Annotated in this window: 52 protein-coding genes (2 of these 52 cut by a window edge); 39 read left to right on the forward strand and 13 right to left on the reverse strand. The window is 44.7% G+C overall.

All coding sequences use genetic code 11. The features are described from left to right. From RQP52_RS05725 to RQP52_RS05760, 8 genes are all read left to right on the forward strand, one after another. Positions 1-999 carry the 3' portion of a multicopper oxidase domain-containing protein gene (locus RQP52_RS05725; protein WP_315949997.1) on the forward strand. The gene continues 45 nt to the left of window position 1, outside the view, so the window shows 999 of its 1,044 coding nt (coding positions 46-1,044); its start codon lies off the left edge, out of view; the stop codon is at positions 997-999. A 19-nt stretch (positions 1,000-1,018) separates the two neighbouring features. Then, the gene (locus tag RQP52_RS05730) at positions 1,019-2,227 is read left to right on the forward strand and encodes a ZIP family metal transporter (protein WP_315949998.1); all 1,209 of its coding nucleotides are present in this window, start codon (positions 1,019-1,021) and stop codon (positions 2,225-2,227) included. 29 nt (positions 2,228-2,256) lie between these two features. After that, positions 2,257-2,436: a twin-arginine translocase TatA/TatE family subunit gene (locus tag RQP52_RS05735; RefSeq protein ID WP_315949999.1), complete on the forward strand. Its 180-nt coding sequence runs from the start codon at positions 2,257-2,259 to the stop codon at positions 2,434-2,436. A 98-nt stretch (positions 2,437-2,534) separates the two neighbouring features. After that, positions 2,535-3,188 (forward strand): M48 family metallopeptidase, encoded by a 654-nt coding sequence (locus tag RQP52_RS05740; protein WP_315950401.1) that lies wholly within the window; start codon positions 2,535-2,537, stop codon positions 3,186-3,188. 309 nt (positions 3,189-3,497) lie between these two features. Further along, entirely contained in the window at positions 3,498-6,539 is a 3,042-nt protein-coding gene (locus tag RQP52_RS05745) for a family 43 glycosylhydrolase (RefSeq protein WP_315950000.1), read from the forward strand. 124 nt (positions 6,540-6,663) lie between these two features. Continuing rightward, positions 6,664-7,479, forward strand: a complete 816-nt coding sequence (locus RQP52_RS05750; RefSeq protein ID WP_315950001.1) for a phosphotransferase family protein — start codon at positions 6,664-6,666, stop codon at positions 7,477-7,479. A gap of 48 nt (positions 7,480-7,527) precedes the next feature. Then, the gene (locus tag RQP52_RS05755) at positions 7,528-8,541 is read left to right on the forward strand and encodes an alpha/beta hydrolase family protein (protein WP_315950003.1); all 1,014 of its coding nucleotides are present in this window, start codon (positions 7,528-7,530) and stop codon (positions 8,539-8,541) included. 125 nt (positions 8,542-8,666) lie between these two features. Next, positions 8,667-9,440 (forward strand): sugar phosphate isomerase/epimerase family protein, encoded by a 774-nt coding sequence (locus RQP52_RS05760; RefSeq protein WP_315950005.1) that lies wholly within the window; start codon positions 8,667-8,669, stop codon positions 9,438-9,440. Positions 9,441-9,476: 36 nt separating this feature from the next. Here the strand turns inward: RQP52_RS05760 and RQP52_RS05765 are convergent, their stop codons facing one another. Continuing rightward, complete coding sequence (locus RQP52_RS05765) at positions 9,477-10,103, reverse strand: hypothetical protein (RefSeq protein WP_315950007.1); 627 nt, start codon at positions 10,101-10,103, stop codon at positions 9,477-9,479. A gap of 58 nt (positions 10,104-10,161) precedes the next feature. Here RQP52_RS05765 and RQP52_RS05770 point away from each other — a divergent pair, with 58 nt between their 5' ends. Then, positions 10,162-10,659, forward strand: a complete 498-nt coding sequence (locus RQP52_RS05770; RefSeq protein ID WP_315950008.1) for a hypothetical protein — start codon at positions 10,162-10,164, stop codon at positions 10,657-10,659. On the opposite strand, the gene RQP52_RS05775 is transcribed toward RQP52_RS05770, so the two are convergent. From RQP52_RS05775 to RQP52_RS05790, 4 genes are all read right to left on the reverse strand, one after another. After that, on the reverse strand, positions 10,656-11,126 hold the full coding sequence (locus RQP52_RS05775; RefSeq protein ID WP_315950009.1) for a hypothetical protein: 471 nt from the start codon (positions 11,124-11,126) through the stop codon (positions 10,656-10,658). The genes RQP52_RS05770 and RQP52_RS05775 overlap by 4 nt on opposite strands. Positions 11,127-11,192: 66 nt before the next feature. Continuing rightward, entirely contained in the window at positions 11,193-13,076 is a 1,884-nt protein-coding gene (gene shc / locus RQP52_RS05780) for a squalene--hopene cyclase (RefSeq protein ID WP_315950010.1), read from the reverse strand. 174 nt (positions 13,077-13,250) lie between these two features. Then, positions 13,251-13,472 (reverse strand): PspC domain-containing protein, encoded by a 222-nt coding sequence (locus RQP52_RS05785; protein WP_315950011.1) that lies wholly within the window; start codon positions 13,470-13,472, stop codon positions 13,251-13,253. Positions 13,473-13,686: 214 nt separating this feature from the next. Beyond that, positions 13,687-14,571, reverse strand: a complete 885-nt coding sequence (locus tag RQP52_RS05790) for a TetR/AcrR family transcriptional regulator (RefSeq protein WP_315950012.1) — start codon at positions 14,569-14,571, stop codon at positions 13,687-13,689. A 171-nt stretch (positions 14,572-14,742) separates the two neighbouring features. On the opposite strand from RQP52_RS05790, the gene RQP52_RS05795 reads away from it, so the two are divergent. From RQP52_RS05795 to RQP52_RS05810, 4 genes are all read left to right on the forward strand, one after another. Next, positions 14,743-15,471: an MBL fold metallo-hydrolase gene (locus tag RQP52_RS05795; RefSeq protein WP_315950013.1), complete on the forward strand. Its 729-nt coding sequence runs from the start codon at positions 14,743-14,745 to the stop codon at positions 15,469-15,471. Next, positions 15,468-16,556 (forward strand): AbrB family transcriptional regulator, encoded by a 1,089-nt coding sequence (locus RQP52_RS05800; RefSeq protein WP_315950015.1) that lies wholly within the window; start codon positions 15,468-15,470, stop codon positions 16,554-16,556. Before RQP52_RS05795 ends, RQP52_RS05800 begins: the two co-directional genes overlap by 4 nt. A 92-nt stretch (positions 16,557-16,648) precedes the next feature. Continuing rightward, the gene (locus RQP52_RS05805) at positions 16,649-17,491 is read left to right on the forward strand and encodes an RMD1 family protein (protein WP_315950017.1); all 843 of its coding nucleotides are present in this window, start codon (positions 16,649-16,651) and stop codon (positions 17,489-17,491) included. Positions 17,492-17,705: 214 nt separating this feature from the next. After that, entirely contained in the window at positions 17,706-18,677 is a 972-nt protein-coding gene (locus tag RQP52_RS05810; RefSeq protein ID WP_315950018.1) for an NAD(P)-dependent alcohol dehydrogenase, read from the forward strand. Here the strand turns inward: RQP52_RS05810 and RQP52_RS05815 are convergent. After that, positions 18,674-19,930 carry a glycosyl hydrolase family 18 protein gene (locus RQP52_RS05815; protein WP_315950019.1) on the reverse strand — a complete coding sequence of 419 codons (1,257 nt, stop codon included), beginning with the start codon at positions 19,928-19,930 and terminating at the stop codon, positions 18,674-18,676. The two genes, RQP52_RS05810 and RQP52_RS05815, sit on opposite strands and share 4 nt — an antisense overlap. Before the next feature lie 163 nt (positions 19,931-20,093). Here RQP52_RS05815 and cdaS point away from each other — a divergent pair, with 163 nt between their 5' ends. The 8 genes from cdaS to RQP52_RS05855 all read left to right on the forward strand — a co-directional run bounded on the left by cdaS (position 20,094) and on the right by RQP52_RS05855 (position 28,919). Then, positions 20,094-20,717 carry a sporulation-specific diadenylate cyclase CdaS gene (cdaS, locus tag RQP52_RS05820; protein ID WP_315950021.1) on the forward strand — a complete coding sequence of 208 codons (624 nt, stop codon included), beginning with the start codon at positions 20,094-20,096 and terminating at the stop codon, positions 20,715-20,717. Positions 20,718-21,059: 342 nt separating this feature from the next. Further along, the gene (locus RQP52_RS05825; RefSeq protein ID WP_315950022.1) at positions 21,060-22,802 is read left to right on the forward strand and encodes a methyl-accepting chemotaxis protein; all 1,743 of its coding nucleotides are present in this window, start codon (positions 21,060-21,062) and stop codon (positions 22,800-22,802) included. A gap of 203 nt (positions 22,803-23,005) precedes the next feature. Continuing rightward, complete coding sequence (locus tag RQP52_RS05830) at positions 23,006-24,115, forward strand: DNA alkylation repair protein (protein ID WP_315950024.1); 1,110 nt, start codon at positions 23,006-23,008, stop codon at positions 24,113-24,115. A gap of 12 nt (positions 24,116-24,127) precedes the next feature. Then, the gene (locus RQP52_RS05835) at positions 24,128-24,592 is read left to right on the forward strand and encodes a GNAT family N-acetyltransferase (protein ID WP_315950026.1); all 465 of its coding nucleotides are present in this window, start codon (positions 24,128-24,130) and stop codon (positions 24,590-24,592) included. An 18-nt stretch (positions 24,593-24,610) separates the two neighbouring features. Next, positions 24,611-25,837 carry an MFS transporter gene (locus RQP52_RS05840; protein WP_315950028.1) on the forward strand — a complete coding sequence of 409 codons (1,227 nt, stop codon included), beginning with the start codon at positions 24,611-24,613 and terminating at the stop codon, positions 25,835-25,837. A gap of 114 nt (positions 25,838-25,951) precedes the next feature. Beyond that, positions 25,952-27,232, forward strand: coding sequence for an L-cysteine desulfidase family protein (locus RQP52_RS05845; protein WP_315950029.1), 1,281 nt, complete (start codon positions 25,952-25,954; stop codon positions 27,230-27,232). A gap of 245 nt (positions 27,233-27,477) precedes the next feature. Next, positions 27,478-28,116, forward strand: a complete 639-nt coding sequence (locus tag RQP52_RS05850) for a cell wall hydrolase (protein WP_315950030.1) — start codon at positions 27,478-27,480, stop codon at positions 28,114-28,116. 167 nt (positions 28,117-28,283) lie between these two features. Further along, entirely contained in the window at positions 28,284-28,919 is a 636-nt protein-coding gene (locus tag RQP52_RS05855; RefSeq protein ID WP_315950031.1) for an FMN-dependent NADH-azoreductase, read from the forward strand. A gap of 77 nt (positions 28,920-28,996) precedes the next feature. Here RQP52_RS05855 and hflX read toward each other — a convergent pair whose 3' ends face one another. Beyond that, positions 28,997-30,271, reverse strand: coding sequence for a GTPase HflX (hflX, locus tag RQP52_RS05860; protein ID WP_315950032.1), 1,275 nt, complete (start codon positions 30,269-30,271; stop codon positions 28,997-28,999). A gap of 482 nt (positions 30,272-30,753) precedes the next feature. Between hflX and RQP52_RS05865 the strand changes: the two genes are divergently transcribed. The 10 genes from RQP52_RS05865 (at position 30,754) to RQP52_RS05910 (ending at position 41,389) form a co-directional block, all read left to right on the forward strand. Then, positions 30,754-31,173, forward strand: coding sequence for a DUF1801 domain-containing protein (locus RQP52_RS05865; protein WP_315950033.1), 420 nt, complete (start codon positions 30,754-30,756; stop codon positions 31,171-31,173). A 198-nt stretch (positions 31,174-31,371) separates the two neighbouring features. After that, complete coding sequence (locus RQP52_RS05870; RefSeq protein ID WP_315950034.1) at positions 31,372-32,322, forward strand: ABC transporter permease; 951 nt, start codon at positions 31,372-31,374, stop codon at positions 32,320-32,322. 19 nt (positions 32,323-32,341) lie between these two features. After that, positions 32,342-33,217, forward strand: a complete 876-nt coding sequence (locus tag RQP52_RS05875) for a carbohydrate ABC transporter permease (protein ID WP_315950035.1) — start codon at positions 32,342-32,344, stop codon at positions 33,215-33,217. A 39-nt stretch (positions 33,218-33,256) separates the two neighbouring features. Continuing rightward, positions 33,257-33,736, forward strand: a complete 480-nt coding sequence (locus RQP52_RS05880; RefSeq protein ID WP_315950036.1) for an extracellular solute-binding protein — start codon at positions 33,257-33,259, stop codon at positions 33,734-33,736. 80 nt (positions 33,737-33,816) lie between these two features. Beyond that, a complete protein-coding gene (locus RQP52_RS05885) occupies positions 33,817-34,890 on the forward strand; it encodes a type 2 periplasmic-binding domain-containing protein (RefSeq protein WP_379172069.1) in 1,074 nt (357 codons plus the stop codon). Positions 34,891-35,037: 147 nt separating this feature from the next. Next, positions 35,038-36,897 carry a sensor histidine kinase gene (locus RQP52_RS05890; protein ID WP_315950037.1) on the forward strand — a complete coding sequence of 620 codons (1,860 nt, stop codon included), beginning with the start codon at positions 35,038-35,040 and terminating at the stop codon, positions 36,895-36,897. After that, entirely contained in the window at positions 36,890-37,696 is an 807-nt protein-coding gene (locus tag RQP52_RS05895; RefSeq protein ID WP_315950038.1) for a response regulator transcription factor, read from the forward strand. The genes RQP52_RS05890 and RQP52_RS05895 overlap by 8 nt, the downstream gene beginning before the upstream one ends. Before the next feature lie 245 nt (positions 37,697-37,941). Further along, positions 37,942-38,712, forward strand: a complete 771-nt coding sequence (locus RQP52_RS05900; RefSeq protein ID WP_315950039.1) for an SDR family NAD(P)-dependent oxidoreductase — start codon at positions 37,942-37,944, stop codon at positions 38,710-38,712. A 276-nt stretch (positions 38,713-38,988) separates the two neighbouring features. Beyond that, a complete protein-coding gene (locus RQP52_RS05905; RefSeq protein ID WP_315950041.1) occupies positions 38,989-40,467 on the forward strand; it encodes an Lsa family ABC-F type ribosomal protection protein in 1,479 nt (492 codons plus the stop codon). 154 nt (positions 40,468-40,621) lie between these two features. Then, positions 40,622-41,389 (forward strand): sugar phosphate isomerase/epimerase family protein, encoded by a 768-nt coding sequence (locus RQP52_RS05910; protein ID WP_315950043.1) that lies wholly within the window; start codon positions 40,622-40,624, stop codon positions 41,387-41,389. A 65-nt stretch (positions 41,390-41,454) separates the two neighbouring features. Here RQP52_RS05910 and RQP52_RS05915 read toward each other — a convergent pair whose 3' ends face one another. The 6 genes from RQP52_RS05915 to RQP52_RS05940 form a co-directional block, all read right to left on the reverse strand. Beyond that, a complete protein-coding gene (locus tag RQP52_RS05915) occupies positions 41,455-41,868 on the reverse strand; it encodes a DoxX family protein (protein ID WP_315950044.1) in 414 nt (137 codons plus the stop codon). A 173-nt stretch (positions 41,869-42,041) separates the two neighbouring features. Then, the gene (locus RQP52_RS05920; RefSeq protein WP_315950046.1) at positions 42,042-46,757 is read right to left on the reverse strand and encodes a X2-like carbohydrate binding domain-containing protein; all 4,716 of its coding nucleotides are present in this window, start codon (positions 46,755-46,757) and stop codon (positions 42,042-42,044) included. 249 nt (positions 46,758-47,006) lie between these two features. Further along, positions 47,007-47,186, reverse strand: coding sequence for an H-type small acid-soluble spore protein (locus RQP52_RS05925; RefSeq protein WP_315950047.1), 180 nt, complete (start codon positions 47,184-47,186; stop codon positions 47,007-47,009). 126 nt (positions 47,187-47,312) lie between these two features. Further along, positions 47,313-47,840: a C40 family peptidase gene (locus RQP52_RS05930; protein ID WP_315950048.1), complete on the reverse strand. Its 528-nt coding sequence runs from the start codon at positions 47,838-47,840 to the stop codon at positions 47,313-47,315. 320 nt (positions 47,841-48,160) lie between these two features. Next, positions 48,161-48,709 carry a DUF3231 family protein gene (locus RQP52_RS05935; protein ID WP_315950049.1) on the reverse strand — a complete coding sequence of 183 codons (549 nt, stop codon included), beginning with the start codon at positions 48,707-48,709 and terminating at the stop codon, positions 48,161-48,163. Positions 48,710-48,759: 50 nt separating this feature from the next. Further along, positions 48,760-49,107, reverse strand: coding sequence for a winged helix-turn-helix transcriptional regulator (locus RQP52_RS05940; RefSeq protein WP_315950050.1), 348 nt, complete (start codon positions 49,105-49,107; stop codon positions 48,760-48,762). Between the two features lie 206 nt (positions 49,108-49,313). Between RQP52_RS05940 and RQP52_RS05945 the strand changes: the two genes are divergently transcribed. From RQP52_RS05945 to RQP52_RS05980, 8 genes are all read left to right on the forward strand, one after another. Then, positions 49,314-49,892: a TetR/AcrR family transcriptional regulator gene (locus RQP52_RS05945; RefSeq protein ID WP_315950052.1), complete on the forward strand. Its 579-nt coding sequence runs from the start codon at positions 49,314-49,316 to the stop codon at positions 49,890-49,892. 22 nt (positions 49,893-49,914) lie between these two features. Continuing rightward, positions 49,915-50,256, forward strand: a complete 342-nt coding sequence (locus RQP52_RS05950; protein ID WP_315950053.1) for a DMT family transporter — start codon at positions 49,915-49,917, stop codon at positions 50,254-50,256. After that, complete coding sequence (locus RQP52_RS05955) at positions 50,256-50,570, forward strand: DMT family transporter (protein ID WP_315950054.1); 315 nt, start codon at positions 50,256-50,258, stop codon at positions 50,568-50,570. The genes RQP52_RS05950 and RQP52_RS05955 overlap by 1 nt, the downstream gene beginning before the upstream one ends. A 130-nt stretch (positions 50,571-50,700) precedes the next feature. Next, the gene (locus RQP52_RS05960; protein ID WP_315950055.1) at positions 50,701-51,405 is read left to right on the forward strand and encodes a metal-dependent hydrolase; all 705 of its coding nucleotides are present in this window, start codon (positions 50,701-50,703) and stop codon (positions 51,403-51,405) included. A gap of 237 nt (positions 51,406-51,642) precedes the next feature. Continuing rightward, positions 51,643-54,837 (forward strand): hypothetical protein, encoded by a 3,195-nt coding sequence (locus RQP52_RS05965; RefSeq protein WP_315950057.1) that lies wholly within the window; start codon positions 51,643-51,645, stop codon positions 54,835-54,837. 42 nt (positions 54,838-54,879) lie between these two features. Next, positions 54,880-55,818 carry a YbjN domain-containing protein gene (locus RQP52_RS05970; RefSeq protein WP_315950059.1) on the forward strand — a complete coding sequence of 313 codons (939 nt, stop codon included), beginning with the start codon at positions 54,880-54,882 and terminating at the stop codon, positions 55,816-55,818. 127 nt (positions 55,819-55,945) lie between these two features. Further along, the gene (locus tag RQP52_RS05975; RefSeq protein ID WP_315950060.1) at positions 55,946-56,887 is read left to right on the forward strand and encodes a carbohydrate ABC transporter permease; all 942 of its coding nucleotides are present in this window, start codon (positions 55,946-55,948) and stop codon (positions 56,885-56,887) included. After that, positions 56,884-57,671: the 5' portion of a carbohydrate ABC transporter permease gene (locus RQP52_RS05980; RefSeq protein WP_315950061.1), read on the forward strand. It continues 61 nt past the right edge of the window; only the first 788 of its 849 coding nucleotides appear in the window; the start codon lies at positions 56,884-56,886; its stop codon lies off the right edge, out of view. Before RQP52_RS05975 ends, RQP52_RS05980 begins: the two co-directional genes overlap by 4 nt.

A 57,671-nucleotide genomic window follows, 5' to 3' on the forward strand; every position in this document is an offset into this window, starting at 1 on the left:
AAGATGGGAGGTGCCGGGGCTTTTGCTGTAATTGGAGCTGCTTTATTAAATCCATCCACGTTATTTGGAAAGTCGACCTTAGTGGCGGATAAACATGACATTCATAAGGCGATGAAAGGGCAGCTGCACGAAGGCATGAAGCATGGCTATGTGCCAAGTAATGACGCTACCGAAGGATTTAAAGCCGCACAGAAGGCATTGACAGCATTTGATTATGGCAAGGTAAGTCAACTTCCCGATGGAAGAACATTGCGCGAGTATGAAATTACCGCCTATGAGAAAGAAGTTCAGATTGCCAAGGGCATTAAGTTCCCGGGATGGACTTTTAACGGCACAATTCCTGGCCCAACCATTCGTTGTACCGAAGGCGATGTCCTTCGTATTCATTTCGGAAATGCAACGAGCCATCCGCATTCCATCCACTTTCATGGCATGCATCCTACGAATATGGATGGGTTGGAAGCCGTCAATGCTGGCGATACTTTTACTTACGAATTTGAAGCCAAACCAGCCGGCATGCATGTGTATCATTGTCATGTTGCTCCGTTAGCAAGACATATTCATAAAGGACTATATGGGAATTTCATCATTGATCCGAAGAAACCAAGAGCTGCAGCCCGAGAATTCAGTATGGTCATGAACGGCTTTGATTTGGATCTCGATGGAGAAAACGAAATATACACGGTAAACGGGTATGCTTTTGCTTATCAACAAGAACCAATTAAAGTGAAGGTCGGAGAACTTGTACGTATTTATCTCAGTAATCTGACGGAGTTCGATCTGATCAATTCTTTTCACCTTCATGCGAACTTTTTCAACTATTACGCAACCGGCGCGGACCCTGAGGCTCGTCCTCAATTTACGGATACGATCATGCAATGCCAAGGGGAACGCGGTATTCTGGAAATCGTGTTTCCATCCTCCGGGAAATATATGTTTCATGCCCATCAAAGTGAATTTGCGGAGCTTGGTTGGATGGGCTTCTTCATAGCTGAATAAGAAAGGAGGTAATCGCTCAATGAGTTACACAGATCAAAGGGAAACCAAGACGTCATCCATTTCATTAAAAGCTATCTTATGGGGAATTCTCCCGCTCATTTTGTTAATTGCCATCATCGCTACGATTGCTAAAGTTGGTACTGGCATAGAGAGTGAGCCTGCTGCGCCGATTGAAGTTGTGAACGTTGAGAAGATCACGCTGAATGAGGATGGCATTCAAGTGAAGGTTCTCAACTCAGGACCTGAGGAAGTTACGATTGCTCAAGTCGTTGTTGATGGAGCTTTCTGGAATGCAGAGTTTTCACCGACCGACACGTTGCAACGATTCGAGAGAGGGACAATTCATATTCCCTACCCGTGGGTGCAAGGGGACCCGCATGAAATCAAATTAATCACGTCCAATGGATTGATTTTCACAGGTGAGGTTGCAGCAGCATCAGCTACGCCAACTCCGTCAGGAAAGCTTTTTGTTCAATATGCCTTAATTGGATTTTATGTCGGTGTCATTCCTGTGGGGTTAGGTCTGCTATGGTACCCCTTCTTACGCCGGTTTTCGGTGAAAGGTATGCATGTGATTCTTTCCTTGACGATAGGACTCTTATTTTTTCTTGTCATTGATACATTCGAGGAAGGGTTTGAAATGGCAGCCGCAGCTCCTGATGTGTTCCAAGGTACTGGATTAGTATGGTTTGGCGCACTGCTCAGCTGTTTATTCTTGATCGCCGTTGACCAGTCAAATGATCGCAAATTAAGCAGCAAAACGCTTGAGGGAAGCAGAGTGTCCCGGAAAATCGCCACAGGCATCGGTTTGCATAATTTCGGTGAAGGCCTTGCCATTGGATCCGCATTTGCTGTCGGAGAGGCAGCTTTGGGAACTTTCTTGATCATTGGTTTTACCCTTCACAATATTACAGAAGGTGTAGGGATCGCTGCTCCATTGCTTAAATATCGTCCTAGCTGGAAGACTTTTGTTACATTAGCTTTAATCGCGGGCGGGCCAGCCATCATCGGAACTTGGGTCGGTGGATTCATATTTAATGATACTTTGGCGGCTTTATTCTTCGGAATCGGCGCTGGCGCTATACTTCAAGTCATTTATGTTATTTCCAAAATGATCCTCAAAGAATCTCAAAAGCGCAGTTTGTCACCTGTTTCTTGGTTGAATTTTGGCGGGGTGTCGGCAGGGATTCTCATTATGTATATCACAGCGCTTATGGTAAAATTTTAATAAATGAAGGGTAGAAGGTAGGTGTTATCATGCTTTCAGGCATTGGTGTTTCAGGTGTTATCATCATTGCAGTAGTGGCTTTATTACTATTCGGACCAACGAAACTGCCTCAATTGGGTCGTGCGTTCGGTACTACAATCAAGGAGTTTAGACAAGGAACGAAGGGATTATTAGAAGAAGACACCAAAGAGAAACCAAAAAGCGAGTGAAGAGTAAGGCTGATCCTCAATAAGGGGATTGGTCTTTTTTTCATGAAAAAGTTAAAATGAGGAGGTACCGTAGTGAAAGTAAAGGACCGATGATCAGGATGAAGATTCAGTTTGAAGGTATGACAATTGAGTTTCATGTCGTATATGGGGTTAGAAAAAAAATATCGATTCACATCGAACCCACAGGCTACATGACAGTGAAAGCACCTAATGATACAAGCCAGGAAACCATTATGAATGCTGTAAAACAATATGGCAAACAGATTGTAGAGAAATTAAAGCTTATAGAGAAATTAAAAGAAACTGTTGGAACAAAAGAGTATCAAGAGGAAGGGAAGTTCCTTCATCTTGGAAAGTATCATTTTCTCCATGAGTTAATTGATACTACCGGGCTTAATGAGGAAGAGTTGAAAATAAATCTTAAGAAGTTCTATTTCTCAAGCTGCAAGAAAATCATTGCCGAACGCATCAAGATTTATCAAACGCAATTAAAGGTAAAACCGAAGGTGATTGAAATCGAGGAGTCCAAAACCAAATGGGGAAGCTGCAGCTCCGACAAAAAATTAACTTTTAATTACCGTTTAGCTATGGCTCCAATAGATGTGATTGATTATGTCATCATCCATGAGTTATGTCATCTCACCCATATGAATCATGATCGCTCCTTCTGGAGGCGCGTAGGGAGCGTGATGCCCGATTACAAGGAGAAGGAAGAGTTCCTGGCCAGATATGGACAAGCTATGACGCTCTAGGAAATTTCGCAGAAGTAAACTGTCGTCCGAACGTAATCGGCGTCAGTTTTTTTTGTTTTTGTACTCGAAATAAGTGCCTTTTCACCCACTTACATAAAAAGGGAGGATAATTGTAAAAAAGCTCGGGATATTACAAATCTATATTTTTAAAAATATGATAAGTTAAAAACACGCAGCAAGAAAGGGGAAGGAGGTAACGCGGTGTGCGTCACTAGGCAACGAGGCTGCTGGCTTTGTTTCTTGCATTAACTCGGAGCGTTAGCAGAATATCCACGGAGTAGAAACGAATATGAGAATAGGAGATTACCGATGAAAAAAGTAATAGGGATACTTATGGCTTTTATCTTATTTGCCTGTACGATCAATTTGCCTATGAATGCTCGTGCTGCAGATCCAATTTCGGATGGACATGGATTAATGGGGGATTTCTTTAAATGTGTGCCGAATCCTGATAATCGAACAGATATCACCGTATTCAAATTCGATGATCTGCGTGGATCAAGAGCTATTGGCAATCTGAATGGGGATTCATTTAGTAGTATTTTTAATCAATTTTCTGGAACACCTGATTATAATACAGCTCGTTTTACAGGTACAATAGTTCCTGCATACACAGAAGATTATACCTTCCATATGGTTGGTGACGATGGGTTTCGGCTTTGGGTTAATGGGCAGTTGATCATTGATTTCTGGCAGCAAACTTGGGAAAAACCGCAAGATAGCGTTCCTATCTCTTTGGAGGCCGGTAAACACTATGATATCAAAGTTGAATATTTACAAGGTTGGGGCGGTACTTGGCTCAAGATGGAATGGGAAAGTGCAAGTCAGCAGCGACAAATCGTTCCTGAATCAGCCCTTTACTTGCCGGCAGACCGTACGTTGGTAACAAAAAAAAGCGAGTTAACAGCAGAAATTCAAAAGTTGGATTATTTAGCCGACAATTTTGGAGATAAAGTAACTGCAAGTGATCGAACCAATCTCCAGACTGCGAAACAAACGGCTGAAGAGCTGCTGAATACGATTGATGGCGCACAAATGAATGACCGTGATAAGGTTGAAGCGCTAATTCAAGGAATTGAAAACGTATCCATCGCTCGTTCCGCATTTATGAAAGAAATGGGTGTCACAAGTTCATCTTTACATAACAAATTTAACAATCCGCTTTATCAAGGGCAGGACCCCTTTGTAACTTACAAAGACGGCTATTATTACTTCGTTTCTTCTAGTAACCTAGATTCTGAGAATAAAGTGTATGTATCCAAATCCCGGACCCTCACAGACCAAGGGGAAAAGAAGCTGGTTTTTGATTCGCAAGGAACACAAACGCGGATTTTTGCTCCGGAAATCTTCTTCTTTGACGGCAAATGGTATATTTACTACTGTGCCGACTTGAAAGCTTACGATTACAAGCACATGGCGACCGTTCTGCAATCCGTTACGGATGATCCTCAAGGGGCTTATGTTGACAAAGGTGCTCTTTATGCGGGTGAAAATGGTGTCTATAAGCAAGCGAACGATTTTACGGTTTTTGAAAATAAAGGGAAGCTCTACGCCGTCTGGGGTACTTTAGGCTCCGGAGAACCAATCGGTCCGGCAATTGCTCCAATGGATAATCCTTACACCATCACCGTTGACCGGTCATTTTTGCCTGGCGGAGGCGGGGAAGGTCCTCGTGTCTTGCAGCGTGACGGCAAAGTGTTCATCACGATGTCCGAGGGTGACTATGCATCAGACGGTTACCGGTTATCTTATTTTATGAATACGGATGGAAACTTCTTAAACCCGAGTTCTTGGACGCGCAAGAATGATGTTTTCGTATCCACAAGTGATGTATCAGGACCAGCTCGAGCAAGCTTTGTAAAATCCGTAGATGGTACGGAAGATTGGATGGTTTATCATTCACGGGTGTATCAAGATACAGGGCGTAACTGGTGGCGTCAGGTCAATATTAAAAAATTCGGTTGGAATGCCGATGGTACGCCAAACTTTGGTACACCTGTTTCTCCGAATGAGTGGCAAAACCTGCCTTCAGGCGATTTGGGACAAGGAGATATGTATCAAGCCGAAGATGCTGTTCTGTTAGGTGATATCACGAAAGAAAATAGCCATTTGAACTTCCAAGGAACGGGATATATTCATTTGCCCAAGAAATCAGGGGCTGAAGCGAATTTTGTTGTCAATGCGGCTGAAGCAGGGGATTATATCGTAGGTGTAAGATACGCATATGGGGAACAAGTGAATGGGGAATCGACTACGAATCCTACCGTTCAATTGCCTTCAAGAGCAAAAATCAATGTCTATGTCAACGGTGCACATGTGAAGACGATTGCTCCGGACAAAACAGAGATTAGCTGGGATGAATGGTTTACAGGTTCTGAACGTTTGGCCTTACAAGCGGGTAACAATGTCATTAGTTACCGAATTGATGAAAGCAGTATCGGTAATGTCAATTTGGATTATTTAGCGATGTATAAGGCAGACGTACCAAATGTGACCGAGCCAACTGAACCGACTGAATTAACAGGAACGTTGACAGGTGTATCTCAAATTGCAGTTGGCAATAACTTTGATGTGAACTATGGACTGGCGCATGTTTCGACGAATTCGTCCGATGCTATCTTCGCACAGGATTTAACGTTCAGCTATGATGCGAATACCTTCCTTTTTGATTCAGCAAAATCACTGAAAACAGGTCTTGAAGTCGTTTCAGTGAATAAGGATGTGCCTGGAAAAGTACGTATTTTGTTGGCAAGCCTAGGCGCTGATCATGCCGTTTCCGCGGATGGAGGACTGCTTAAATTAACATGGAAAGCTCTTAAACAAACAGCTAGTGCAAGTATTCAGCTATCTTCCGTGCAAATCGCTAACTCAGCGGGTGTAGAGAGTTCACTGAACTCTGTTACACATAACGTGAAAGTTACTGGCACTGATGAACTGAACAAAGAAGCGTTGAATACATTAATTGCTCAAGCACAAGCAACTTTACAAGCAGCTGTTGAAGGTAGTGCACCGGGACAATACCCAACAGGTTCCAAAGCTACTTTGCAAGCAGCTATCAATACTGCCATTACGGTTGCCGCAAACGCGGTTGCGCAGGCGGAAATCGATCAAGCAACAAGCAGCTTGAATCAGGCTTTGCAAGCATTTACGAGCTCCGCAAATACCAGCCCTTCAGGAGACGTCAATGGAGATGGCAAAGTAACGGTCGGTGATATCGCAATTGCCGCTGCGAACTATGGTAAAACGGAATCAAGCCCAGATTGGAACTTGGTCAAGCAATTTGATTTAGTCAAAGATGGTGTTATTGATATTAACGATCTTGCGGTGATTGCTAGAGCTATGTTCGAATAAATGATAAGTAAGACCGTCAGGGAGCCTGGCGGTCTTTTTTTGGTTTGACGAACTTTTTTATATCGATTCAAGCGTTGATCCTATGTTAAAATAAGGAAACAAGTCAAAAAGAGAGGAAAACGGGATGAAGCGAATAGCAGAGGGAAGAACAGCCGAGATTTTCCAACATTATCATGAAAGCGTAATCAAACTTTACCGCAATGGTTTTCCGAAAGAGGCAATCATCTACGAATATGAGATCACGAAACAAGTTGCATCGCTTGGCATCTCTGTCCCGAGAGCAAACGAGTTCGTAGAGATTGATGGAAGAGTTGGCATTAGCTTTGAATACATTGAAGGGAAGCCGCTCCTTCAGAAAATGGTAGAGCATCCACAAGAGCTGGATGATTTTTCAGAAATGCTAGCTGACATGCATGTCACGCTTCATCGTTGTGAAGTCCCTGCCGATGAGAGGGGCAAGCCTTTTCGCAAACAAAAGGAAGTGCTAGCATATAACATTCATCAAGCTCCTCAGCTTTCAACGGATGAAAAAAATGCCATCCTTCAAATGCTTGAAGTCCTGCCTAACGGCAACCGTGTTTGCCATGGTGATTTTCATCCGGATAACGCCATGGTCGGGGAGAAAAGGTGGATCATTGATTGGATGACGGGGATGAGTGGCCATCCTGCCGGGGATATTACACGCACTTTGCTTTTATTCCGATATGGTACACTCCCAGAGGCTGCTCCGAGCCATGTGAAGGATCAACTTCAAGCAATGAGAAAAAGGATGGGGGAAGTGTACTTAACTTATTATCTTGCCCATTCCAATCTACGATTGGACGAGATCGATCATTGGATGTTGCCGGTTGCTGCAGCTAGATTAACAGAATGGATTCCCGAAGAGGAGAAAGAACAGCTGAGGTCAATGATAAGAGATCGCTTAAAGCTGAGAGAATAATCAGTCCATCGGTGTTAATTTCAAATTGAAAACGAGGTGCTGGCTGTTATGTGGAACCCGGATCACTATTTTAAACATCTGTACGATCGTGTAACGCCATCCGAAAAGTTTCAAGCAAGTTCACAGGAGGAATGGCTGAACTGGAATGAGCGTTTACGTCCGCGTTTTGTTGAGTTGTTAGGTGGTTATCCAGCGAAGATTCCCGAACTTGGTCTCGAGCTTTTGGAATCTGTGGATTGTGGCACGTATACAAGAGAAAGAATTCAAATTCAGACGTATCCTGACCTCTACATGCCCGTTTACGTACTTATTCCGAAAGAACGCGAAGAGCAGGCGGGAGCCATTATAGCCTGTCATGGACATGGATATGGCAGCAAGGACATTGTGGGTCTAACGATAGAGGGTGAGGAAAAAACAGGAGACAAGGGCTATCAGAAAGATTTCGCCGTAGAGCTTGTCAATAAAGGCTTTATCGTTGTTGCACCAGAATTGTTAGGCTTTGGTGATCGTAAGTTGAGCGGTGAAAAGCAGGATGCAAACTCATGTCACAGTCTATCTACATCCCTCTTGGCAATGGGTCAAACGATGGCTGGCTATCGTGTGTTTGAAGCTCTACGATGTGTAGATTATCTACTCACTCGTGATGATATAGATGCCGCTAGGATTGGATGTATGGGGATTTCCGGAGGGGGACTTGTCTGCTCATTCGCTGCGGCCATTGATAATCGCATAACGGCAGCTGTCGTAAGTGGGTATGCGAACACTTTTCAAGCTAGTATTCTTTCCATTCATCACTGCATAGACAATTATGTGCCTGGTCTGTCACTTGTAGCTGAGATGCCGGATCTTATCGGCTTGATTGCTCCTAGGCCACTTCTCATTGAATCAGGGAAAGACGACCCGATTTTTCCTGTACACGCAACCATGGAGGCATATGAGCAGATTCGCTGCATTTATCAGATTTTAGAGGCAGAAGAGAGATTAACCTTAGATCTTTTTGAGGGCACTCATGAGATTTCGGGTAAAGTGGCTTACGATTGGTTTGAACGAGTTTGGGCATGAGCTTCCTGGGAATCTGAAAGAGAAGAATAGCAACTTTTTCCACTTCATAGCGTCATAATTAGCAAGGGTTTGTATGCGCTATCATTAGTTCTTTTTTAATTACAAATTGAACGTAAGAAGGATGGATGACTATGTATACCTTTGGTTGGTGCAGTGAGATTCAACAGGCTGAGAAATTGAAGGATTTGGGTTTTGATTACATAGAATGTGCGCTAGTTTCTTTAAATTTGGAAAATGAAACGGAATATGCGGCTAGATTGCCTTTGTTCATGAATAGCCCGCTTCCTGTTCGGGCATTTAACATTTTTTTCCCTGGCGATCTAAAAGTTGTTGGACCAGAGGTAGATCAGGAGCGTCTCCAACGTTATATACACAAAGCGGCTAAGGCGCTAAATCAAGTCGGAGCCAAAAATGTCGTTCTGGGGAGCGGAAGATCGCGTAACATTCCCGAAGGTTGGGAACGAAACCGTTCAGAGGAGCAGTTCATGCAACTGTTGTCATGTATCGGTGAAGAATTTGCCGGGACTGGCGTAACGTTGGTGATTGAACCGTTAAATAAAAAAGAGACTAACCTCATTAACAGTGTCTCCGAAGCTGTTCGTTTCGCGAAACAAGTAAATCACCCGTCTGTTCGGGTATTGGCGGATTTTTATCATATGGATGAAGAGAAAGAATCGCTTCAAACGCTAATCGACAACAAAGCATGGCTGCAACATATCCATTTAGCGGATACAGGTCGATTCTCACCGGGAACAGGTCAGTATCCCTATGAACAGTTCGTAACAGCGCTGAAAGCTTCGGGCTATGAAGGAATGATTTCTGCGGAATGTACAGTCCGAGATCCCGAAACAGATCAGCGTGACAGTTTAGCTTTTATGAAACGAGTATTTGCTTACTAAGAAACCAATAGCGTTCACTCACTTATTGGGTGAACGCTATTGTTCCTTGTTAATTAGCGATGCAGCTACCCATCTCTTGCCTACAAGCCAGATCATTAATCCTGTGCCCCAAAGAATCAGTGAGGATCCAAAACCGACAACGAGCCACCATGTAATGACGGGATGCCCGTCAAGCACTGCATGTTCAGGAACAAACAGAAGGGTAACAATCGCAAGCAAGGTAAGAAGTGTTCCTGTTACATAGTGAGCTTTGATCTGAAACAACGGTGCGAGCGGAATGAAATGAACACCTACGATAATGGCCATTACGGGAAAAAGCAGATTAAAATGGTTTGCAGTGGTGCATATGGCGCTAGCGACTCCAATTGCCGCACCCTCTATGGTGAAAATGATACCAAACCACATCCACACACGTCTCCAGCGGCGTGTATCGGAATCGGCTGGTTGTGATAATTGCTTGGAGGCAACAAGCAGCGAAATGCCGCTTGAGAGCAGCGTTACACCAACGAGTACAGCCGTGATGATCAGCCAAGTGGAACCCCAGCCCTGAAGCCCGCCAATCCCGATCCCTGCCCAAAGCATGCCGAATAACGCCATGAAAATAACACCCAGTGATGATCCCCGAACAGCTGCTCTTGGGACTGTTGAAGTCGTGTGTCTCATATTCACAAACTTCCTTTCTGCATCCTGTTAGATGATTTTAACTGAAGGAGGAGAGAAAATGAATTTATTTTTTCGTGATAATTTCTTTAATGCAGGTTTTACGGAGATTTTGGACAACGAGGAAAAAAACATGGGGCATCTGGATTTAAAGAGCTCCTTTGGTTCGGCAATCGATGTGTATGGCGTAGATGATCGGCTGCTCTACAAAGGAGGATTTCCGTTCTTGTCTGGAAAATGGGAGGTTTCGCATCCGGGTGGGAATTTGGCCGGTGTTCTGCGAAGCCGATTTGCCATGTTTTCCAAAAAATTCACGTATGAAACGCAAGGGAGAGGCAGCTATGACATCACCTCCCCGGCATTTTCAAAAGAATATGAAATATCCGATTCCTCAGGCGTGCTTGTCGCTCATTTCGAGAAAATAAACGGATGGTTTTCTTCAGGAGCATTTACACTGAGAAACCAATCTGCGGAATTGGATAGTTATGAACTAGTGGCTGTCATTATGGGCATGCATGCGATTCAAAAAAGGCAGGACGCCAGCCATGCCTCCCATTAAGGCATAGCCAATCTTTCTATTTTAATAAAGTGAATCTGTAAGGAGCCGAAAAATACTCTTCCTTGATTGTATTGTAGTTCACATATGTACCCATAAGTTCGTGATATCGATTGCAGCTCTTTGAAACCTGGGAGCATTTTAACTAAAGTTGTAATTTGTTGAATGACGTGATTTGGCAGATGCGTGAACATCCTTGTATGGATGCCGTCGACGACGGATATAAAACTGGGAAATGTGGTTTTGTTGAAGTGCGAAAGTTTAGCGCTATCCTGGGCAATTTCCAATATTTCCTTGTTCAGGCGATTTAAATTAATGGTGATGTTCTTGTAAAAATAAATGCCAAATCCGATTCTGTTCGTTATAGGGTTGATGCGTTTTTTCCACTTTAACACCGTTGCTTCGAGATAAGTCTCCAGCTGATCAGCAAATGACCGCTTATGAAATAGGGATTTGAAAAATTTCCTCATGATTATTCTCCTTCGTATAGCAAAGTTGCCTTGGATTTGACGTAAGCATGTCGTGTATTGTTCATTTTACATATTCTCATATTTCTTCTTGTAGTTACTCAGCGTGAATAAGGGCCAAATATATCGATAACTGTGATAATGGGAATAAAAGCTGCCCGGCAGCCCTGCTCCTGTTGGATACCGCGTCGTCCAGTCATCCTTGTGCAGCAGCAGGAGCAATTGCCGCATGCCCTTGTGAATGGCAGGTAGAGGTTCATCACATACCGCGATAAGCGCATCGAGCGCCCAAGCGGTTTGGGAGGGCGTGCTGGCACCGAGTGGTATGTAGTGTTTGGAGCTATCGCTGCTGCAGGATTCGCCCCAGCCGCCGTCTTCGTTTTGGATGCTTAGCAGCCAATCGACGGCTTTTCGCACTGCAGGGTGATCGGGTTCCGTTTGAACAGCCATTAGCCCTGTCAAAGCAGCCCATGTGCCATAGATGTAGCAAACTCCCCATCGGCCATACCACGAACCATCTGCCTCTTGATTCGAGAATAACCAATCCACACCTCTGTGCACGAAAGTTTGACGGATGTCCAAGCCAGCTGTTGCGCCAAGGAATTCCAATGTCCTTCCGGTTAGATCCGCAGTGGACGGATCAATCGCAGCTGCGGAGGCGCCGTCAATCGGGACCAGCGTCAGCAGTTTGTTGGTAACTCCTCTTTCGAAAGCAGGCCAACCGCCATCTTTATTCTGCATGGACAGAACCCAGTTCAACCCGCGGTTCCATACGTCTTGGTATTCAGGAGTTCGCTGCGCGGTTGCATGTATAGCCCGCAAAGCTGCTGTGGTATCGTCCACGTCTGGGTTAATCGTATTCGATTCGGAGAAACCCCAACCACCGGGTACTGGATGAGCGACATGAAATCTCCAATCTCCTAATTTGGTTTGCTGCAAACGGTGCAAATAATGGACTGCTTTTGCGATCGAAGGATGATCGGGTGAAGTTCCCGCTTGCTGGAGCGCCGCGGCAAGTAAGGCTGTATCCCAGACTGTCGACGGTGAGTTTTGGAGATGAACCTTTCCGTTTATGTTCCATAGCATGGAGTAGAGTCCGCTCAGCGCAGCGGTAATCGTAGGGTGATTCTTGTCATAGCCCAACGCTAACAAGGATAAGATCATCAGCAGCGTACACGTCGCATAGCTATAAAGTGTCCCATCTGCTTCGATACGTTCCAGCATATAGGTTTCTGCATATCGAACTGCTCGTTTATGCAGCTGCTGGGGAAGACTGGTTAGCTGTTTAATGCCGGAATGAACTTCATTCAGCAGCTCTTGAAAACCGCGGGGTGACTGAGAATCCTTACGGACTGGGAGAGTCAGATCCGATAAGTCAGGAGTAGCCGCATTTTTTTTAACAAATTTGAGGTCGGCCATGATTAAGACCGGTGCAAAGTGAACGCGGGCAAAGCCGGAGAAATCAAAAAAGTTGACGGGAGAGGTCATCGGCAGCAGCAGAAATTCAAGCGGAATCACTATCGAGGATGGCCATGGATATTGTCCTGCGGTTGCCAAGAATACCTTCGTTAGAAAGGTTTTCACTTGCCTGATCCCGCCTTTTGAAGTGATAAAACGCGCAGCTTTCATCATGGGTTCGTCTGTTTTTTGGCTGTAGCCCGAGTACAAAAGAGCAAAATAGGCATTTACGGTCGTATCCAAATGTCCATCCGCTTCATCCTGATAGACTTTCCATGCTCCATTGGGTTGTTGTTCAGCAGCGATACGATCATGCAATTGTTTGATTAGCGCCTCCTGAGGAACTTCCAGTGTCCGAAGGACGATAATCATGTAGGCGTCGGTTAACAGACTATTTTCAAAGCAAAATCGCCAAGAACCGTCTTGCTGCTGCCAGTGTTCGAGCCTAGCGCTCATGCGGCGAATTTCCTCATTCACTTCACTCCAAATAGGCATTTGCAGTCCTCCTGCCGCTTCAAGTCATAAGATGGATCTTTACATGATATGAACAACGCAACATTTTAATCTAAAAAATCCAATACTCATGTAGTATGGCGGAATTGTTAACTCCGTTGTTCGTGAAACAAGAAAAAACGCCAGTTTTCACTGACGTTTTACTTGTGTAGACCATTAGTTGTGATATGGAGGTGTAAAATCGTAGTGGCTTTGCGGCGCTTTAGGGACAAGCAGGCATCCAATCATATAGATAAGGGCTACAGTACCGAAACTGAACAAGGCGGCGATGATGACTAACAAGCGAATCATCGTTGCATTTAAACCAAGCCATTCTGCTAGTCCTCCGCATAGACCTGTTAATTTGCTGTCTGTTCTAGAACGGAATAATTTGTTCATGTGTATATGGCTCCTCTCCATTTTGCGATCTATGGCATGTCATTGTTTCGTTTTCATGTCTTTATTGTAACTCTTGCAAGGTACTGCGAAAACGGACCTATGACGGTTTTTGAAGCCGGACCTAAGGCGGGGAAGAGCCACTACGAAAGCCAAGAACCCCGCAATTTAGTCAGTAATCGCGGGGTTCGTTTTCATTATTGATGGGCTATGCCGATTAAGTTAGGAGATAGTTGAGCTGGCGAAGATGGGGCCGTAGTTCCGGAACGACATCAAGATAAGAGGTAAACACCTTGATGAGTGTTGGATTAGGAGTTTGGCGAACGCATTCCTCTTGTAACATTACGGTAACCTTCTGAAGCTCCTCGCGCACTTCTTCCGACTTTGACAGTTCGCTGATCTTGACGATCATTAGCGAAATCAACTGCTCAATCGTCGTCTGACGGGCAGGAGAATCACTCGGATTCAAATAGTTGAAATGTGTGTTGCTTTCAACAATGATGGGCTTCGGTGCTGTACGAATGAAATCGTCGATTAAGGCATCCAAGCGATCCACGATGAAAGACGCCAACTCGGACATCGGTAAGGCAATCACTTTCTGCTGGACATAAGCTAAGTATTCAATATGAATGCCTCGGAAAATGGCAACAATATCCCAAATGTAGGGCTCAATCTGTTTGCCGTATGTTTCGATTAACAGTTCGCGGCGCCAAGTATGCAACGCGGTTTTCTTCCGTTTCCATGCCGCGATGAATTGTTCATTGGTTGTAATGGGGAGTTCTCGGAAGTCAATCATGAACAGGTGATTCTCGACCGTATATTGCAGCTGGAATTCGATCTTCCGCCGCAGCTTCTCTTTGGGAGTCAGGCTCAATTGAGCAGCTCCACGATCAAGTGCTGCTGCTTGATCTAACAATGTCTGATGGCATGCGACGAAAGCGGCTGTAAACAATTCTTCTTTAGTAGCAAAAAATTTATAGATGCTGGCTTTAGCCATACCGCAAGCTTCAGCGATATCCTGCATGGATGCAGCGCTGTAACCTTTCGATCGGAACAGCTCGATGGCTGTATTGAGGATTTTGTCTTTTTTCGAGTCTACCATCGCGATCCCTCCACCCCCTATCTTGACATGAGTCAAGAGGAACGTCAATGTTTCTCATTGACGATAAAACTATCGAGTTCTATAATGAACTCATTGGTTTTAGACTTGAATAAGAGGAGGTGGCCGAGATCTTGCCTTAAGATTGATAGAGGTTAAGGTATCGGCAATCACATGAGAATAGCAGAAGGCATTGATATGTTGTCCTTAAATCTGGGACCTATGACGATTCATCCGACGATACTTTATGACAAGGAGTCCTGGGTATTAATCGATACTGGTATGCCCGGTTCTGCTCCTGCGATCCGGGAGTTAGCGAAGCAAGCAGGGGTCTTGAATGTCCCGCTGCGTTCCATTATTTTGACACATCAGGATATCGATCATGTAGGTGGACTGCCCGAGTTTCTCGCGGCTGAAGACGAATCTCCAATCGTGTATGCCCATGAAGACGACAAAGACGTCATCAATGGGGAGAAACCGATGATCAAGGTGAGCCCGGAGAGGCTGACTGCGCTCCTGGCTCAGCTGCCGGAAGTGATCCGTAACCAATTCGAGCAGACTTTTCTGTATCCGTCACACCCCAACGTGGAGAGCACGATCGCAGATGGAGAGACGCTGCCGATTGCAGGCGGCCTAACCGTCATTCATACGCCGGGACATACGCCCGGGCATGTCTGTTTATATCATCATGCGAGCAAAACGCTGATTGCCGGAGATGCCATAGTCGTCGAAAATGGCGAATTAATGGGGCCGCGGGCAGCTGTTACGCCTGATATGGAAGAAGCACTAAGATCGCTTAAGAAGCTGCTAGCCTTCGATATCGTGAACGTTATCTGTTATCATGGCGGGTATTTCCAAGGTGAAGTGAATAAACGGATTGCCGAATTGACTGAGCAGCCGTGATTCGTTTCATCGTCACACTTGCTTTGTCGCTTGTAGGAGGAACGTTATTCACGCTCATTCATTCTCCCTTACCGTGGCTCTTGGGACCGATGCTGTTTGCATTCTTGGGAGCTCGTTTTTTGAAAAAGGTAAAGCCGCTTTGGCCTAGTTATTTGCGTGATACGGCACTGATTATTATAGGCTATTCTATAGGCTTAACATTCACGGTAAACACATTGCAAGAGATGGGAAAGCAGCTGCCCAGCATGATTTTAATGACCGTTTTGCTGCTGCTTTTCAGCGCGCTAATCGCCTATTGCATATCCAAGGTATCGGGCTTGGACCTGCCGACGGTGTTGATGGGGAGTATTCCAGGAGGATTGTCGCAGATGATCATCCTTGCAGAGGATACGAAAGGCATTGATCTCACCGTGATGACGTTCCTCCAAGTGTCTCGGTTGATGATCATTATTTTCTGCGTACCGCTTCTTATATTTAGCCCATTGTTTGGCGGGGATCGATCTGCCATAGAGCAGATTGCAGGAGTAAGTGCGCTTTGGAGTGATCTTTTCCCGAATATTTTCTTGTTCGCTATTGTTTGTGTGATATGTGCGGTGATGGCGAAAAAGATTCGTTTTCCATCGGCTTTTTTGCTGGGGCCAATGATCGCCACAGCCGTGCTTCATCTTTCCGGTGTATCAGGTCCAGCCCTGCCGTCCGGTCTTCTAGACGTTTCGCAACTATTAATAGGCACGTACGTTGGTTTGCTCCTTCGTCCGGAGAGTTTAACACATAAAGTACGTATCATTGGGCTCGCGATCATAAGCGGCTGTGTGCTCATCTTGGGCTCGTTAGGTTTAAGCCTAATGCTCTCTAATATGCATGACGTTTCGGCAGCGACTGCTTTTTTGGCTATGGCACCTGGAGGCATGGATCAAATGGGAATCATGGCCAAAGAGGTTCATGCGGATATTGCGATTGTCACCTGCTACCAAATATTCCGGACCTGGTTCATTTACTTCGCGGTTCCGCCGCTTCTGAGGCTTGCCTTTAAATACTTGCAGCCAAGGGATAAAGTAGGGAATGAGCCGGTACCTAGAAGCTAAAATTGGAAAATACAGGTTCCGCACAGGATTGAAGCCACCTTATTCTGTCAAGACTAGTTAGCATAACTTTTTTTAGCAGATGAGTGGTGAACATGAAAGATATTACTTTCAGAGCTCTGGCAGTCACAAATGAAATTGATTTAAACAAAATCGCAATTCATTGTAACATTCCCAAAAAATACACGTGGGAACAACCGTTAATCCTCAGGGGTGATCTTTTATCCTCGATCCTTCAGAAAGAAACGGATTCCTTACAACAAGTATTGGTATTTTCATTTGGAAGTGTTGTATTTGTTAATCACAAAAACAAGGATGAAATTACAGCTTTTTTGAAATTTATCCAAACCTTTGAGGCTGATCTGGAGCTTCAGCATGTGGATCGATATATGGACGATTACAGTCTGCATATTGAGGAAATCGAGAGCATGGAGTTGACAGACAAGTATGTAATAGTTGCCGAGTACCAGTCCTTTTACCCTGAACTCATCTCCACAGTGCTTGCCAAATCCGTAGCTCTGGAGAAAATTGAGGAACAACTTGGTGATATTCATGATGGTCTTGAAGGAATGATCGATCGATTAGAGAAAGGGAAGCTTCGCGTGGGCAATAAAGAATTGGCGAGAACCACAGCCAAAATCGTGCGCCATGAGTACAACACACTTGCCTACATCATGATTTTGGATAAACCTGATCTAACTTGGACGAATAGCACGGCCAGTGAATTTTATGATGGGATGATGGATTTCTTTGAACTGAATGATCGCTATAAAATTTTGAAAAGCAAAACAGACATTTTGTATCACATCCTTGAGGGATTTTCCAATATCAGTCATTCCATCCGAGGGTTATTCGTAGAGTGGATTGTCGTGATTCTAATTGTTATCGAAGTCGCGTTAACGGTATTACAAATTGTAGGCTGGCTTCCTTCCCATTAGGTAGGGATGAGCGAGTCTGGAGTGATAAAAAAGCCTAAGGAAATATTCATTTCCTTCAGGCTTTTTTATTTTGCTTTGGCAAATGCGGCCTTGCTCTCTGATTAGTGCTTTCGGTGGAAACTAGAGTACGCAATTTTATTGAAAAATATTGACATATTTTTAGTCGGGACATGATAAGATCAACCATGATAGGGATCTCGTTGGAGGTATGAGAATGAAAGCAATGGTCTATACGAAATACGGAACCAAAGACGTTCTTAACCTTGTTGAAGTAGAAAAACCAACCCCCAAAGACAATGAAGTCCTAGTCCGCGTTCATGCCGCGTCCGTCAATTCATGGGATTGGGATCTTATGCGAGGAATACCCTATATGGTACGCCTTGGGGGGATTTTAAAGCCAAAATACAGCATTCTCGGAGCTGACATTGCTGGGATCGTAGAAGCGGTGGGACGAGAAGTCAAACAGTTTCAACCTGGCGATGAGGTGTTCGGGGACATATCAGGCAGTGGTTGGGGCGGATTCGCGGAGTTTGTTTCTGTTCGTGAAGACGTTTTGTCACACAAACCACCGCTTATGTCATTCGATCAAGCCGCAGCTCTCCCACAGGCGGGAGTCCTTGCTTTACAAGGCCTCCGTGATAAAGGAAAGATTCAGAAGGGGCAGAAAATTCTTGTCAATGGGGCAGGTGGAGGAGTAGGAACGATCGCTATACAATATGCCAAATCAATCGGGGCGGAAGTAGCAGCTGTCGATAGCGGCATGAAATTGGATATGCTTACATCGCTTGGCGCAGACCAGGTTATTGACTACACAACGAAAGATTTTACAAAAAACGGACAGCAGTATGATTTAATTCTTGATGTCGTAGGAAATCGATCAATTTTCGATTACAAACGTGCATTAAGCCCATCAGGAACGTATGTTATGGTAGGAGGCTCTATGTCTCGAATTTTTCAGGTTATTTGCCTGGGACCCTGGATTTCAATGACGGAGAAGAAGAACATGGGCATATTAATCCATAAGCCAAATCAACATGATCAAAAGGAATTGGGTAGACTTGTTGAGGCTGGAGCCGTTACACCCATTATAGATAAGTACTATCCATTACGAGATCTCGCTGAAGCTCTTCAGCATTTGGGAGATGGTCATGTCAAAGGAAAAGTTGTGATCCGTGTAGTGGATTAAACAACTCTTCTGTTCCTGAAAAAGTGCATGATTAGATAGGCGGATTGAGGGAAATTCAAGCCAAGCTGCCACGCACCAATGCCGAGAAGCTGGTAGTCAATGACCAACTGACATTTCGCTGCCCGTGCCCGCGCATCCTCAAACCAGACGATATGTCTGCGTCCTTGCTCATCCCAATAGCCAAAATACGGCTGCTGATACTGCTCGGAGTATTGAATATTCACCTCATACCTAATAGCGGTATCTGTTGCTGATTTTACGGAAACGGCTTTGGCCGTTAGGGGGACATTCCCCTCCATGGTCCAGTCAAAACCATACCGCGGGACACCAAGAATAATTTTATGACGAGGCATGTGTTGGAGTGCATATTCAACCGTTTTTCTAATTTCATCGATCGGGCCAACAGGCCCAGGTCCTGAATGCGCTTCATGGAAATCATAGGCCATAATAAATACGAAGTTAACAGAGCTAGCAATCCCCCCATAATCATACCCGGGATGGTCAAGATCGGACCTTTTTACGGGTACCGCTACGGAAGTATAATAGCCATCTGGCTTTATTCTCTCATTCAAGGCTCTCAAAAAACCGGAATACAAGTCGCGTTCATCTGCTCTAATTCGCTCGAAATCGACATTGACTCCAGTGTAATTTTTCGTTTTCAGTAAGGTATAGATGTTATCGATTAAACGGTTTCGAAGTTCCGGAGACTGCAGCAATTGTTTCGTTATGTCGGAGCTGAACCCTCCTGGCGTTAAATTTGTTATTGTAGCAAGAGGCGCTACAAGGTGATCACGAGAAACTTTAATCACAAGATCATCATAAGGCAGTTCGCTCAGATTGCCGTCAGCCGTAATATGATATTCAAAAACACCAAAGTATGTATTCAGGTTTGCGAAGTTTTGAACTGTTTTCTGAATTTGTTCCGGCGTACTAGGTAAAATATAGCTTAGCCCTTCCTCCAAATACTTGGGCCGAGTCGGTAAGGTTAACCGCATTCCGACAGTCAAGGCATCGCTTTCCAGACCATTGGCGGTTTTCAGAAGTTGTGAGGGAACATAGCTGATGCTCGCGATAGAGGAAAGAGTGTCACCTTGTTGAACAATGTAGGTCGTCGTCGCCATGATGAGTGCTTGACCTGGTACGAGATCAGCTTCATTTAATCCGTTTACGGAGCGTATCGTATCAAGCGATACTTGATATTTTCTGGAAATTGTATAAAGTGAATCGCCAGATTTGACCGTATAAATAAACAAAGGGATCAGCCCCCTGACCGAATAACAACAATTTTTTTATAGGTATTCCGTTTCCAGCATGTTTAAGAACAAAATAGAGCTTTAAAACGGCAATATTGATAATTGATGATCTTTTCAAAACTGGGAATCATAATAAGTAATACGGTAACCAGAGGTGTACGAGTTGAATCAGATCCGATGCGATGAATCCCCAATGAAAGAACAGCTCAAAAAGCACATCCAAGAAATTTCTGATGCGCTCCATCATAGCTTACAAATCATAGATAATGAAAATCACTGCATGCTAAGCGATTTAGAGGCGATTCAAGAAAGGTTCAGGAGAGTTGAATCCATTGCCGCTTCCTTTTACATGCAATGTTATTTGTCAGCTTTCTCCATCCAATATTTGGACCTGTCTATTGCCGTTGATCATTTGTCGAAACGCCGCCATGGTGCGTTGATTGTCATCCAACGAAACGATCCTATCGGGGAACATCTTCATAATGGCATTCAAGTAGGAGCCAAAGTATCGTATTCCTTACTCGAATCGATCTTTTACCCTGGCAATCCCTTGCATGATGGGGCTGTGTTCATTAGTTATGATCAAATCGTTTCAGCAGCGAATGTCCTTCCCTTATCAGCCACTATCGTAGAAAATAAAAAATTAGGTACGCGGCATCGGGCGGCAATTGGCATTACGGAACGAACAGATGCTTTGGCTCTGGTTGTTTCGGAAGAAACCGGTCAAACTTCATTTGCCTACCAGGGCCAACTGCATCCGATCATCATGTCGGATATTATTGTTTAGATTTGTTTGTCAGTTGTAGAGGCGTTAATTCACTAGATCCCGAGGCATATATAACAAGAGAAGAAGTAGCTGTTAGTACCCAAAAAAATTTTGCGGAAACCTGGATTAATAGAGTAATAGACATCGGAATATAGGCCTAAAAGGCTGTCGAGGATTGATTCTCGGCAGTCTTTTTCATGGCCGAAAAAACGCTGTGAATCAACGGAATTCATACTTATTTTAAATTAGCTATAAAAAATTCGACTTGTTTCGCCGAAATTAAACATAGGATAATTTATCCTGTAAAAAAAAGGGAAAACATGACCCCTTACAACAATAAGAGAAACTTCGGAGGCTGGCAGAATGAAACTCACGCTGTACAAGAAACTTCTTTTTAGCTTTGTCATTGTTTTAGTGCTTCTTACGACAATCAGTATTACGTCTCAAATGCGGATGAAATCGATGGGTGACACCGCTAAACTAACGACGGATAAAGGACTTCCTTCCGTTATCTTACTGGGCAATTTGAACTATGATTTGAAAAGTCTCGACGATCAAATTCTCCGCATTCAATTTAATATGGAGGATAAGACGAAGCAAAACTTAAGTGGTACGGGCATGTTAGAGGAAGAGGCAACAACGACTCCTGCAGAGAGAGCTCAAACCTTATTTAATGATATTGAAAAGAAAATCAATCTTCTGGATGGGACTTTCCAGGATGAGAAAGATATCCAGATGCTTAAAGTATTCAAAGAGCAATGGACGCAGTACGCTACGGTTTTTCCTTCTACGCTGGAAGCTGCGCAAAAACACGGCGCTGAAGGTCTGGCTCTTATCCAGGTTGCGGATAGTAACTTGGGAAGCTGCTCGTTGCTAATAGAAATGTTCACCAAACGCATTCAGGAAAATGCGGAAGGATGGGCAACGGAGGTAGAGCATTCTTATCAGGATGGTATTAAGTGGAATACGGTTCTTAGTATTTTTGCAATCGTCTTAGGTTTAGTTATCTCGTTCCTGATTGCTCGTCACGTCTCCAAACCGATCACGACGATGAGTGCAGCGGCAAGACGTATATCGGAAGGGGATCTTTCTGTGAGCTATACAGCTTTGAAACAGAAGGATGAAATCGGAGATCTCAGCGCTTCGTTTGCACAAATGACGGAGCATATGAGAAGTATGATCGAAGCTGTGAATGGACATGCGCAAAGCGTTGCTTCTTCTGCAGAACAACTTCGTATCAGCTCTATTGATATGCAGGAAGTATCCAATCACATCACTCAGACGGTGAAAGAAGTGGCTACAGGGGCGGATCAACAGACGCTATCGATGGAAGAAACTTCGCGCTCGATGGAAGAAGTGGGCAGCGGAATATATCGGATGGCCGAAAGTGCTTCTACGATTGCGGAGTCGATCGAATGGACCAAACAGCAGGCAGAAGCCGGTGGAACCTATGTGCAGAACACTGTTCAGCAAATGGAATCCATTCATGAATCTGTTACTCAAACAGATCAAGTAATGTCAATGTTGGAGAGAAAATCGCAAGAGATCGGGCATATTTTACAAGCTATTCAGGATATTGCCCAGCAAACGAATCTTCTGGCACTTAATGCTGCGATTGAAGCAGCCAGAGCTGGTGAGCAGGGACGCGGCTTTGCCGTCGTAGCTTCTGAAGTACGCAAGCTAGCCGAGCAATCCGGACAATTTTCAGGTGAGATTTCCGCGTTGCTGAGTGAAATTCAAACAACCGTACATGATTCGGGCGATGCTCTCAGTCAAGTCAAAAATGAAGTTCAAACAGGCATTGAGCTCGTGCAGAAAACGGAGCAAAACTTCGGTGAAATTTTGCAGTCTACTACACTTGTGGCGTCACAAATTCAGGAAATGGCCGCAACTTCCGAACAAATGTCGGCTGGTGCGCAAGAGATTACGGCATCTGTCCAACAAGTTGCTTCCATCGCTAAGAAAACAGCGGACTCTTCCCAGGACGTGTCAACTTCCGCTGTAAATCAGCTTGAGACTACAGGGGAAGTGAGAGTCGCAGCACAATCCTTATCGGAGATGGCAGAAGAACTGCAGCAGATCCTGGCTCGATTCCGTATCGCTTAGTCCCATACACATGGAAACCCCACAAACCCCACAAACCCTTGCGGTTTGTGGGGTTTTATTCGGAAGGACGCATAGTTCGTTTTTTTGCTAACAGTGCAATAAATTATTCAACCTTCGGTAAATATGACGTACTGTTGTCAGCTTTACTGTGCTATGCTATATAAGTTCATGGTAGTTGATACGGAGACGGAGGACTAACAGAAATGGCAGACGCATTTAAAGATATGTACAATCAAGCGTTTCTCCAGGAATTCGCCAAAAAAGTTCACAGCGCCTACCCACCATTCGACGAGGAATCGTTCGTGGAGAAGGTTATGCATGCTGACTGGGTAGATTTAGCTTTGAAACAAAGGATGAGGAAAATTACGCTAACGCTCGGCGAGCATCTGCCGCCTTCTTTTAGCGAGGCGTTGGCCATTTTATATGCAATTGAAGATACTTGTATTGGCTTTCCTTATTTGTTTTTTCCTGATTTTGTGGAAGTATACGGTCAAAACGGCGAGCATTGGGAGCTGTCTATGCAAGCATTGGAAAGATTCACAACAAGATCTTCCGCTGAGTTTGCTGTGCGGCCGTTTATTTTGCATGATCCCGAACGCATGATACGGCAGATGTCCGTTTGGGCAGATCATCCGAATGAGCATGTACGCAGGCTCGCTAGTGAAGGATGCCGTCCGCGTCTTCCTTGGGGACAATCGCTGCCGATGTTTAAGCAGGATCCTGCGCCGGTACTGGGCATTTTGGAGAAGCTGAAAGCCGATTCGTCGCTCTATGTTCGCAAAAGTGTCGCTAATAATTTGAACGATATTGCGAAGGATCATCCGGCGATCGTTCTGGAGACAGCTGCGCGTTGGAAGGGGGTCAATCCGGATACGGATTGGATCGTGAGGCACGGCTGCAGAACTTTGATTCGCCAAGCGACTCCGGAGGTGCTAGCCCTGTTTGGATATGCGGTGTCGCGGGATGACGATCCCATTGCGGATTACGCGGTGCTTATGGCTGAGCCGAACGAGCTGATGATTGGCGAGAATTGTGAACTTCGCTACGAAGTTCACGTACGGCTGGGTGAACCCGTTCATCTGCGTATCGAATACGGAATTGATTTTGTGAAATCAGGAGGGAAACATTCGCGGAAGTTGTTTCTCCTGTCGGATAAGACTGTACCTGGAGGAACACGGCTTGCAGCTGCTAGAACACATCGATGGGCCGATCTGACGACCCGCCGGCATTACCCTGGCAAGCATCGAATAGTTTTACTCGTGAACGGAAAGGAAGTCGCAGAGACCTCTTTAAATCTAACGTTGGGGAGCTAGGGAGTTGATTCCATGAGTCATTTTCACATCCAAAAAGTTGAGATTCTGGATACTCAATTATTGTTGCCTTTGGCAGAAGAGAGTGCTCGTGAAGGATTTCGCCATCTGGGCAGATTGATGAACGAGTATGCGAATGGGAGTAATCAATTTGATCAAGATGGAGAAGCTCTTTTCATTGCCAAACTGGGCAGTGATATTGTCGGGGTCTGCGGATTGAACCGGGATCATTACGCCAATGGCGCAGATGTCGGCCGTGTTCGACGGCTTTATGTCATGCCAAGTGTGCGCAGATTTGGAATTGGGCGAATGTTACTGGCGTCTGTCATTGCGGAAGCGAGAAAAAGTTATCACCTCCTTGTGCTAAAAACGGATAACCATCAAGCTGATGTTTTTTATCGTTCACTCGGTTTTTCCATGAACTCGGATTCGGATCATCATACGCACTTCCTAGTATTAAATGTGACTAACGAATATTGAATGGACTGGAGATTAGGAATGAATTCTTCTTTGTTTCGAAATCGTGCGTTTATCATTTTGATGATTGGTGAAGCCATCCAAGGCGGAGGCATCTGGACTAGCATCATTGCCAATTTGCAATTCATGCAAAGCCACGTTCCATCTGATTTAGGCAAAAGTTTAATCCTGATGTGCGGGTTATTTCTTGGTGTGCTCATTTCACCGCAAGCAGGCGTTTGGGCCGACCGCTATGATAAGAAAAAAATCCTGCTCATATCAGGGATCGTTCGTTGTCTTGCTCCGATTTGTATGTTCGCTGCTTTATATTACCAATCTGTCGCAATCATGTTATTGTCAGTGGTCATTATGCAGTTAGCCGCGACAGTCTATATGCCAACCGTGCAAGCAGCACTGCCAGCAGTCGTTTCAGCATCCGATCTGCTGAAGGCGAATACCGTTAATTTCAACGTGACTACAATAGCAAGGATTGGCGGTACAGCTGTCGCGGGCATTCTGGTCGCCGTCATGAATTTATACACGGTGTACGCATTGTCGCTTGTATTTTACGCGATTCTAGTTCTGCTCATTACGCAGTTGAAGATTACAAATATTACGGATTCTACGATTGTTAAAAAGAAGGAGAAAATCCGCTTCTCCGAGCTGTTTCCGTTCATCCGACAAGAGCCTGCTGTCCTTATAGCACTTATCAATAGCGGTATTATCACTTTGTTCTTGGGTGGTTTCAATTTGCTTGTCCTTAAATTTAGTCAAGTCCAACATAAGCCGGAACTGATGGGATGGATTTATTCCATTGAAGGTATGAGCATTTTAATCGTAGGTTTATTTGCCAAACGGGTGATCGGAAAGCGAAATCTGGTAACCAGCTCTACACTATTTATGTTACTATTTGCGATTTCATTTGCTGGCATGTCCTTTAGCGAGAATACCTCTGCCGTGCTTGGTTCTTTTGTTCTATTCGGCTGTGCCGTCGCTTTTTTCTTTCCAATGGTATCGACTCTTTTTCAAATCAAAGTCCCGCAAGACGTGCAAGGCCGTTTTTTCTCATTTCGAGGCATGCTTGATCGCGTAATGTTTCAGGTTGCGCTGCTTGCGACGGGTGCATGTCTGGATTGGTTCGGGATTTCAACTTATCTATTAACATTGGCCGTCCTTACAATTGCAAGTGGTATCTTAACCTTGATTTTGGCCAAACAAAAGTCTGTGGACGTACGGCAGCCCGTCATTCGAGAAACGGTTGAAGGTTAAGCGAAATTGCTGCTTTACCCAATAATAGAGAGTTGTACGAAATGAAGCAATTATAGTATATTTTAGTCATCATTCAAAAGGTCATTGTACCTTTCGGGGCTAGGGGGGTACATCTTGAAGTCGGAAATATTCATTCACATACTTAGAAATGAACTTGTTGTTGCGCTTGGCTGTACAGAGCCAGTTGCGATTGCGTTAGCAGCAGCCAAGGCAAGGACTTATATTAATGGTCCAATAGACAAAATTACGGTGTATGCTAGTGCAGGCATCATAAAGAATGCATTAGCCGTCGGCATACCCGGCACGGGTCAGACAGGGATCGACTTTGTAGCTGCGCTAGGGGCGATTGCCGGCAATGCGGAGAAACAATTAGAAGTACTCGCCGATATTGATCCAGCCGCCATTTCCGAGGCTCGGACAATGGTGGATGAGGGTATTTCTGTGGTTCATCTCGCTGATACACCAACCAAACTATACATTGAAGTCAAGATTGAAGCCGAGCAAAGGTACGCAAAGGTTGTCATTACAGATAACCATACGAATATTACGTTGATAGAAGTCGATGGGAAGATCGTGGATACTGGAGGCTGTGCAAACGCGAGCTTTAAGAGCTCTAAGGAGGACCGGAATTCGCTAACGATCGATTCGATTGTTGATTTCGTGAATTCTGTTGAACTTGAAGAGCTCAGTTTGGTCAAACAAAGCATAGAATTGAATCGCAAGGCAGGTTTAGACGGCTTAACACATTCGTACGGACTTGAGGTCGGGAAGACGATAAAAGAAAACGTGCAGCGAGGAATTTTATCAGATGATCTCATTTCCCATGCGATGGCGCTCGCGGCAGCAGGTTCGGATGCTCGTATGGCTGGTTCCACGATGCCTGTCATGGCGAATTCAGGAAGCGGCAATCAAGGGATTGCCGCGACGAATCCTGTCATCGCGGCTGCAGAAAGACTCGGCGCCTCTGAGGAGCAACTCATTCGCGCGGTTGCGCTTAGCCATTTGGTTACGATTCATATCAAATCGAAGTTTGGGCGATTATCCGCGTTATGCGGAGTGACCGTATCGGGTACGGGCGCTAGCTGCGGAATAACCTATCTGCTTGGCGGAGGGAAACCCGAGATCCGGGCTGCAATCCAGAACATGCTTGGCAATGTGACCGGGATGATGTGCGATGGGGCGAAGGGCGGCTGCGCTATGAAAGTTGCGACTTGCACAAGCGCGGCGGTACAATCTGCGCTTCTGGCGTCAAAAGGGAAGTCCATATCCTCGACCAATGGATTCATTGAAAATGACGCCGAGAAGACTATCGATAACTTCTGTCGGATCGGGAATGAGGCAACATCGGAGATGGATAAACTTGTTCTCGAAATGATGTTAAATAAAGAATTATAAGCAATTAGGATCGGCTTATATTGTATGTTTTTAACGGTAAGGACTTGGGGATTAAGCCTCAAGTCCTTTTTTTGCGACCTTTATCAGGATGATCTCCCGAAGTGTATAGGTACAGCTTGAAGCTGGTCTCTATTCGTAGAGCGTGTATGGCGACATCTTGAGTCGGATCAACACCCCTAAATTTGTAATGCTGTATGTTGTTGCCACATACAGCGCGTAAAAGGAAGAGGAGGTTATCTTGAAACATGAAGAAAAAAGTACAGGCTCTAATCTGCATTTGTTCCCTCGGAATCATGGGGATGGCTGTTCCGGTCAGCGCACAATCTTTATCCCAGGGTACGCAAAGTGATCAAGTATTGGATATGCAAGAGAGATTAAGCGCACTTGGCTACTTTCATGCAGGAATTACTGGCTATTATGGGAGCCAAACGAAGAATGCTGTTAAGAAATTTCAAGCCAGCTACGGCTTGACGGTTGATGGTGAAGCTGACTCACTGACATTGTCGAAGTTAAAAAAATCGATTTCCCCCAAACACTCAGTGCTGGACGAGCTGGCACGAATCATTCATTCTGAAGCTCGGGGTGAATCCTTCTTGGGTCAAGTTGCCGTGGGAGCTGTCATTCTGAATCGTGTTCAATCCGAACAGTTTCCAGATTCCATCACGGAGGTCATTCATCAACCTGGTCAGTTTTCATCCGTAGATGATGGTCAGTTTGCTCTTCAACCTAATGAAACAGCTTACCGTGCGGCAGCAGCCGCTTTGAATGGTATGGATCCAACAACAGGAGCTCTTTATTTTTATAATCCGGTCACGGCTAAAGCATCTTGGAGTAAAAGCAGAATTAAGAAGATTACGATTGGTCATCACGCGTTTACCATCTAGACCCTATAAGGCTGCCTTGTGCAGTCTTTTTTTAGTAGGAGTAAATCGCTTACTTAACTCGTGTTATACTCTGAAAGTAGATAAATAACATTTTGCTTGCAACTTATTAAAAATAAGTTATAATATAAATTGTAACAAATTAAATTACAGAATGTGAGAGTGAAACCATGGCAACTGTACTTTACATTACGGCAAACCCAAATGATCACCAAGCTTCCTATAGCATGGCGGTGGGCAAAGAATTTATCGAAACATACCGTGAAACAAATCCTGGTGACGAAGTTATCCATATTGATTTGTTCAAAACGAACATTCCACAAATCGATGGGGATGTATTGAGCGGCTGGGGTAAACTTGGCTCTGGAACTGAATTCAGCGCACTAACAGCTGATGAGCAAGCTAAAATCGCGCGTCTTGGTGAAATCGTGGATCAATACATATCCGCTGACAAATACGTGTACGTTTCACCAATGTGGAACTTCTCCTTCCCTCCAGTTATGAAAGCTTACATCGATGCGATCTGTGCAGCTGGTAAAACGTTCAAATACACAGCTGAAGGCCCTGTTGGTTTGCTGAACAACAAAAAAGCACTTCACATCCAAGCTTCTGGCGGCGTATACTCAGAAGGTCCAGCAGTTGGGTTCGAGTCTGGTCACAGCTACTTGAAAAAAATCATGATGTTCACTGGCGTACCTAGCTTCGAAGGCATCTTCGTTGAAGGTATGGCTGCTGCACCTGATAAAGCTGCTGAAATCAAAGCAAATGCGATCGTTAAAGCGAAAGAAGTTGCAAAGCAATTCTAAGATTTATACTTTATATCGAAACAGCGCATCTTTTCAGATGCGCTGTTTTTCTATTTCGGTTGAGGGTATTTCGTACTTTAAAGTTGCTGAAAGTCATCGCGGAACTGATGATAATCGGATACGCGGCATTCCAACTTGAGACGAGTCCCGTCAGGCTCATAGTTCGTTGACTGAATATGGGCATGCTCATTGAAATAGGCTACTAATCGACTTTGCCCATATGGAATTAATATTTCGCATGCCATGTAATTGTGGAAGATACGGTCGCGAATCAACTGAGTGAGCTCTTCCATGCCGCTTTGCTGTCTAGCAGAAAGGTAGACGAGATCCTTTTCTACTCGAGGGTAGGCATGATCCGTCAGATCAGCTTTGTTGTAGGCAAAAATCATGGGAATATGGTCAGCGCCCAGCTCTTTCAACGTGTCATTGGTCACTTGAATATGCTTTTCGTACTCGGGATTAGAGATGTCTACGACTTGAATTAACAGATCAGCTTCGGAGACTTCCTCCAAAGTAGAGCGAAATGCTTTAATTAAATGGTGGGGAAGTTGGCTAACAAACCCTACCGTATCTGTTAACAGAAATGTTTTACGGTCGGGCAAGGTGATGCTGCGAACAGAGGTCTCCAGCGTGGCGAACAACATGTCTTTGGTAAAGACTTGTTTATGTTGCTTATCCGCTCGCGGATTGTACTGTTCGATCATGGCATTCATCAAACTTGATTTCCCGGCATTCGTATAGCCAACGACGCAAATAACCGGCACCTCGTTTTTGCGCCGCTGCTTCCGTTGTGTTTGGCGCCGGCCAACGAGTTTCTCTAACTCGGATTGTAAAGCTGCGATACGATCTTCGATTTTACGACGGTCAAGTTCGAGCTTCGTTTCACCTGAACCCCGATTTTTCAAACCGGCTCCGCCACCTTGGCGTCCTAAAGACTCACGCAGTCCGACAAGTCTGGGAAGCATGTAGTGGAGCTCCGCGACCTCAACTTGGAGCTGTGCTTCCCGTGTTTGAGCGCGCTCCCCGAAAATATTCAGAATCAAGATCGTTCTGTCAATGACTTTGCAGTCAAGGGAGGATTCCAGGTTTCGAATCTGAGAAGGAGTTAATTCATCATTACATATGACCACCGATGCGCCCTTATCGGCGATTAGAACGGCTAACTCTTGAATTTTTCCCGTTCCGATATAGTGGGAGGGATTCACACGCGTAACTTTCTGTGATAGCTCGCCAACCACTTCAACGTGGCAGGCTTCAGCCAGGTTGCTTAATTCCTCCATCGAATAAGCAAAATCCGATCGGTTCCATAGATGGACACCGACAATAATCGCTTTCTCTTTCTGTTGTTCCATAGGTCATCATCCTTTCAAGTTGGGTAGTAAAAAGAAACAACACAAGCAGAGGGCTTGTGTTGTCAGTGGTTGAGAGGACGTTGACTATCTTAGTGAATACAAGAAAACAAACAACAGTTAGCGAGAAGGATACTTCATCTTCCTACAACTGAGCATCTTGATTCACAGATAGGTGCAACAAATCAGGGTTATAAATGGACAGACTTATCCTGAGTCCTCTGTACACAGACAGAATCTTGAGCGCTATTCAATTAGCCGCGCAAAGATCTAACTCGGATAAAATCTATCACACGTAACCCCTCCGTTCGTTTTAATTATTATCAGATTACCACAAGGACAACCTGCTTAGCATCATGAAGGAATCATTATAATTATTTTTTATTGGTTGACGCAATAAAACAGTTGTTTTGACAAGCTGCAGCGACTCATGATACGTTACTTTTCAAGTCGGTACATCTTAAGGAAGCGAGTGATTGTATCCCATGTATGAACAAAAGACGAAGGAAAACGATACAAGCGTTTTAGCGTTTATTGAGGATGTCGATAGTCCCAAGAAACGTGAAGACGCCTATAAGCTTCTGGATATCTTTACGGAAACATCCGGCTATCCCGCGAAGATGTGGGGGACGAGCATCATAGGGTTTGGATCCTATCACTACAAATATGCCAGCGGACATGAAGGCGATGCGCTGCTTGTCGGATTTTCGCCAAGGAAAGGCAAAATTAGTTTGTACTTCGCAACAGGTGACTCGCAGCGGGAATCACTTTTGCAGGATTTAGGAAAACATACGACCGGGAAAGCCTGCGTCTACATTAATAAAGTGGATGACATCCAAGTTGATGTCTTAAAGTCGTTAATTAAGCAGTCGATACAGTTCCTGAAAGAGACATATCCTGATTAAAATAACAAGGGATGGAGCCCGTTATAGCGGTGCTCCATCCCTTGTTTATTGGAAACTGTCGACCGAAAAAAGACTTTTCCCCTGCATTTTTGTCCTTCGCTCGGGTTTTCCACCCTGTCGATTTCCTATAAGCTTAGTCTTGTAAACAATTTAGCTCAGAAAGGTTAGCTGCAGAGGTCGGACTGGAGGGGGATAGTAATGGAACTGGTGACCGCCAGAATCACAAACGAAAAAGAAAAGCCGTTACACAGGCAGATAAGGAGGATTTGGAAATATAAGCTGCTGTATGTTCTTTTAGTTCCAGCATTCTTATGGGTCCTTATTTTTGATTATCTTCCTCTTTACGGGGTTAGCATTGCTTTTATGGATTACAACGCCATACAGGGTTTTTCGGGCAGCCATTGGGCAGGTTTCAAATATTTTCAGATGCTGTTTGAATCGGAGATGTTTCTGAACGCGTTCAAAAACACACTGCTCATTAGCTTGTACAAAATGATAAGCGGTTTTTTATGCCCTATTTTGCTAGCGCTTGCATTAAATGAAGTACGAGTTGCCTGGTTCAAAAAATCGCTCCAAACCGCCGTCTATTTGCCAAGGTTCGTTTCCTGGGTCGTTTATGGGGGGATTATCACATTACTCCTATCGCCGGAAACAGGAGTTATTAATAAAATCATTGCGTTTTTCGCAGGCGATCCTGCTTATTTGCTTGTTGAACCCGCGTATTTTCGAACGATCCTGGTAGTCACGGATGCCATGAAGGAAATGGGATGGGCGGCTATCATCTATATTGCGGCAATCGCCGGACTCAACCCGGAAGTGTACGAAGCAGCCATTATGGACGGTGCGACACGGTTTCAGCGTATTGTTCACGTTACCTTGCCAGGCATCACAGGAACAATCATTGTCATTTTCATCCTTCGGACAGGATATATCATGAGCGCAGGGCTTGATCAAGTCATCAACTTGTACAATCCGATGGTTTTTGAAGTCGGAGATATTCTGGATACATACATTTACCGTGTTGGCATAGAGCAGTTCAATCTTAGCCTTGCTGCTGCAGCAGACGTTATCAAAGGTGTAATTGGCCTTGTATTGATGGTTGCCGCCAATCAGATGGCCAAACGGTTCAATGATTCCGGCATTTTCTGATAAAAGGGGAAGAGTACCGATGAAGCTAACGAAAGGCGAGAACGTTTTTGTCGCCACGAATTATTTGATATTAACGATCATTACCATCGTCATTGTCATCCCTTTTTGGTATGTAATTTGCGTATCTATGACTCCTTATCATATTTTCAGTGAAAAGGACGGTTTGATTTTATTTCCAACTTCGTTCAGTTTGGAGTACTACACGTATTTACTGAAGGAAGGATCGCTAATTTTTGCGGCTTATGGTAATACGATTCGCAATACGGCAGGAGGCGTACTGCTCGCTTTGTTCCTTACGACTACAGCTGCTTACGCGCTTGCGGAGAAGAAATTGCCCGGGCGCAGAATCTTTATGCTTTACTTCATCTTCACCATGTTGTTTAAAGGGGGGATGATTCCCACCTATATTACGATCAAACAGTTGGGATTGTTGAACACCAATTATGTACTAATTTTGGTCATGGCTTATAGCGCTTTCAATATGATCATCATGAAATCATTCTTTGAAAGTATTCCCGAAAGCTTACGTGAATCCGCTTCCATGGACGGGGCATCCGAATTTAGAGTCCTATGGCAGATTGTCCTGCCGCTATCTAAGCCGGTTATCGCAACGATAGGGCTGCTCTATTTGGTTGTTTACTGGAACGATTTCTTCAATGCCATGTTGTATGTCACGGATTGGCACAAAGCGCCTGTACAGCTCGTATTACGCACTATTATTGCCAGTTCCAGCCTTCCGCCGGAGCTGCTTGAAGCAGCAGGGTCTACGCCGCCGCCTACCATAGGCATCCAAATGGCTGCAATTGTGATTGTTGCGCTGCCAATGATGTTGGTTTACCCGTTTATTCAAAAACATTTTGAACAGGGGATGCTGATTGGTTCTGTAAAGGGATAGAAATATACGATTAACTCAAGTCTAGGAGGTCATGTCAACATGTCAAATCAAGGTAAAGTTTGGTCGTACAGCGCAATTGCCGCCATACTGGCAGTGAGCGTAACGCTTGCAGGGTGTAGTAAAGCTGTCGATCCGGTTGCTGCGACGACTACACCAACAGGAATCGCTGGTTCAGCCGCGCCAACAAGTGATGAGCCGTATGAACTGAAATGGCTAAAAGGACAAGATATATCCAAGCCTTATGATCCTTCGAAAGATCTCATCATGCACACCATAGAGAAGAAACTGAACATTAAAATCGTTCCGGAAATGGTCGATGTTCAACAGTATAAAACGAAGTTGAATCTGAAGATGTCGAGCGGAGACATTCCCGATGTGGTACGGATTGATTTTGCCGATGATTTCCAAAAGTATGCTCAACAAGGCGCTTTTTACGATCTTACGAATCTTATTACTGAAAAAGATACCCGAATATTCTTAAGGAGGTACCTAAAGAGGTTTTCGAGCAGGCAAAAGTAAACGGTAAAATATACGGTATTCCTTATCAAGGGGGTCCAGGAGCAGGATACCGCTGGAATCTAGTCCTGCGAAAGGATTATTTGGAAAGTGCAGGCGCTCAGGTACCCAAAACACTTCATGAGTATGATAACCTGCTCAAAAAAATCAAAGCGGCTAAGCCGGATGTTATCCCGTTAGGCGGCTATACGGCGCAAATCGGCCAGCAGAAATATGCCAATAACTCTTTTGACCATATTTTTGGTGCTTTTGGCGTAACTCCGGGTTATTTTACTGAGAAGAACGGTACATTCAGCAATTATGATATCAATCCGAAAATGAAAGAAGCCCTGCTTTATTTGCAGAAAATGTATGCGGAAGGACTCATCGATAAAGAATTCGCGACCATTAAAGAAGAGCAGCTGCGCGCGAAACTGTTCAGTGGAAAACTATTTTCGTGGATGGGTTGGTGGTCAACGCCAAATGACTATGACACCCAAGTGGAAACCAATGAGCTCAAGAAAACCGGGAAGCTCGCTTCAGACGGGAAGTTGCCGGATCAGTCCTTTCAACCTCTTAAATATTTGACTTTGACGGACTCCATTGTAGGCTCGGATGGTAAAGCCGTAGCGCCGGCTGGGGCGCCTTTCGGACAAATGCACGCCATCAGCGCGAAAACGAAAGATCCTAAAAAGGTTCTATCCGTCATCGAAAATTCGTTGTCTTTGGAGAACCAAATGTTAACCGTATGGGGCATAGAAGGAGAAGACTACAAAATCGATAACGGCAAGATGAAGCTGATTACCGATTTGCTCGATCCTAAGACACAACAAGATAAGAACGGGAATTTCCGTGGTGTTCAAAGCTATCTGTTCGCCCCAGGTTTAAAGGGCTGGCCTCGATATTTGGAGTCGCTGCCGCTTAGACAATCGCAGGCTTTGGATGTAGCCATCAACAATAAATTCCAAATTACGGATGCCTCCAATTATTTGGATTCGCCTACGAAAATCGCTAAACTTGTAGAACTGAACACAATGCGGGATTCCGTTTTTACACAAATTATAATGGGCGCCGACGGCAAGAAATTCGATGAATTTGTGGAAAAATGGAAATCACAAGGCGGTACTCAAATCCTAAGTGAATTAGAGGCTTCTTTTAAGAAAAAATCAGGCAAGTAGAACAACAACCAACATGTGCAGGACGGTGCTGATCATTTGGTGTATGATTAAGCTATAGTCGAACCGCAGCTGAATTGCTGAAGCCCCTCTTCAGGTGTAAACAGATGGGGCTTCTGCAATAACACCGGTGAAAAAGGGTAGGTTTGGATGGCTATTCGGATACGAAAACAAAGAGGCAGCTCAAGGTTATTGTCCAGGCTCAGTCTTCCGATATTTGCATTGATCGTCACGTTCATCGCACTATTTGCGGCAGCAGCCAGTTACATCCTCATCCGCGTGCAGAACGACCATTCCGTCAAAATGGCGGAACAATCCATGAAATTCGTTTATAGAAATATTGAATATCAATTTGATACGATGAATAACGTTGCGGCATTTGTATTAAGCAATCAATCCATTGAAAATTTACTAATGAATACCTATCAACAGCCTTACGAAGCAGCAGACGATTACTACACCTTGCAGACGAATTTGCAGAATCTGTCTTTATTGTCTCTCCTGAACGATTTCGGCTCAGGCAATATCGCTCAGCAATCATACGTCGTATCCGTTATATTGGAACCGGAGAGCGGGCTTTATGCGATGGCTCCGGATCATTTTTATCCGACTACAGGGATTTATAAAAATAACGATTTGCTAAATCAAGGATGGTATCAAAATCTGAGCAGCGGGAAACAACAGAATGTTTGGTGGGGTCAAAAGACGGATTCAAACCTAGCCATGATCTATTCCGCAAGGAAAAAAGCAAGCCTCAAAGACGGCCGAAGCATCAGTACTGTGATTGTCGGTGCGGATACCCGCAGCGTGAAAGGCGTGTTCGATAATGCGCCATTAGATCAGGGCTTTCATCTGCTGCTTGACGAAAACAATCGTGTCATTTATGGCGAGCGCCATGACTTTCTCTCGAATGCCGGAGAACTGCCTTATGTTCATCAATTAAAAGGAGCCGAAGGCTCCATCGAAACGAAAATAGATGGCGAAACCTATAGAGTCATGTTCGAGACGCTGAAGAATGGATGGAAGCTTCTCGCCGTAGCTCCCAGCAGTCATTTCAGCAGATACACTTTTGCCATTTCGGCAATTGGCGCAGCCACAGCAGCAGCGGCCTTACTCATTGCGGGGATATGGCTCCGAAGAATCGTCGTGAGGGTCACTGTCCCTATCACGAAACTGGTAACAGCCATACAGCGCCCGGAAGTTGTGGAGTTCAAAATACCGCTTCCGTCACAAAGAACGGGGATCTATGAAGTTGACGAGCTGAACCAGAAGTTCACATCTATGCTCGTAACGATTCATCGCCTGATCGAAAAGTCGTTTACCGAAGAAATAGAACGTCGTCAGCTTCAGTTGGAGCTGTTACATGCCCAAATCAATCCCCATTTCCTATACAACACCTTGGATTTAATTAACTGCAGGGCCATTATGACAGGAGATCGGGAGACGAGTCAGGTTGTGCGTTCGCTTGCCAACGTATTTCGCTACGGCTTGAATCGGGGGCAAACCTTGATTTCCTTGGAAGATGAGATCAAGCAAGTTGAAGCCTATCTCCATATTCAGCAGGTGATGATCGACGATTTGACCTTTGATATCCAATTACCGAGTGAACTTCGGTCCGCATCTGTCGTTCATCTTATTTTGCAACCGTTAGCAGAAAACGCTATCATTCACGGATTTGCTGAACGCAAGACGGGCTGTCGAATTGTCATTTCCGCTAGATTAGAACAGGGAGAGCTTGCAATCAGAGTGGAAGATAACGGCCGTGGCTGTGATGCGGATAAGATGAATCGTATGCTTGGGCAGCATTTTGTACGAGACGAACAATTTTCAATCGAAGCAGGAAGCGGGTACGGCACCATGAATGTACACAGGAGAATCCAATTGTTTGTCGGAGACGGATATGGTTTGCGGTATTTAAAAGTTGCAGAGGGTACAGGCACCAGCGTCGAAGTTGTTATGCCTTATCGTCCGGAACGAGTTGCAGCAAGAAAGGAGGCTTCGAATGTTTAAGCTGTTGATTGCCGAAGATGTGAAAATCGTGCGGGAGACCTTGGTCCGTGCCATTCGTTGGGAGGCTCTAGATATCCATCTGCTAGGTGCTGTTGAGAATGGGCAAGAGGCGCTTGACTGGTTAGATCGGGAGAAGCCGGATCTTCTGTTGACAGATATTGGCATGCCTAAAATGAATGGATTGGAATTGATTGAAATTATCAAATTCCGTAATCCGGATATCCGCTGTATCATTTTATCAGGGCTGAATGAATTTGAGCATGCCAGACAGGCAATTAAGCTTCAAGTGCTGGATTATGTACTGAAACCGATCGATCCGGATGCCATTGAGAAAGTACTTGCAAATGCGGTTGACGTGCTGCGCAAGGAGAGGGAAGAACGTCTCGCGCTGAGGATCGCGGAGAAAGCAGTCAAAGAATCGCTTCCCAATTTAACTGAAACCATGCTTCATAGAGAATGGAGCGGGAATTTAAAAAAGAAGAAGCTGGTTGAGCAGGCGATCCAGTATATGAAAGATGGATATATGCGCAAGGAGTTGTCTTTGTCGGATGTAGCGGATGCCGTAGGGTTAAGCGAAAAATATCTAAACCTTCTGGTTAAAGAAGTAACAGGGGTTACAATGAACCATGCCATTATTCGTCTTCGTATGGAAGAGGCGGCAAGGCTTCTGAAGGATCCAGCCATTAAAATTTATGAAGTCTGCGACAGAATCGGGTATACAGATCAGGATCATTTCAGGGAGAGTTTTAAGAAGCAGTATGGGGCCACGCCATCAGAGTATCGGAACAAGTTTTTATAACGTTGCACCCACTAGTTGTTTTCCCCACATATTCAGTTCATTATTCAGCGAATAGAAGGATAGAGTGAAATATGAGAATGATCGTTAAAAAATAATTCTTTACTGTTCGTTCTCAATATGCTAAGATACTTTCAGTAAGGACGACGTCATCCTGTTTCAAAAAAAGAAACAGAGCGTGACTGTTTTTTTTAATAATTTAAGAACGATCATTCTTAAAAAATTATTTTCTAAAGGAGAGATACAAAATGGGAAAATTGAATGGGAAAGTTGCTTTAATTACGGGTGGAAGCAGCGGAATTGGTTATGAAACAACGAAATTATATGTGGCCGAAGGTGCGAAGGTGGTTATTACCGGTCGTAATCAGGAAGCGTTGAACGCGGCAGTAGAAAAGCTTGGTGCATCTAACGTTCTTGCCGTTCAGGCAGATGCGACTGATCCAACAAGTGCAGAAGAAGCTGTATCCAAAGCGGTCGATACATTCGGTCATCTAGACGTTGTTTTCGCGAATGCGGGTATTTCCGGTTATACGCCTGTTGGAGGTACCGAACTTACTCTTTTTGAGAAAATTATGCAAGTAAACGTGACTGGCGTATTTTTCACCGTTCAAGCTGCTTTACCTTATCTGAAATCAGGAGCTTCTGTGATCTTAAACGGCTCCGTGCTTGCCAAAGGAGGAAGTCCGGGTTATGCAGCTTATGCCGCAAGCAAAGGTGCAGTGACCAGTTTGGCCAGAGTGTTCGTTTCTGAATTATCCCCACTCGGTATCCGAGTAAACACGATCGTCCCAGGAGCTACTCGGACGCCAATTTGGGGTCAACCAGAAGGCTTGTCAAAAGTTGAAGCCGCGTTAGCGCCTAAGATTCCAATGAATCGCTTAGGCGAACCCGTGGAGATCGCCAATGTGGCTTTGTTCCTGGCTTCTGAAGATTCTTCCTTTGTTCAGGGGGCAGAAATTAGCGTAGATGGTGGCGCGGGATCATCCCCGATGGGCGCTCCTGCTTATCGTCAGGCTTAATTGTATTGATTTTTAAAAATGAGTTTGTTATACTTTATTTAAATTTTCAAGAGTGGAGTTGAAGGCATAATGTAGGTTTTCTTGCTAACGGTAAAACATTAAAGCGATTTTTCGCATGTTTTATTTCGTATGCAAGAAAGTTACATTATCTTTCACTCAAACGATACAAGATATCCTTATTTAACTCCGTCCAGGGGTTAATTAACTGTATTTATTTGAGCTACAAGAATGTAACTTTCTTGTAGCTTTTATTTTTTTATACAGGAGGATCTGTCTATGTCATTAATAAACGTTACAAACTTGACGTTCGCTTATGAAGGAAGTTACGATAACATATTTGAAAACGTCAATTTCCAAATCGATACCGATTGGAAATTAGGCTTTACAGGAAGAAACGGCCGAGGGAAGACAACGTTTCTCAACCTGTTGCTTGGTAAGTTTGAATACAGTGGATACATTTCCGCTAATGTAAGCTTTGAATATTTCCCGTTCCCCGTTGAGAACAAAAGCAATAATACGATAGATGTCATCAATGACATTTATCCCGACTATATCCACTGGCAGTTAATGCGCGAGCTTTCTCTTTTAAAGGTTTCAGAGGATGTTTTGTACCGGCCATTTGATTCCTTATCCAACGGAGAGCAAACAAAAGTATTGCTGGCTACGTTGTTCATCAAAGAGAACAGTTTTCTTTTAATTGATGAGCCGACCAATCATCTCGATATGAAAGCAAGAAAACTCGTTAGCGATTATCTTAAATCGAAAAGTGGATTTATCTTGGTATCGCATGACAGATCCTTTCTAGATAACTGTGTAGATCACATTTTATCCATCAATAAGACCAACATAGAAATTCAAAAAGGCAACTTTTCAAGCTGGTGGGAAAATAAGTCGCGGCAAGATCACTTCGAGCTGGCTGAGAACGAAAAACTTAGAAAAGACATTAAACGATTGTCAGATTCCGCTAAACGGACGGGTAACTGGTCGCACGAAGTGGAAAAAACAAAAAACGGAACAAGAAACTCCGGTTCCAAGGTTGATAAAGGCTATATTGGCCATAAAGCTGCTAAAATGATGAAACGATCTAAAGCCATTGAGCAAAGACAGCATTCGGCTATCCAAGAGAAGTCGAAACTCCTCAAAAATATCGAGAGCTCAGAAAGCTTAGAGATTTCGCAGCTTGCTTTTCACAAAAACCAGCTGGTTGAGCTTGACCATGTGTCCATTTATTACGGTGAGAAGACCGTATGCTCAAATCTAAGTTTCACGATTGAGCAAGGTGATCGTATTGCGCTTTCAGGTCAAAATGGCTCTGGAAAATCAAGTATCATCAAACTAATTTGCGGCGAGGATATGAATTTCACAGGCAACATTCGAAAGGACAGCCAGTTAAAAATATCCTACGTGTCCCAAGACACATCGCACCTTCAGGGAAATCTATCTGACTATGCTGCCGAATGTGGGATTGATGAAAGTCTTTTTAAATCCATTTTAAGAAAGCTGGATTTTTCCAGAATTCAATTTGACAAGGATATTTCATCGTATAGCGGCGGACAAAAGAAAAAAGTATTAATTGCAAAAAGCCTGAGTGAGCAGGTACATTTGCATATTTGGGATGAACCGCTTAATTTTATTGACGTCATTTCTCGGATGCAAATTGAAGATTTGCTGCTCGAATACTCACCGACGATTCTATTTGTAGAGCATGACCGGGAATTTTGCCATAACGTCGCAACAAAAATTGTTGAGCTCTAGATCAAAAGCTGCCGTGCTAAGAAACGGCAGCTTTATTAGTTCCAACGCAGTTCTCATATGAAAATTGTGGAGCAACTGTATTTTTGTGTGGCTCAAACCCATCATTCTATGTTATATATGAAATGACTCAAATTTGATGAATGGAGTGATAGGAATGAGAATCGCCGCGCAACTGTATACGCTTCGCAACTTTCTGAAAACACCCGCTGATATTAGCGAAAGCTTGAAAAAAGTTAAGCAATTGGGTTATAACGCTGTACAAGCTTCCGGTATTGGACCAATCGACATTCAAGAATTTAAAGCGCTTGCAGACCAAGAAGGGTTGACGATCTGTGCCACTCATATCGGATATAACGACTTGTTGAATGATATGGACGGCGTCATTAAGAAGCATCAAGCATGGGATTGTAAATATGTCGGTTTAGGCGGACTACCGCCGGAGTTTCGGGAGAACAGTCAAGGTTATGCCACATTCGCCAAACAAGCTTCGGAATTTGGCAAACAGTTGAAAGATGCCGGGCTGAAATTTATCTATCACAATCATGATTTTGAGTTCGCTAAATATGATGGGAAGACAGGCATGGACATTTTGTTTGAAATGTCGGATCCTGATAGCGTCGATTTCGAGTTGGATGTTTATTGGGTACAGGCAGGCGGGGCAGATCCCGTGGAGTGGATCCGCAAAATGGATGGACGTATGAAGGTCGTACATTTTAAAGATATGATTGTGACTCCGGATCGGAAACAGCGTTTTTCCGAGGTCGGTGAAGGCAATATGAATTTCAAAGGAATCATTCAAGCCTGCGAAGACATTGGCGTGGAATGGGCAGCGGTTGAGCAGGATGATTGCTATGACCGGAATCCTTTTGAGAGCTTAGAGATTAGTTTTGCTAATTTAGCAAAATTAGGGGCAAAAGCTTAGAAAAACTTATTTAATTACAAAAAGAACGGCTGCTATTTTACAGCCGTTCTTCATTATTTAAACGCTTAAACGGTACGTCGTTCTACTCGCATTACTTGATTCGTTTGACTCAGCATGCCAGCTTTTTGCCTTTTATGATAATATATATAGGAACCTGCAATGATAATATAGCCTGGAAGAAAACCCAATACGGCCATAAAGCTATCCACAGCGATGGTTGAATACGCAGCACCAGTCAAATCGAAGATCAAACCGGCATATGCCCATTCTTTGATTCGAGGAAAACCGGGAATAAGGATAGCTATGACGCCTAATATCTTGGCAATTCCAAGAAAGGGTAGAAGATAGTCGGGGTAACCCAAATGCTTGAAGAGCTCTACCGCAGACGCTGCTTTTACAGTATCACCGATTGCTCCCATCCCCATAAATAACACCACTAATACAGTAAAAATCCAGTAAGGAATCGTAATTTTTTTCATTGCCTTTCAGCCTCCTAGGACATTAAATTTATGTTTTGAATATACCTCATTAGGAATATTCCTGTCAAGGAATATTTATAACAGTGGAAAATGACGTTCCTCCACACGAGAAAAGGGCATTTCAACGAAGTTGAAATGCCCTTTTTCCCTAGAGCGTGATATGGATGTCGGAATCACTCCACGATCTTTTCTCCACCGGCAGCTAACGGCTCAAACGAGTGGCGGACCGAAGCTTCCTCAATGTCATGGACCGCCCAATGACTGTCTGGGACGTCAGTCCATGGCGAGTGGACGATACCATGAAGCGGCCCTCGGCCGAGGACCCGATTGATCACGGTAACGGCTTCTGCGCGAGTGAGCGGATGAGTTGGACCGAAGGAGCCATCTGCATAGCCGTTCAAGTACCCCGCAGCTTGGGCGGCTTTGATTGCATCTTCGGCCCAAAGGCCGGACGTATCCGTAAAGCCTGCTCCGGACCCAGAGGGACTCACTGCAAACCGGGCGGCAAGAGCTGCCATTTCCGCCCTGGTGATCGGCTGATCCGGTCTGAAGGTGCCGTCTGCGTAACCTTGCATCAGACCCATGCGTGACACTTGGGCAATCGCATCATAAGACCAAAGCTCCGGCTTCACGTCAACGAATTCGCTGCCGCTGCCTGATGCCGGTTTGGCCGCAATACGCGAGAGAATCATTGCCATTTCTGCGCGGGTAATGCGATTGTCGGGACGGAACAAGTTGTTCTCGTAGCCTTGGATGTATGGCTCATGCGAGAAGGACAATGTCCGGCCATCGACTTTCAAAAGGACAAACGTACTGAATTTGTTCGTTGTGAACTGTATCCCGCGAGCGCCTTGGAACGTGGTCACAGTGCCTTTTTTAAACTCCGTAGTCCCGTCACTGTGTTCGATATAAACACCGATTTGTTGAATCTCAGCATCGCTCAAATCATCTGGAAGCGGGAGGACGAGGGTAACCTCTTGATCATGCAGGTTCGTCGTAATCTCTACAGGACGGCCAACCAGCGAAGTGTTTGCGCCTCCGGTAACGCCTAGTACCACTGTCGCCGCGTTTGCGCGACGTTCCAAGTCCTTGCCGACTGCCGAAGCTTTTACCGGAACAAGGTTAAAATAACTATCATCTTTTAAGCTTTTGAGCGAACTGTTAGCAATCAGGACTTTAACATTAGCGGTATCGAGATTAAGGTCAAGACCGCTGTCGCCAAGCAAGCTGAGCGATTCTTTGCTCATTTGAACAGTCGTCATGGATACATCATCTTTGGCATCCGGTAAGGAGATGACAGCTGAATTGGAGCCAGAGGTCTTGGACTTCTGAATCAACATTTTCGCATTATCATCTGAGAGCTTAACTTCCTCTTTGCTCGTTCCGTCAGCTTGTGTAGTTCGCACGACATTAAATGCGTTAGGGCTCACAATCGCTCCTCCGTAACCTCCTCCATAGCCGCCGCCACCCGTTTGAGGCGTGGAAGGTGTGCCGCTATTCGCGGCAATATCATATTTGAACGCGTCTACTAGCATATAGCTGCCTGATTTTTTGACCGCTTTCAATGTATGAGCACCCTTCGAAAGTGACGAGACGCGGTAAAGACTTTGACCGGCATTCCGGATGGCTGAATGGGCGTTGATCGTTTGCTTCAACTCCCCGTCGAGATAGATGTCGATGTCACCCAACTCCGGCCCCGTTGGTGCGAGGAGCTCGATACCGGTCCCTGTGAACGAATAGAGGTAGGAGTCTCCATTCACGGAAGATGCATGAACATCGTCGGCATAGTCACCTGTGAAAGAAAAAGTAAGCTTCAAGCTTCCGACAGGTTGAGCAGCGAGATATTCTTTTTTAATCGTCACATGTTGGCCGTTAATTTCATAATCGGTAGGATTCACGAGTTTGCTCGCATCGTTCGAAATGCTTTGCAGGCTGTCAGGGTTGCCCAAGATAGTAACGCTCACATCTGAAGCCGTCGTTTTATTGAAGTCAGCGGCAGAGATATCCATCAGGTCGGGCTGCTGGACTTTAAGCGCATCAAGCAGCATGAACTGCCCTGACTTTTTAACTGCTTTCAAAGTATGAATACCAGGTGTCAAATTACTGACTGTATAGACTTCTTGCTGGGCTACGTTATGCGAGTTCGCTCCGAACGTATGAGCCGTTCCATGTAGCTGACCGTCGATATAGATGTCCACATCGCCTTGGCCTTGATCGACTTCTGTTATATAAGTAATGCCAGTGCCATTAAAAGTGTAGGTGAAAAAGTCGTTGTTTTGCTCGACATAATGAACGTCCTTGCCATAGTCGTTAAAAGGGCGGTTCGTGCTGCGGTTCCAAGCGCCGGTGTAGTGGATTTCCGAGCTGTCGTCATTGATGTAAGTGTACCTTCCGGGAGAGGCAGAGTTGCTAACTGTAATGGCGAACGTTCTGGGACTTCCAGAAAGGAATGTGAATGTCAAATTCGTTAGTCCAACAGGCTGTTGATTCAAGTAGGATTTTGAGATTTTTACAACATTATTCGTAATTGTGTAGTCCTGACCAGGTATTAAGCTGTCTGTGCCGTTGATAATGCCAGTTAGGCTGTTGGTGCTTCCAAGTGTAAGCGTTGTTAAGACGTCCGTTTGTGCGGATGTTTTCTTGTCAAAAGCAGCGGTTGCAGGATTGAGTGACGTTCCCGTGATTGCGATAGAAAGTGATTGTGAGTCTCCACCTGCAAAAGTGAACGCCAGTTGGACAGGCTGCCCCGATGGCTGCTGGAGGAGGAATTCTTTCTTAATCGTTACAAGATTGCCTCCGCTTATCGTGAAGTCCGTATTTGGCTGCAGAGACACAGCACCATTTGTGATGCCTGTCAGCGAACTTGCGCCAATAAGGAGATTCGTCGTAATGTCGGCAGGCTGATCTTTGTCAAAACTGTTCGCAGAAGGTTGGCCAAGCAACGTTTCAGTCGTCACCTTTAAAGCATCCAGGATGAAATAGTATTGGCCGGTGCCGTTTCTTAACACTCTAAGCGTGTGCTGACCTTGCGGAAGATCGGCAATCCGATAGACCGAGTATAAGCCGGTTTGTTGAGGGCCTTCAGCATCGACAGTGCCCTTCAGCTGTCCATCGATATAAACGTCCATTCGTCCATTGGATGTGCCTTGTTCAGAGAAAAGTTCAATGCCAGTGCCCGTGAATGAGTAGCTGAATTCCGGCTGCGTCCCGTTGTCCGGCTCACCGTAATGAACATCATCCTGATAGTCCCCGAAAGGCCTTCCGCCGCTGTGCCCCCACTTGTTCGAATACTGAATCAATGGATCCGTATCGTTGATGTAGACAGCGTGAGAGACTGTGCCGTTAGATGAATTCGTTTGCGGTGTTGCTTGATTTCCGATTTGACTACTAGCACTAGCGGGAGAAGGGGAAGAGTCTGTAATTGCAATGGACAAGTCTTGCGCGTCGCGAGCCAATTCTTTGCCGCCGTTACGTGTCCAAGTGCCGGTGTATCTTACGCCAGTGTCGTCGTCATTGACGAATGAAGAACCGCTTTGTGCCGTTATTTTGAAGAGGCGAGAGGCGTGCGGCTCCAAGGACACAGGACCATAACTTGACGTATAAGTGCCAAGCTCGGAATGGCTCCACAGGTCGCGAACGGAAGCAGGGCCGCTCAGCCCGATATCGTTCCAGTTAACGGTCACAGGCGCTGCTTTGTTGCCCAGATTGAAAAGAGCAACCGTGTACGTTCCGTCACCGTTATTCGCATACCAGACTTGCTGATTGGTCGATGTTGAAACTGGGTGTACCGGACGCCCAGCTTGATTAACCGCGATGACTTCGTCATTCGTCAGCAAGTCAAGACCATAGGCGTCGAGGTTGGATAGGTCGTCGCCTGTATAGAACTGCGCGGCTGAGGCTGCCCACAGCGTAGCTGCGGTTTGCCTTTCGTCTTTGGTTAAACCGGAGGTAGCTCCATTGCCGACATTCAAGGAGTCGAAATCATTCCAACCTCCCGGTCCGGCATCCCGCCACCAAAGGGCTGCGTCAGGGAACAAACGCGCAATATTAGCCCATTGCGTCATGCCGACCTCGCGGTCATAGGACTCTACATCCCAATCGACCCGCCAACCGTTCGCATATTTTTTCCAATAATCCACGTAGTTGTGGTCGAGAGCCCAAGATAATTCAAACCAAATATTGTGTCTGCCAAGCGCTGTTGACCAGGCTTTGACATCGTCACGCGCATCGATGCTGACATCATTATGCCCGGAGCCTGGTGTGACGCTATCGAATTTGACGAAATCCACACCCCAGGAAGCGATGGCATCCGCGACGGAATCGATATATTTTTGCGAGCAAGGATTGCTGAAATCAATTTTGTATCCAATGTTCCAATAATCCGCGAACTTGTAAGGTTTTACGACGATATCACCGATATTACAGCCAGGAGCATTATAAATAGGTAAGTTCTGAGTGACTGCTTCAGGCGAAACGCCGGGAATTAAATAGAGGCCGGCTTTTTGGCCGTTACCGTGGATGTAGTCGACGAGATTCTGAAAACCTCCCGGATAAAGCGCAGCACTCGGCACCGGTCTGCCGTATTCGTCCATGCTGCCGTTCCAACCCGCATCGATATTGATATATTTGTATCCGTGAGACTGCAATTTCTCGTGCATGGCGTCAGACATCTTCTTGATCTTGGCTTCGGAAATCCAGTTGCCGGACGGACCATCGTAGACCTGCATGCTGTAGCTGCTCCAGCCCATATACGGCTTCTGTGCCAAGCCATTGTCTGCCGCTCTGACCTTGCTTTCGCCGGAAGGGATGTAGCCGATCTGCGCAATGACAATGATAGTAAGCAGCAATCCCAGCCATACCTTCCTTCGGCGTTGCAATCTGCTTTTCATCTTCACTTGTCTCCTTTGTCGTTGAATTAACTTCGTTTATGTAAGCGCTACCGCACTTGCACATGTCCGATTATATAAGATCATTTCTGAAAGTGGATAGGTACATTTCTGCCTGAAACCGTACCAATTGCCCGTTTTTATAAGAAAAGCGCCATTCCTCGGAGCCTCTCAGAGGGGGAAATGAAAAGAAGCTGTCCCCTTAGTAGCTTTAACTACAGAGACAGCTTCTCAGATGTATTTCGGTTAACTTTAATGTTCGGTCAAACTGTGAAGTGGAACTTCTTGTTCTTGATCAGGTTGATCTAACGGATAAATTCTCGCCGTTTCATTCGTTTCATCGACATTTTGAATATAAATAGGAACGCCGTTGCAAGAAACATTGGCCATGACCGGTGAAGCAGCGATTTGTGTGGCACGTAGTTTATTCACGTCAATTAATCTCCTTCAGGTAGTATAAACACGAACATATTGTTTCCTCTCTAGCGGCTAATTATTTGAGACCATATAAAAAAGAAGCTAAGCACATGTAAGCTGCTTAGCTCCTCATTCAAAAGACTATTTAATCACACGTCGCGCTGTCATGTAATGAGAATTCCAATAAGAGTTAATCGTACTGATTTTCACACCGCCAGCACCGTAAGTATTAAGCATTTTGTTATTTCCAAGGTAAACGCCTACATGACCGACTCCTGATCTGCCAGGGACGGAGAAGAATAGCAGGTCGCCTTTCTTCCAATTGCTTTTTGACACATAACTACCAACTTTGGATTGCTGAGCAGCAGTCCGCGGCAAAGTGATGCCGTATTTACCGAAAATGTATTTCGTCAGTGTCGAACAGTCAAAGTTTCGCGTTTGTCCAACTGCTGCACCGAACTTATAAGGTGTGCCCAGATATCTTTTGCCTAGTGCGATAATGCTATCTGCTTTCGACGTACTTGTAATTGTAGCGTCAATAGTAGCAGTATCATTATTCGTAGCAGCTTGAGTAGGCTGTGGACTACTAATTACCCCTCCTGAGATAGCAACGGTCGCTCCAATTGTCAAAATAGCCAATCGCTTGCTCCATTTATGATGTAATGTCATAGTTGTTGTCCTCCTCCTTGTTGTGAGCGCTAATTTCTTAGCTGAGCCTAGTATAGCAGACTGGAAGTCTCCTATAATTTGCTAGGAGAAGAGAAAACCGTGGGCTGGCAAGGGTCAAGCCTGCTTTATTAAAAAACCATGAGAATCTTCTCAAAAAATTATACTTGACGAGCTAAATCATCATGAAACCCAGGTAAATCAACATTTTCACCATTCAAAACAAGGAATTTTCTATTCAGAATCCGGCCACTTGTTCATAAAAAAACAAAGAGCAGCTTAAACTAAGTTCTAGTTTAAATTGCTCTTTGTTATTGGAATGATCATTGCGTAGGCAAGCCATTCGGAACATAGTACGGAGGAATTTTAATCCAGCCACGTTTCCGCATTAAGGTTTTTAAAGAAGCTCCGTACTTTAATTTCTCTGCTTGAAAACCTGCAAACATGAAGCCCACATCATTGCGCACGGATTGAACGGCACCGGTCGCACACATCATGTAGTTGGCGACAACTTTAATGGAAAGTGCATTGGCAATCTCATCATCCGTTAATTTGACGCCCATTGGGATGGCGTGAGGGTCTGATTGTGGTTTTTTTTCGGATACCGGTGGGAGAGTTACGCCTTCTCGCAACATAAAATCCCTAAGTATTTTTGATTGCGTACTAGCTATCTCCATAGAACCATGGAGGGCATCTAACAATTCGATATCTGTTGTCGTATTGAGTCCAATTTGTACACTTGCTATTTCTTCTTCCAGCATGGTTAAGTACGTCCAACAAGTCATGGCTTCGCCTATATGTAAGGGTGGTTTAGGTTCGTCATCAACGAGAGTTTTCATCACATCAACAACTGTTTCAAGTAGGTTTGTCAATCGAATATCATCCTTTGTTTTATTCGTTAGTTTGTTTAATCGTACAAAAATTATTCAGATTTGCTTTTTTCTATGCCATATAACTCGTTCATATGTGCTGCATGAGACATTCCCCAGTCGTTTATTGCTTGTAAAAGAGGTCTCAATTTCTTGCCATATTCGGTTATGGAGTATTCCACTTTTGGAGGGATTTGAAGAATGATTTTACGGTGCACGATATCATGATATTCTAACTCTCTTAATTGCGCGGTCAACATTTTTTTCGTTATATCCGGGATTGCTTTATGAAGTTCAGTAAATTTCATCGTTTCATGCTTGAAAAGGTGAAAGAGAATAACGGGTTTCCATTTGCCGACCAGAATTTCAAAAGCAGCTTCGACACTACAACCATCAGGCAATTGATATCCCCCTTTGATAACGCCAATTTCATTGTTGCCGTATATTTTAATAGATGATTCAAAATAAAAAACCAGAACAAGGCGGCCGAATAAGGCTGCCTCTTTTTGGTTAATCTCATCTACGGATTAGCAGCCGCGTTATGAGTTGCCATAAGAATGTGAACGTGATACAATTTCCTGACGAACGTTCGGAAGGGTGATGAAAGTTGACTGCTGCTCGAATAAAAGAGGTTGCCCTCAAGCATTTTGCCAGTAATGGATACGAAGGTGCCTCACTCGCGGATATTGCAACGGATGTAGGTATCAAGAAGCAATCGATTTATACACACTTCAAAGGGAAAGATGAACTTTTCCTTGCGCTGCTTGACGATGTGCTTGCCCGGGAATTGACATTTGTTCTTGAGTATCTTGAAAGCCATAAAGATCTTGCCGTCGACCAACTGCTTTATGGCTTCCTTATTCAATATCAGGATTGCTATGAAAAAGATGATAATACGAAGTTTTTTTTGCGTGTAGCCTTTTTCCCGCCGACTCATCTCTATGAGGTCATCGTCCAAAAGGGTTATCACTATTTAGATACTTTGGAAACGATGTTAGTCCCGCTCTTTGAGCAAGCAATTGCAGATGGGGCCATATGCAAAGAGGTCAGCAGTAGCGTGGCGACCGTTGCTTTTTTAGCTGTGTTAGATGGCATGTTCGTAGAATTGCTGTTTGGTGGAGTCGAAAGATCGATGAAAAGAATAGAAGCTTCTTGGTTTGTCTATTGGCGCGGCATCAAGAAGTAATCAACAGGAGGAGGTTCACACCATGAATCGTAATTGGATTTATATTTTTATAGGGGCCTTTTTCGAAGTTATATGGGTCACAGGTTTAAAACATTCGGATACAACACTGATGTGGATAGGAACAATCATTGCAATGTATATCTCATTTCATCTGGTTATTAGCGCATCTACGAAACTGCCGGTGGGTACCGTCTATGCGGTCTTTACGGGAATGGGGACTGCAGGCACAGTTTTGGTTGAAATGCTGCTGTTTGGAGAACCGTTCAGGTTTCTCAAAGTATTTCTCATTCTCCTGCTTTTATCCGGTGTATTCGGACTGAAATTTGTCACGAAGGAGAATGATAAGAAAGGAGCTGCCGTCTAATGGGTTGGATTTTTCTGATGTTTGCCGGTTTGTTCGAAGTCGTAGGCGTTGTGGGGATGAACCAGATTAATAAATCGAAAAATATTCGCTCGTTCAGTCTTTTCATCGTTGGTATTGTTATGAGTTTCTCGCTTTTAAGCCTGGCGATGAAAAGTTTGCCAATGGGCACATCGTATGCCGTCTGGACAGGGATCGGTACAGTTGGCGGCGCCATCGTCGGCATGCTTTTTTATGGTGAATCCAGGGATTGGAAACGTATGATGTTCATCGCGATGGTATTGAGCGCGGCCGTTGGTTTGAAATTAATTGCATAACCACATAGATATCAATTTACAAAAAAAATGCATGAATAAGATGGTTTCGATCGTAATGAGCCGTTTCCTAAATAGAAATCCTATGTAATAATAGACATAAAAAAGTAAGAGGTAAAGGAGTACATCTTCAATGAAAATCAATTATCATGGTCATGCCTGTATTCAAATTCAGACGGGGGATAAATCTCTCATCATCGATCCTTTCTTAAGCGGCAATCCTACGGCCAAAATTAAGCCGGAGGACATTAAGGTTGATGCCGTGCTGCTAACGCATGCGCATATGGACCATATTCTAGACGCAGCGCCTATTGCGAGTGCCAATAACGACGCACCGGTTGTCTCTATTGTCGAGCTGGCGTCTTATATGTCTTGGCAAGGAGTAAAAAATACCGTCGGCATGAACATGGGAGGCACGTTCGATTTGGGCTTCGCTAAGGCGAAAATGGTTCAAGCGTTCCATAGTTCTGGGATTGTAATTGAAGAAACGAAACAAATTCTGTACGCGGGCATGCCTGCTGGGTTCCTCGTGTTTGCAGAAGGCTTGACGATTTTGCACGCGGGAGACACTTCTTTATTCAGCGATATGAAAATGATTGGCGAGCGCCATCCGATCGACGTCGTTTTCTTGCCGATTGGAGACTTCTACACCATGGGACCGGAAGATGCCCTCCAAGCCGCGGAATGGTACAACGCGAAACTGACAGTACCGATTCACCACAGTACATTCCCTGGTATCAAGCAAGACGCGGAGCTTTTCGTGAAACAGCTTGAAGCGCGGGGGTTAAAAGGTAAGGTCATGGCACCTGGCGATGAGTTTGAGATAGCGAATCGTTGATATGGGTCTAAGGTAGGATATGTCAATGATTTGTCGAAAATATTGTTGAGACTTCTAACATTAAAAAAACCGCGAGGGTTATACGCTTCGCGGTTTTTTTGTTTTTTAATAGATAATATTTTTCACAATTTCTAGTGGTGGTCATGGTATAATCGAACTATTATTCGACAACATGAGCGTATTTTTTCAAAAATAGAGAATGGCGTGGATTTATTGTAGCTAAGGGGGGGCTTAGTTGTGAGTGAACATACATCCGCAAGTCGGACAACTAGCAGCCAAACAACGGCTCAAGCTCAGCCGATCAGGTCCGAGACGGAAGTTCCAAGCACACTGGATACTCGTCAAATGACACCTGCAAGTATTATGCAAATGCAAAGAACCCTGGGGAACAGGGCGGTTCAGGGTATGGTTCAAAGGATGGGGAATACGCATTCCCTCATTCAAAGAGCGGGAGGAGCCAGTGCATCCCCAGTTCCTGCCGTATCACAGGAGCAGCAGCAGCGAAATGCCGATCTTGTAACGGCACGTGACGCGAAAGTTACGACACTTGTTGATAGTGCTTATACGGAAATCAGCGAGAAACTGAAGAGAGCTATCGATACTTACTTGACTTCAGATTCACAAGCGGATCCGATTCGTAAAAATGTGAAAGAAAAAGTGAAAGCAGAAATCAGAGCGAGTATGGGGTCAACGGGTACAGCAGAACAGAGAGAAGATGCCTATAAGTTCGCACAAGCAAAAGCAGATGGCATTATGATAACCAAATTAAAAGAATATGCCATTGAAGTAGCGGATAGCGAGTTTGCAGACACTAAAAAAACGGCCATGAAAGAAGAAGCGAATAAACCCTATCTGATTACGCCAAATTTAAACAATGCCACATTTGAAAAACAGAAAACAAAAGCAGCAGCTGATGCAAAGAAAAAGCTGGATACATATTCCAAAACCTTATTCACTAATTCGGTTACGTCATCTAAAAGAGCCATTGCCTTGAAGTTCGCTTCCCCGACTGCAGCCGGAGGTACCTCTGGTTTTGATTCCATAAGTGTTGGAAGGGCTGGAACGGATGAGTTAACCAAGCGAATTGGGCTTGAAAGCCGACTGGTCGACTTAGATGTTGTGAGGCAAGAAACCGTCGACGGGACGACTAGAGATATTAAAGATATGGAAGAAATTTATCAAACCGTCCTGTTCGCTCCTATGAAATCAGCGGTTTTATCCAAATTAGGCGTAGGCCGAAGAGCGTTCAGAAGATCGGCAGAGTTGAATGCGTATCGTGAAGATCTTAAAAAAGCAGCACGAACCAAAGTTAATGCGCAGATCAATAATGAGATAGATAATCCATCAAGTACTTCAACCCAAACAAACGCTGCTCCTACAGGAACGGCTCCGACAAGTGGGGCACCAACGGGTGCAACCCAATCTTCAACAAGCACTCTGGGACCCATGCAAAAAGAATATCTGAAAACGGCTACGAAAGCCGTTGCCTACAAGGAATCCAAAGTCCTTGTAGACGATGTGATGAGGGATGAGGCTAATCTCATTCTGGAAAGAGTCATTCCTAAAGCCCTTACCATAGAAGATATGACAAAAGTAGCAAAAAGCTCAGCTTATGAAGTGGCTAGATTACCTGAAGCCAAAGCGGATAAGATTCGAGCAGCAAGCGTCAAGGCAGCTGAAGAACACGCAGCTAAATTGCTGAAGTTGAACAAAGATAAAGCTGTTCTTGAAGCTAGGAAGCTCACAAAAGGAACCAAAGCGGAAGGGACTACGGCTGCGACATTACCGGATGCAGCTAAAACCACGCAAATTAAAGAAGCGGTTCAAAATGATGAAAAAACGAAGAAACTTGCCAAAACAATAGTCAAGTCTGTAGAAGCAAGCGATTTATCTTCCGGGTTAACAAAAGTCGGTCATTTAATCGACATTTCAACACCTAACCCAGGAGATTCAAGTTCATTAGAATTAGAGTTAAAAATTCCAGTTGCCTCCGCAGCAGGCGGCGGAAATGCCTACTTCCTTTTCGGATTCGCAGGAGAAGCAGAGCGGGAAGCGGATGAATTAAGCGTAAATACCCAATTAACCTTTGGCGCAGGGTTTACGACCTTTGGTTTTGATGCAAACGCACGTTTCGGGCTATTCCTTGAAGGAAAAGGTAAAGATACAGATACTGTCATGAATTTACTTTCTTATGGGTTATACAGACAGATGCCGGAAAGCGCACAGGCATACTTCTGGGGGAAAGGCGGTAAATCCGGGGAGTCAAGCTTGATTGAGGCTGAGAAGTGGGCCATGATGATTGAGGAAATGCATATGGGTGATGAAGAAGCCGAGGTGAATGTTGGTTTCCTTACGAAATTGGCGATGGAAGCTAACGTAGGTGTCGCATCATTTTCTGCTGAGCTTGCATTCAAACGGCTCAGTAAGTATAACAAAGAGATTATTGAGACGAAGGGCAAGGATGCAGCTGGTAATGTGATGTCTGCGGCAGAGCGCTTAACGGCTGAAAAGGCCGGTAAAGGTATTGGCAAAGGCGAAGTTAATACAACCGTAGAAGCGGGAACGGAAATAGAAATTGAATTTGGTAAAGACAAAGTTGCTTTTGGTCTTGAAGGCTCTGCGACCTTCTTAAATGGGGACGAAACCAAGCTCAAAGAATTGAATCTGCAGCTATCGGCAAGTATCCCTTCCCAATTCGGAGAAGAAGGTGGAGATTTCACCAAGTATGCATCCAAAATTGTCACTGCTGCGATTGGCGGAGGGAAAAATATTACCGCTCTATTCAGGAAGGGGCTCGCTTCCAAGGCAGAAAAAGGAAAACAAGTGACTGGTTCATTAGTAGATGCTGGAACTGATGGGTTATTCACGGGGAATTATTTCGATGATATCGGGGCAAGCTTCGCCTCGCGAATTAAAGGGGATGAAACCGTTAACGATACCATGCGTTCTTGGTTACCAGGCCAAGATTCAGAGGCATCAGATATTGAATCAGTTGATAAAATTGGACTATCCAATGCGCTTAAGCTGGAAATAGGTTTCCAAAGGGAATATGATGGAAGAAGCGTACCAACATCACCGTGGGCAATCACACTTTCCGCCAGCCAAGTTAAGTCGCTAGAAGTTGATGCAGAGATTGTTAAGGTTGCTGTAGAGAAGTCCAAGCGACTTGGGCAATTAGAATTCCGGAATGATAAAACTATGAAGTATGAGTTTATCGGGTTTGGTGGTGGTGGCCAGGACCGTCCGGCGCCTACTCCTGCTGCAAGTACGGCCACTGCTGGAACGACTGGTGCCGCAGGAGCGTCAAGTACGGCAAGTACAGGGAATACAGCAAGTACATCGAGTACTTCGAGTACTTCAACAGCACCGGTTCAAACTCCAGCACCGAGTACAGCGACTACACCAAGTCAGGTACCCGTGGTCACGCCATAACATAGATTCGCAGAAACAACATGATGTAAAGGAGGTTTGTAGATGGTTGATCTGAGAGCTAATGGTGACGAAGAGAAGTCACATTTGGATTTTGACATCGAAATCGTATTTCTGACCCTCGTGGGTGATGCGTTAAAGGCTAATGCCAAACGAATAACCCTTATTGAATCTGAGGAGAAGTCCCATTGTACGCTTTCTCTTGAAGTAGAGTGGAGCGTATACCAGCAATTGTTAGCTGGAGAATGGATGGGGCTGTTCGCCCAAAGAAGTAATAGGGATTTAGAAGTGAAATTCGATGAGAAGCAACCTGTCGAGCTTCAAGTCATGTTAAAACAAAGCCTTATGAAAGCTGCACTTCGCAAGGGTTCAGAGGTCGAAAATGTTCTGCAATCCTTAGTCGAGGACTCCGAAGAATCACGACCTCTGCGCCAAAGCGAAAGCTGGCTGATCACAGATGTGAAGCAGCAAATGAGTTTGCCGGAAGAGCTGGATGGGGGCACTTTGAGAGTTGGCTACCGCACCCAATGGGCCGAGCCTGCGGTCACAAAGGCAGCGTCCACCATCATGAAGTCTACTTTGAATGAGGTCGTGAACGACTACCTGAAACGTATGGAATTGCCTTTTGAATGGGTGGATGAAACCATTGCCCGTTTATCATTCTCAGGAGAGAATGGCGAATGGATCGTGTTGGTTCGTACAGATGAAGAAAAGCAAATTTGTATCGTATTTTCCATTTACCCGGCGTTAGTGCCCGAAGAGCAGCGGACCGAGGTGGTGAAATTCCTTTTTGAAGAGAATTATGACTTGGTGATCGGCAACTTCGAGATGGATGCAACCGATGGGGAGCTGCGTTATCGAACAAGCATCGATGTAGAGAACGACCGGTTGACTTTGGAGCTTTTCAATCAACTTTTTACTACCAATGTAGTGATTATGGATCATTACTACCATGTGATTGATGACATCATACAGAACCCATAGTTCAACAGAGTCCGCTAAATAGCGGGCTTTTTTTTCTGAGTAAATTGAAAGAAATTGGAGTTTACTATTATAGTAATGCCTATCGTTTGTTTCTATAATTAACTAAAAACATAACGAGGTGAGCTAGATGGAATCAACAATTGTAACCTCAACAACCAAACGTCGGTCTACAAAATTAAAACGATGGGACTCCTTTATTACCGGGCATTTGTTTATCTCGCCTTGGTTAATTGGATTCTTATTGTTAACGCTTTATCCGATGATTCAATCCCTTTATTATTCATTTACCGATTTTTCGTTACTTGAAGAGGCGAATTGGGTAGGGGTCAGGAATTACGAGAAAATATTCACGGTAGATACTAGATTCTATCAATCCGTCAAAGTAACTTTCCTCTATGTGCTTGGTTCAGTTCCTTTAAGGCTAATTGCCGCATTATTCATTGCTATGCTCCTTGCCAAGAGCCTTAGAGGGATATCAGCCTACCGAACAATGATCTACTTCCCTTCGTTAATTGGAGGAAGCATCGCCGTATCGCTTTTATGGAAAAATATTTTTGGCAGAGACGGTTATATCAACGAAGTTCTTGGTTTATTCGGTATCCAAGGCATGGGCTGGATCAACAATCCAGACACCGCTTTGAGCACATTGGTTCTGCTCGTTGTGTGGCAATTCGGTTCAGCGATGGTCATCTTCCTGGCGGGATTGAAACAAATCCCACAAGACCTTTATGAAGCTTCCTCTGCGGATGGAGCGGGCAAGGTTAGACAGTTTTTTAACATCACGTTACCGATGCTATCTCCAACGATCTATTTCAATATCATTATGGGAATCATCGGCGCCTTCCAAATGTTCACGCCTGCCATGATCATCACACAGGGTGGACCTATGAATTCTACGTATGTATACGCTTTATACTTATATGAGCGCGCTTTCAGTCAACTGCAAATGGGATATGCCTCCAGCCTTGCTTGGATTATGTTGATCATTATTGCACTTTCGACTTCGGTCATCTTTCTTTCATCCAAGTATTGGGTTTTCTATGAATCTGAAAAGGAGGAACAGAAATGAGTACCTCTTTACAACGTAGACATATATTCACTCACGTCATTTTAATATGTTTGAGCTTAGCCATGATCTATCCAGTCCTGTGGTGGGTCGGAGCATCCTTAAAGTCCAATCAAGAGCTGAGTATGCCCGGTCTGTTCCCGGCACATCCGTTATGGAGCAATTTCTCGAAAGGTTGGAATGCCATTCCAGGCCATTCATTTACTGATTTCTACATCAACAACTTTGAACTCATCATTGGACTTCTGTTTACGACGGTCATTTCTTGCAGCTTGGTTGCTTTTGGGTTTGCTAGATTGCAGTTTCGGCTGCGAAATTTCTGGTTCGCAATCTTAATGCTAACCCTGATGCTGCCGGGTCAAGTAACGATCATTCCACAATATTCGTTGTTCCATCATCTCGGTTGGGTCAATACCTATTTACCGTTCATTGTGCCTCACTCTTTGGCCGGAGGTGCAGGCGGAACCTTCTTCGTATTCTTACTTGTGCAGTTCATTCGGGGGATTCCAAGAGAACTGGATGAATCGGCGAAAATGGATGGCTGCAGCTGGTTCGGAATCTACTGGCGCATCGTGATGCCGCTCACGAAACCTGCACTTCTGACCGTAGTTATCTATTGTTTTTTGTGGAATTGGGATGACTTTTTTGGCCATCTGCTCTACATCAACTCAGTCGATAAGTATACGGTAGGACTGGCCTTAAGAATGCTCAATGATTCGCAGTCCGCTCAGCAATGGGGACAACTTTTGGCGATGGGGCTTGTTTCCATTATCCCGTCGGTGCTCAT

Source organism: Paenibacillus violae, assembly GCF_032461945.1.
GTDB lineage: Bacteria > Bacillota > Bacilli > Paenibacillales > NBRC-103111 > Paenibacillus_E > Paenibacillus_E violae.

Bases quoted from the DNA above. Each gene is read 5' to 3' on its own strand.
- RQP52_RS05730 (WP_315949998.1), top strand. From the start codon at position 1,019: ATGAGTTACACAGATCAAAGGGAAACCAAGACGTCATCCATTTCATTA.
- RQP52_RS05735 (WP_315949999.1), top strand. From the start codon at position 2,257: ATGCTTTCAGGCATTGGTGTTTCAGGTGTTATCATCATTGCAGTAGTG.
- RQP52_RS05740 (WP_315950401.1), top strand. From the start codon at position 2,535: ATGAAGATTCAGTTTGAAGGTATGACAATTGAGTTTCATGTCGTATAT.
- RQP52_RS05745 (WP_315950000.1), top strand. From the start codon at position 3,498: ATGAAAAAAGTAATAGGGATACTTATGGCTTTTATCTTATTTGCCTGT.
- RQP52_RS05750 (WP_315950001.1), top strand. From the start codon at position 6,664: ATGAAGCGAATAGCAGAGGGAAGAACAGCCGAGATTTTCCAACATTAT.
- RQP52_RS05755 (WP_315950003.1), top strand. From the start codon at position 7,528: ATGTGGAACCCGGATCACTATTTTAAACATCTGTACGATCGTGTAACG.
- RQP52_RS05760 (WP_315950005.1), top strand. From the start codon at position 8,667: ATGACTATGTATACCTTTGGTTGGTGCAGTGAGATTCAACAGGCTGAG.
- RQP52_RS05765 (WP_315950007.1), bottom strand. From the start codon at position 10,103: ATGAGACACACGACTTCAACAGTCCCAAGAGCAGCTGTTCGGGGATCA.
- RQP52_RS05770 (WP_315950008.1), top strand. From the start codon at position 10,162: ATGAATTTATTTTTTCGTGATAATTTCTTTAATGCAGGTTTTACGGAG.
- RQP52_RS05775 (WP_315950009.1), bottom strand. From the start codon at position 11,126: ATGAGGAAATTTTTCAAATCCCTATTTCATAAGCGGTCATTTGCTGAT.
- shc (WP_315950010.1), bottom strand. From the start codon at position 13,076: ATGCCTATTTGGAGTGAAGTGAATGAGGAAATTCGCCGCATGAGCGCT.
- RQP52_RS05785 (WP_315950011.1), bottom strand. From the start codon at position 13,472: ATGAACAAATTATTCCGTTCTAGAACAGACAGCAAATTAACAGGTCTA.
- RQP52_RS05790 (WP_315950012.1), bottom strand. From the start codon at position 14,571: ATGGTAGACTCGAAAAAAGACAAAATCCTCAATACAGCCATCGAGCTG.
- RQP52_RS05795 (WP_315950013.1), top strand. From the start codon at position 14,743: ATGAGAATAGCAGAAGGCATTGATATGTTGTCCTTAAATCTGGGACCT.
- RQP52_RS05805 (WP_315950017.1), top strand. From the start codon at position 16,649: ATGAAAGATATTACTTTCAGAGCTCTGGCAGTCACAAATGAAATTGAT.
- RQP52_RS05810 (WP_315950018.1), top strand. From the start codon at position 17,706: ATGAAAGCAATGGTCTATACGAAATACGGAACCAAAGACGTTCTTAAC.
- RQP52_RS05825 (WP_315950022.1), top strand. From the start codon at position 21,060: ATGAAACTCACGCTGTACAAGAAACTTCTTTTTAGCTTTGTCATTGTT.
- RQP52_RS05830 (WP_315950024.1), top strand. From the start codon at position 23,006: ATGGCAGACGCATTTAAAGATATGTACAATCAAGCGTTTCTCCAGGAA.
- RQP52_RS05835 (WP_315950026.1), top strand. From the start codon at position 24,128: ATGAGTCATTTTCACATCCAAAAAGTTGAGATTCTGGATACTCAATTA.
- RQP52_RS05840 (WP_315950028.1), top strand. From the start codon at position 24,611: ATGAATTCTTCTTTGTTTCGAAATCGTGCGTTTATCATTTTGATGATT.
- RQP52_RS05850 (WP_315950030.1), top strand. From the start codon at position 27,478: ATGAAGAAAAAAGTACAGGCTCTAATCTGCATTTGTTCCCTCGGAATC.
- RQP52_RS05855 (WP_315950031.1), top strand. From the start codon at position 28,284: ATGGCAACTGTACTTTACATTACGGCAAACCCAAATGATCACCAAGCT.
- hflX (WP_315950032.1), bottom strand. From the start codon at position 30,271: ATGGAACAACAGAAAGAGAAAGCGATTATTGTCGGTGTCCATCTATGG.
- RQP52_RS05865 (WP_315950033.1), top strand. From the start codon at position 30,754: ATGTATGAACAAAAGACGAAGGAAAACGATACAAGCGTTTTAGCGTTT.
- RQP52_RS05870 (WP_315950034.1), top strand. From the start codon at position 31,372: ATGGAACTGGTGACCGCCAGAATCACAAACGAAAAAGAAAAGCCGTTA.
- RQP52_RS05875 (WP_315950035.1), top strand. From the start codon at position 32,342: ATGAAGCTAACGAAAGGCGAGAACGTTTTTGTCGCCACGAATTATTTG.
- RQP52_RS05880 (WP_315950036.1), top strand. From the start codon at position 33,257: ATGTCAAATCAAGGTAAAGTTTGGTCGTACAGCGCAATTGCCGCCATA.
- RQP52_RS05890 (WP_315950037.1), top strand. From the start codon at position 35,038: ATGGCTATTCGGATACGAAAACAAAGAGGCAGCTCAAGGTTATTGTCC.
- RQP52_RS05895 (WP_315950038.1), top strand. From the start codon at position 36,890: ATGTTTAAGCTGTTGATTGCCGAAGATGTGAAAATCGTGCGGGAGACC.
- RQP52_RS05900 (WP_315950039.1), top strand. From the start codon at position 37,942: ATGGGAAAATTGAATGGGAAAGTTGCTTTAATTACGGGTGGAAGCAGC.
- RQP52_RS05905 (WP_315950041.1), top strand. From the start codon at position 38,989: ATGTCATTAATAAACGTTACAAACTTGACGTTCGCTTATGAAGGAAGT.
- RQP52_RS05910 (WP_315950043.1), top strand. From the start codon at position 40,622: ATGAGAATCGCCGCGCAACTGTATACGCTTCGCAACTTTCTGAAAACA.
- RQP52_RS05915 (WP_315950044.1), bottom strand. From the start codon at position 41,868: ATGAAAAAAATTACGATTCCTTACTGGATTTTTACTGTATTAGTGGTG.
- RQP52_RS05920 (WP_315950046.1), bottom strand. From the start codon at position 46,757: ATGAAAAGCAGATTGCAACGCCGAAGGAAGGTATGGCTGGGATTGCTG.
- RQP52_RS05930 (WP_315950048.1), bottom strand. From the start codon at position 47,840: ATGACATTACATCATAAATGGAGCAAGCGATTGGCTATTTTGACAATT.
- RQP52_RS05950 (WP_315950053.1), top strand. From the start codon at position 49,915: ATGAATCGTAATTGGATTTATATTTTTATAGGGGCCTTTTTCGAAGTT.
- RQP52_RS05955 (WP_315950054.1), top strand. From the start codon at position 50,256: ATGGGTTGGATTTTTCTGATGTTTGCCGGTTTGTTCGAAGTCGTAGGC.
- RQP52_RS05960 (WP_315950055.1), top strand. From the start codon at position 50,701: ATGAAAATCAATTATCATGGTCATGCCTGTATTCAAATTCAGACGGGG.
- RQP52_RS05970 (WP_315950059.1), top strand. From the start codon at position 54,880: ATGGTTGATCTGAGAGCTAATGGTGACGAAGAGAAGTCACATTTGGAT.
- RQP52_RS05975 (WP_315950060.1), top strand. From the start codon at position 55,946: ATGGAATCAACAATTGTAACCTCAACAACCAAACGTCGGTCTACAAAA.